This window comes from Telmatospirillum sp. J64-1, from assembly GCF_006980715.1.
In the GTDB taxonomy this organism is placed as follows: Bacteria; Pseudomonadota; Alphaproteobacteria; order Rhodospirillales; family Magnetospirillaceae; genus Oleiliquidispirillum; species Oleiliquidispirillum nitrogeniifigens.
On record NZ_SBHN01000027.1, the window covers coordinates 1 to 57084 of the forward strand.

Genomic DNA, 57084 nt, shown 5'->3' on the forward strand with positions numbered 1-57084 from the left:
GGTCACCGTGGTCAACCAGAAGGCCGGCGACATCTACCGCTACATGAACTTCGACCAGATCGAGCAGTTCCGCCAGCTGGCCGATACCGTCAAGCTGCCCGCCTAACAGAACAGGCAGCGCCGCAAGACCAGCCCCCGCCGGGAAACCGGCGGGGGCTTTTGCTTGCTCGGGGGAATCAGCCCAGATGCTGCACCCTTTTTAATCATTCCGCCGGCAGAGTGGTTTCGGATTAGGCAGGACCGCCCGCATGGCCTGCCGGGAAATCGCGTGAATACGCCATTTCCGACTTGGCATCCTGCTTGCTTAAAGGAAAGGGCGAATGGTTTGAGCCGTCGGGACGATGGTCCGGCGGCTCCCATTTCCCAGACGCTCAACGAAGAGTCGTTCGGGGCAGATCGGATTTGAGCAGCGGAAGCAACGATGCTTCCCGCTGCGGAAGGAACAAAGGCGTTCCAGAACCGGATTCAGGCCGTCAGGCCGGATCGAGTTCTGGGCGCCTTTTTTGCTTTTGGAAGGACAAGGCTCATGAACGCAGTTTCACGTCAGCGGCTGGTGGTGGTGGGCAACGGCATGGCGGGCATGCGCACCGTCGAGGAATTGCTGGCCCGTGCGCCCGTTCGTTACGACATCACCGTCTTCGGTGCCGAGCCCCACCCGAACTACAACCGCATCATGCTGTCTTCGGTTCTGGCCGGCGAAAAGGACCTGGACGAAATCGTCATCAATCCGCGCTCGTGGTACGACGAGAACGGCATCACCCTTCATACCGGCGATGCCGTCGTCGCCATCGACCGCACAGCCAAGACCGTCACCTCGGCCTCGGGCCGGGTGGTTCCCTATGACAAGCTGCTGCTGGCCACCGGCTCAAACCCGCTGATGCCGCCCCTGCCCGGCCTGGACCTGCCGGGCGTGGTCTCCTTCCGCGACATCGCCGATGTCGAAGCCATGCTGAAAGCGGCCCAGGCCGGGCAGCGCGCGGTGGTCATCGGCGGCGGTCTGCTGGGGCTGGAAGCGGCCTGGGGCCTGAAGCGCCAGGGCATGCCGGTGGCGCTGGTCCATCTGATGCCGACCCTGATGGAGCGGCAGTTGGACGTCGAGGCCGGGACGCTGCTGCAACGCGACCTGACCGAGCGCGGCCTGCATTTCTTCACCAGCGGCCAGACCGAACAGATCCTGGGCACCGACAAGGTGGAAGGCATCCGCTTGGCCGATGGCCGCGAAGTTCCCGCCGACCTGGTGGTCGTGGCCATCGGCATCCGCCCCAATGTCGCCCTGGCCAAGCAAGCCGGACTGGATGTCAATCGCGGCATCCGCGTCGGTGACGACATGGCGACCAGCGACGGCGACATCTATGCCATCGGCGAATGCGTCGAGCATAACGGGCAGGTCTTCGGCCTCGTCGCGCCGATCTGGGAACAGGCCAAGGTCTGCGCCGCCCGGCTGGCGGGCGACCAGAAGGCCGCCTATGCCACGCCGCCGCTTTCCACCCGGCTGAAGATCACCGGCATCGACGTCTTCTCGGCCGGCCTGCTGACCGCCGAGGACGAGTTGGACAGCGAGGTCGTCTACCGCGACGCCGCCAAGGGCATCTACAAGAAACTGGTGATCCGCGAGGACAAGGTGGTCGGCGCCGTCCTCTATGGCGATGTCGCCGACGGCGCGTGGTATTTCGACCTGATGCGCCAGGGCAAGGACATTGCCGCCTTCCGCGACCGCATCATCTTCGGCCAGGCCTATGCCGACGGCCCCGGTGGCAACAGCGGGCTGGATGTCGCCGCCATGTCCGACGATACCCAGGTCTGCGGCTGCAACGGCGTGTCGAAATGCGACATCGTCTCGGCCATCACCAGCAAGGGCCTGACCAGCCTCGACGACGTCCGCGCCCATACCAAGGCCTCGGCCTCCTGCGGGCAATGCACGAATGTTGTGCAGGCAATCCTCAGCCATGTCACCGGCGCCGATGCGGCTGTGGCCGAGGCCATGTGCAAATGCACCGAGCACGGCCATGCCCATGTCCGCAAGGCCATCGTCGAGCAGGGGCTGAAGAGCCAGGCCGAAGTGCGCGAAGCCCTGGGATGGAAGACCGAGGACGGTTGCGCCAAATGCCGCCCCGCCCTGAACTATTACCTGCTTTGCGCCTGGCCGGGCGAATATGTGGACGACCAGCAGAGCCGCTTCATCAACGAGCGCGTCCACGGCAACATCCAGAAGGACGGCACCTATTCCGTCGTGCCCCGCATGTGGGGCGGCGTCACCACGGCGGCCGAGCTGCGCGCCATCGCCGATGTGGCCGAGAAGTTCCAGATTCCCACCGTCAAGGTGACCGGCGGCCAGCGCATCGATTTGCTGGGCGTGAAGAAGGAGGACCTGCCCGCGGTCTGGGCGGACCTGAACGCCGCCGGAATGGTTTCGGGCCATGCCTATGCCAAGGGCCTGCGCACGGTGAAGACCTGCGTGGGATCGGAATGGTGCCGCTTCGGTACCCAGGATTCCACCGGGCTGGGCATCAAGCTCGAACGTATGACCTGGGGCTCGTGGACGCCGCACAAATTCAAAATGGCGGTCTCGGGCTGCCCGCGGAACTGCGCGGAAGCCACCATCAAGGATTTCGGCGTGATCTGCGTCGATGCCGGCTACGACCTCGTGGTCGGCGGCAATGGCGGCATCCATCTGCGCGGCACCGATCACCTCTGCCAAGTCAAGACCGAGGAAGAGGTGCTGGAATATGCCGGGGCCTTCATGCAGCTCTACCGCGAGGACGCTTGGTATCTGGAACGCACCGCGCCGTGGATCGAGCGGGTCGGGCTGGATTACGTCAAGCGCCGCCTGATCGACGATGAAGCCGGGCGCAAGGACCTTTATGCCCGCTTCCTGCACTCGCAGACCTTCGCGCAGAACGATCCCTGGGCCGAACGCGTCCAAGGCTCGGAAGCACACGAATTCAAGTCTCTGGCCATGGTGGGGTGAGAACGATGATGGACTGGATCGAAATCGGCAGCCTGGACGACATCCCGCCGCGCGGCGCCCGCACCGTGGAAAGCCATCTGGGCCAGATCGCAGTGTTCCGCACCGCCAAGGACGAAGTCTTCGCCCTGATCAACAAATGCCCGCATAGCGGCGGCCCGCTCTCGGAAGGCATCGTCTCGGGCCGCAAGGTGACCTGCCCGCTGCACAACTGGGTCATCGACCTGGGCACCGGCGAGGCCGACGGCCCCGATGAAGGCTGCACCAATGTCATCCCGGTGCGCCAGGAAGGCCGCCGCCTGCTGCTGGGCCTGGACGCGCACAGGAAAGCCGCCGTCGCCTGAAGTCTCGTATCGTCGTCTGGAGGAACCGTCATGGCTGACTGCGTACGCACGACCTGCCCCTATTGCGGCACCGGTTGCGGCGTTATCGCCGAACGGCGCGAGGAGGACTGGACCGTGCGCGGCGACCCGGACCATCCCGCCAATCACGGCCGCCTCTGCTCGAAAGGGACGGCCCTGGCCGATACCCTGGCCCTGGACACCCGCCTGCTTCACCCCATGGTGGACGGCCGCCGGGTGGACTGGCCCCATGCCATCCGGGAAACCGCGAGCCGCATCCGCTCGGTCATCGACCGGCACGGGCCGGATTCCTTCGCCTTCTACCTGTCCGGGCAATTGCTGACCGAGGATTATTACGCCGCCAACAAGCTGGCCAAGGGCTTCCTCGGCACCGCCAATGTGGACACCAATTCCCGCCTCTGCATGGCCTCGACCGTGGCCGGCCATCGCCGCGCCTTCGGCTCCGACACCGTGCCGGGCTGCTATGAGGACCTGGAACTGGCCGATCTGGTGGTTCTGGTCGGCTCGAACCTCGCTTGGTGCCATCCGGTGCTGTTCCAGCGCCTGAAGGCGGCGCGCGAGGAACGCGGCACCCGCGTGGTGGTGATCGACCCCCGCCGCACCGATAGCTGCGACATCGCCGATCTGCATCTGCCCCTGGCGCCCGGATCGGACGTCGCCCTGTTCAACGGCCTGCTGGTTCATTGCGAACAGGCCGGCGTGCTGGATGCGGATTTCCTGGCCGAACACACCAACGGCTTCGGGGAGTCCCTGAATGCCGCCCGCGCCGATGCCGCCCAAGTCGCCCAGGCCACGGGGCTGGATGAAAACGACATCGCCCGCTTCTATGCCCTGTTCGCCTCCACCGACAAGGTGGTGACGGTGTTCAGCCAGGGCGTCAACCAATCCTCCGCCGGCACCGACAAGGTCAATTCCATCCTCAACATTCACCTCGCCACCGGCCGGATCGGCCGGCCCGGCATGGGGCCGTTCTCGGTGACCGGCCAGCCCAATGCCATGGGCGGACGCGAGGTCGGCGGCCTGGCAAACCAGCTTGCCGCCCATATGGGCTTCGATCCGGAAAGCGTGGACCGCGTGCGGCGCTTCTGGAACGCCCCGAACATGGCGACCCGGGAAGGGCTGAAGGCCATCGACCTGTTCCGCGCCATGGACGAAGGCAAGGTCAAGGCGGTCTGGATCATGGGCACCAATCCCGCCGTCAGCCTGCCAGAATCAGAACTGGTGCGGCGCGCCTTGGCGAAATGCCCTGTGGTGATCGTCTCCGATTGCGTGGCCGAGAACGATACCCTGCGCTTCGCCCATATCAAGCTGCCGGCCCTGGCCTGGGGCGAGAAGGACGGCATGGTCACCAATTCCGACCGTACCGTCTCGCGCCAGCGCCCCTTCCTGCCCGCCCCCGGCGAGGCCCGCGCCGATTGGTGGGCCCTGGCCGAAGTGGCCCGCGCCCTCGGCCATGGTGCCGCCTTCGACTGGAGCGGTCCGGAAGCGGTGTTCCGCGAATATGCAAGCCTCACGGCCTTCGAGAATGACGGCAGCCGCGACCTCGATCTCGGCCCCACGGCGGCAATGGATTATGACGCCCTTGTCCCCTTCCAATGGGGCCGCAAGCGCATGTTCGGCGATGGCCGCTTCTACCATCCCGACCGCCGCGCCAAGCTGGTGCCGGTGCGCTTCCGCCCGCCCCGGGACAAGGTTGACGACGTCTATCCCCTGCGCCTGAACACCGGCCGCTACCGCGACCAGTGGCATACCATGACCCGCACCGGCCTGTCGGCGCGCCTGGCCGGCCATCGCTCGGAACCCCTGCTCGACATCCATCCCGCCGATGCCGAACGGGCCGGGCTGCGGGACGGCAGACTGGCGCGCATCACCAGCCGCCTGGGCGAATGCATCATCCGCGTCCGCGTCACCGGCGACCAGCCGGAAGGCCAGGTCTTCCTGCCCATCCACTGGAACGACAGCTTCGCCGCCCGGGCCGTGGTGGGACGGCTGGTGGCGGCGCATCCCGACCCGGTTTCGGGCCAGCCGGAACTGAAGCATATGCCGGTGGCGGCGACGCCTTTCGCCACCTCCTGGGCCGGTGTGCTGATCTGCCGCGACCTGCCGGAACTGGGCGATATCCCGTGGTGGTCGCGCCATGCCTCGGCAGGCTCGCAGGTGGTGGAATTGGCCGGAAATTCGGCGGATCAGGTGAAATCTCTGCTCGCCGACCTGGACGGCATCGAAGGACTCACCCGCCTGGAGGTCGAGGACAAAGGCCGCCGCTTGGGGCGCTATGCCTGGCTGAAGGGCGACAGCCTCGTCGCCGCCCTCTATGTGGAGCCCGACCGCCCCGGCCTTGCCCGAAGCTGGGTCGCCGGACAGATCGCAAGCAGCCTGGATGCCCCCGCCGCGCGCGCCGCTCTCCTGGCCGGACAAGCCCCAACCGGACAGGCCGACCAGGGCCGCATCGTCTGCGCCTGCTTCTCCGTCGGGCTGAACACCATCGAAGGCGCGATCCGCGACCAGCGGCTGACCAGCGCCGCCGAGATCGGCGCCGCCCTTCAGGCCGGAACCGGCTGCGGGTCCTGCATTCCCGAACTCAAGGCCCTGCTGCACGTGCAGAACATGAAGGCCGAGAAGGCGCCGAGTGCCGCGGCGTGACCCCAGAAAGAGTTGAAGGTTAGAAAATGAATTTGAAAGAGTTCAAGAAGGCCGGGCACTGGCCGACCCTGCTGGCCGCCTTCCTGTATTTCGACGTCAGCTTCATGGCCTGGGTCACGCTGGGGCCGCTTGCCGTCTATATCGCCCAGGACCTGAACATCCCCTATGGCGAGCAATTCACCATGGTCGCCATTCCGATCCTGGCGGGCGCCATCCTGCGCGTTCCCATGGGCATCTTCTGCGACCATTTCGGCGCCAAGGTCACCGGCTCGGTGGCGCAGCTGATCGTCATCGCCGCCGTTGCCTATACCTGGCTGGTCGGCCTGAATTCCCCCTTTGAAATCCACATGCTGGGCGTGGTGCTGGGGCTGGGCGGCGCCTCCTTCGCCGTGGCCCTGCCCCAGGCCAGCAAATGGTATCCGCCGCAATATCAGGGGATCGTGCTGGGTATCGCCGGGGCGGGCAACATGGGCGTGGTGCTCGACGCCCTGTTCATCCCCACCTTGGCCGAGCATTACGGCTGGCGCGTCGCTATCGGTTCGCTGCTGGTGCCGCTGGTTCCCACCTTCCTGTTCTACGTCATGGCCTCGAAGGAAGCGCCCGTGCCGCGCAACCCGGTGACCTGGGCCAAGTACAAGGCCGTCTTCGCCGACCGCGACAGCTGGTGGTTCATGTTCTTCTATTTCATCACCTTCGGCGGCTTCGTCGGGCTGGCGAACTCGCTGCCGCTGTATTTCACCATTCAGTATCATGTGTCGGGCGTGACGGCGGGGCTGATGGTGGCGATCATCGTGATGTTCGGTTCCTGCTTCCGGCCCATCGGCGGCTATGTGGCCGACCGCATCGGCGGCATCCGCACCCTGCTGGTCCTGTTCGCCGTGGTCAGCGCCACCTATCTGCTGATCTCCTTCCTGCCCGGCGGCGCGGCCCCGGCTTCGGGCGGCTGGTCGATGATGCAGATGCCCATGGAAGCCTGGATCGCCGTGCTGGTCTTTTCTGTCGGCGTGCTGTGCCTGGGCATGGGCAACGGCGCCGTCTTCCAGTTGATCCCCCAGCGTTTCCGGGGTGAGATGGGCGTCATGACGGGTCTGGTCGGCTGCATGGGTGGCATCGGCGGCTTCTTCCTGGCCAAGACCCTGGGCATGTCGAAGGAAATGACCGGTGAGTTCAGCCTGGGCTTCCTGTTCTTCAGCGTCATGGTGCTGGGCGGCTGGCTGGCCCTGCTCAGCCTCAAGACCCGCTGGCGCACCACCTGGGGAGCCGCCTCGGGCGCCCGCATCTGAGCATGACCGGAACGGCGGCCATGACCACCGGCGCTGACCTAAAGGTCAGCGCCGGGGTTTTCTCGGAGACCGGCAGGCGGCAGCGGAACGAGGATTTCGCCGCTTCCTGCCTGGGAACGGCCACCGAGCGGGCCCGGCAAGGCATCGTCGCGGCCATCGCCGACGGCATGGGCGGCGCCAGGGGCGGACGCGAGGCCGCCGAGCTGATGGTCCGCGGCTTCATCGACGGCTATTACGCCGATTCGGCGACTTTGGGAGTGCAGCGCTCGGCCTCGCGCATCCTCCAGCCCCTGAACAGCTGGATTCATACCCAGGGCCGCACCGATCCCTTGCTGGCAGGCATGGGCTGCACCTTCACCGCCCTGGTGCTGCGCGGCCGCACCGCCCATGTCATCCATGTCGGCGATACCCGCCTCTACCGCCTGAGCGGCGACCGTCTGCTGCGCCTGACCGAGGACCATTCCCTCAGGCAGCCGGGACTGAGCCATGTCCTGTACCGGGCCATCGGGATCGAGGAAACTGTGCGGCTGGATTACGCCGCTCATCCCGTCGCCGTGCATGACCGCTTCCTGCTCTGCTGCGACGGCATCCATGGCGTGCTGCCGGACGAGAAGATCGCCGACATCCTGCGCCGCCGTTCGGCCCCCGAAGACAGCGCCTATGAACTGGTCTCCGCCGCCCTGGAAGCAGGCAGCGACGACAATGTGACGGCCCTGGTGCTGGATGTGCTGGACCTGCCGCCCCTGGACCGGGACAGCATCGGGCGCAGCATCCTGACCCTGCCCATGATCCCGGTCCCCGCGCCCGGCGACAGGATCGACGGTTTCGTGCTGGGGAACGTCCTGTCCGAGGGCCGCTACAGCCGCCTGTTCATCGCCGAGGACGGCGTGGATGGCGGCAAGGTGGTGCTGAAATTCCCCCATCCCAGCGTGGCGACGGAGGCCACCTACAAGGCCGCCTTCATCCGCGAGGCTTGGGTCGCCGCCCGCGTCCGCAGCCCCTGGCTGGCCTCGGTGATCGAATTGCCCGAGGGACGGCAATCCTGCCTCTATACGGTCATGCCCTATTATGCGGGCGAGACGCTGGAACAGCGCCTGCGCCGCAAGCCGCGCCCCAGCCTGGAGGAAGGCCGCCAGATCGGCATCAAGCTGGGCAAGGCGGTGACGGCGCTGCACCGGGCAGGCATCATCCACCGCGACATCAAGCCCGACAATGTGATCCTGCAGGAGGATGGCGGGCTGAAGCTGCTGGATCTGGGCGTGGTGCGGATTCCGGGACTGGAGGATTTTCCTCAGACCGACGTGCCCGGAACGCCCAGCTACATGGCGCCCGAGATGTTCGCCGGGCAAGGCGGCAGCGAAACCTCCGACCTCTATGCCCTGGGCGCCACCCTGTACCGCCTTTACACCGGCCAATTCCCCCAAGGCGAGATCGAGCCCTTCAGCCACCCCCGCTTCAAGAAGGTTCCGTCCCTGGCCAGGCTGCGCCCCGACCTGCCGGCCTGGCTGGACGCCACCCTGGCCAAGGCCCTGGCCCTGGACCCCAAGGAACGGCATGGCGATGTGATGGAACTGGTCCTGGACCTGGAAGGCGGACCGACAGAGGCCCAGCCGGCCGACAGGCGGCGGCCGCCGCTCTATCACCGCAATCCGGTCCTGTTCTGGCAGGCCGTTTCAGGCGTCCTGTTCCTGGCGTTGCTGGCCTGCCTGATCGTGCATTAGCGCGCCTTCGCCCGTTTCCGGCACCACCAGGTCGACGACGAGGCCGGACACCGAAATCTCGACCGGCAGCAATCCCAGCGGGTCGCCGTCGGCCTGGACCGGCGTTCCGGCGGGGCCATTGATGACGATCCTTCTGCCCGGAACGATCCTGACATCGGGAAGTCTGCCCAGGCGGCCCAAGCCCAAGGCCAGGCCGTAGCGCAGCATGGACCAGGCCCCCGCCCGTTCCAGCAACACGGCATGAAGCATCTCGCCGCAGAGATCCGCATCCGGCGCGGCGCGGAAAGGCCCGCCATAGCATCGCGCCTTGCAGGCAACCACCATGCGGGCAGTGTAGGGCACACCGTCCACGATGACTTCAAGGGACGGGAAGCCATAGGACAGCGCCCTCCGGCAGGCTTCCAGTCCGTAGGCGAGCTTGCCCAGGCGGCGCTTCAAGTCCAGGTCGAGGCCATGCACCACCGCGGCATCCGCCCCGACGCTGGCCATCAGCACGAAATAGCGTCCCTGCGCCTCGCCCAGCCGGATTGTCCTCAGGCGCCCTTCCAGGACGGCCTTGGCCACCTTCCGCGGTGCGCAGGACAGGCGGATCTCGGCGGCAAGCACATTGGCCGTCCCCAGGGGCATGAAGGCCACGGGCAGCTTGCGGCGGGCCATCGCCAAGCCGTTGACCACCTCGTTGAGCGTTCCGTCCCCGCCTGCCGCGACGATCAGGTCGAAGCCCCGGTCACCGGCAGTACTTGCCGCCGTCTCGGCGTCGCCCCGTTGGGTCGTGGCGAACAATTCATAGCGGCAGCCGGCCCGGGCCAGCTCCTCCAGGAAAAGCTGCAACCTGCGCTGCCGACGCGCCCCGGCGGTGGGATTATAGACGACGAGCAGATGCCTGAAAGCCGGCCGCTGCCCTGCGGGAGAGAGTGTAGTCATTCTTTCTTCATAACCTGGAACGGGGGGAAATGAATGTGACGCAAGCATGAATTCAACATTTCACAGCGTCATAAATCCATAATTAGACTGAGCCGTAAAAATGTAAGAATAGCTTGAGAGGGCAGCGCAGGAGACCCTCTCATGACAGCAGATGTCCGACCTGCACATTACAGAACGGTGTGGATTTCAGACGTTCATCTCGGGACGAAAGGATGCCAGGCAGAATATCTTCTTGAGTTCCTGAAGGTTACCGAATGTGACTGTCTCTATCTGGTCGGCGATATCGTCGATGGCTGGCGCCTCAAGCGAAGCTGGTATTGGCCGCAGGCGCATAACGACGTTGTCCAGAAACTGCTGCGCAAGGCGCGCAAGGGCACGCGCCTGATCTATGTGCCCGGCAATCATGACGAATTCGCCCGCAACTTCGTCGGCAACGGCTTCGGCGCCGTCGAGTTGGTGCGGGAGGCGATCCATGTCACGGCGGACGGCAAGCGGCTTCTCGTCCTGCATGGCGACGATTTCGACGGCGTCGTCCTCTATGCGAAATGGCTCGCCGTCCTGGGCGACCAAGCCTACAGCCTGGCGCTGGTCCTGAACCGCTGGTTCAACTGGTGGCGCCGCCGCCTGGGCTACGGTTATTGGTCGCTTTCGGCCTTCCTGAAGCACAAGGTCAAGAACGCCGTCCAGTTCATCGGGAATTATGAGGAGACGGTCATGGAGGCCGCCCGCCAACGCCAGGTCGACGGGGTCATCTGCGGCCATATCCATCATGCCGTGATCCGCGAATGCGACGGCTTCGTCTACGCCAATTGCGGCGATTGGGTCGAAAGCTGCTCCGCCTTGGTCGAACACGCCGACGGCCGGCTGGAAGTCCTCTACTGGCCGCAACTGGTTTCCCAGATCCAGTCCGAAAGAATGGCCTTATGCGCATCGTGATCGTCACCGACGCCTGGGCCCCCCAGGTGAACGGTGTGGTGCGCACCCTCGGCGCACTCGTCGGGGAACTGCAACGGACAGGGCATGAGGTCGCGACGATCACGCCGCAGGACTTCAAGACCATGCCTTGCCCGACCTATCCGGAAATCCGCCTCTCTCTCTTCCCGCGGCGGAAACTCGCCCGCCTCATCGAGGCGGCACGGCCTTGCGCCATCCATATCGCCACCGAAGGGCCGCTCGGCTGGGCGGCACGGGCCTATTGCCTGCGCAAGGGCCTGCCCTTCACCACCGCCTATCACACGCGCTTCCCCGAATATGTCAGGGCCCGCTTCGGCATCCCACTGGCCGTGTCCTATGCGCTGATCCGGCGTTTCCATGCTTCCGCCGCGACCGTCATGGTGGCGACGGAAACGGTCGAGCGGGAAATCCACACCTGGGGCATCACCCGGACCAGCCGATGGACGCGGGGGGTCGATACCGATCTCTTCCGCCCGCATCCCCAGCAAGTCTACGACCTTCCCCGGCCGATCTTCCTGTATGTAGGCCGCTTGGCCGTCGAGAAGAATATCGAGGCCTTTCTCTCCCTCGACCTGCCCGGCTCGAAAGTCGTCGTCGGCGACGGCCCGCAGCGCCAGGACCTGGAACAGAAATACCCGGGCGTCCTGTTCACCGGGGCCAAGCAGGGGGCGGACCTGGCCGCGCATTACGCCGGGGCGGATGTCTTCGTCTTCCCCAGCCGCACGGACACTTTCGGCCTCGTCCTGCTCGAAGCCCTGGCCTGCGGCCTGCCTGTGGCGGCCTATCCCGTTCCCGGCCCTCTGGATGTCATCGGCAATGCCGAGGTCGGATGCCTGGACGAGGATCTGCGGCAGGCCGCCATGAAGGCGCTCGGGATCTCCCGCGAGGCCTGCCGCAGCTATGCGGACAATTTCTCATGGTCCGCCAGCGCTGCCCAATTCCTGGGAAATCTCAGCCCCTTCTCCGCCGAAGCCTCCTTCGCGCCCGCCGCCTGACCCGCTCCGCGCCTCTTGCCGGGCGAGGTAACATGGAGTACATATCATCATATTATAACAAGTTGACGCGGGATGGAGATGATCGAGCCTGCAGGACTGGACCGGCGCGGGCCGATGCCCCTGTATCACCAGATATTCTCGCAATTGCGGGCCGACATCTATCAGGGCCGCTACGAGGCCACCGGCCTTCTGGAAAGCGAGCAGGAGCTTGAGAACCGCTTCGCCGTTTCCCGCATCACCATCCGCCGGGCACTGGACGAACTGGAACGGCGCGGGCTGATCGACCGCAGCCGGGGACGGGCCACCCGCGTCCTGGCCGGGCCGAGCCAGCGCCCGGCCCCGGTCAGCCTGTCGGGGGAATTGAACAACGCCCTGGTCATCGGCCTCGGCACCGCCGTCTCCTTGCTCGACTATGCCACCATTCCCGCCCCGCAGGACGTGGCCCAGACCCTGGGCGTGCCGCGCGCGACGCCGCTCTTGTGGATCGAAAGGCTGCGCAGCCGCGATGGCGAACCCTTCTGCCATGTCGAGCTGCATCTGCCGCCCTGGGTCGCACCCCATGTCTCGCGCGAGGCCATGGAACGCAAGCCGATGCTGGACATCCTGACGGAAGCCAGCTTCACCTTGCATCACGGCACGCAATCCCTGTCCGCCACCGCCGCGGATGCCCGGCTTGCCCACCTGCTCCGCACCACCGAGGGCGCTCCGCTCCTGCGGCTCGAACGGGTGGTGCGGGAAGAAAGCGGGCGTGCCCTGGAACTGGTTTCCATCCGTTTTCCCGCCGACAGCTTCCGTTACGTGATGGAGCTGACCCCTGCCGTCAGTTCAGCGATGCCGAGAGTGGAAGCATGAGGCGATATTTTCCCGAGGGGATGGGGACCATGCTGGTCTTCTCCCTCATCGGCGGCCTAGTCTTCGCGCTGGCGGGCCTGCCGGCACCCTGGCTTCTGGGCCCGCTGGCGGCGACCGTCGCGGTTTCCCTGTCCGGCATCCGCCAGGCCTTTCCGACCTGGATGCAAACCGGCGTCCTGCTGATGATCGGCATCAATGTGGGCGGCGCTCTGACACCGGAAAGCCTCGCCCAGGCAGCCAACTGGCTGCCCAGCATCCTGGGCATGATGGCGGCCTTGTTCGGTTCCCTGGTCATCGGCGCGGTCTTCCTCACCCGCGTCGGGCACTTTACCGGCGATACCGCCTTTTTCGCCGCCTTTCCGGGGCATCTCGCCATGGTCCTGGCCACCGCCGCGGAAAGCCGGGCGGCCATGGGCAGCGTCGCCACGGCGCAGAGCCTGCGCCTGACCATGCTCGTCGTCGCCATTCCCACCCTGCTTTACATCACGACGCCGGGCGGCGGCGTGGTCGAGCGCAGCCTGCCCGATCCCCTGTCGGTCGCGGTCGCCATGACCGCAGGCATCGCTGGCTGGCTGCTGGCCCGGCGCTTCAACCTTCCCGCCCCGCCCTTAATGGGAACCATCCTCGGATCGGGCGCGGCCTCCCTGGCCGGTTTCTCCATCGGCCCGCTGCCCGAGATCGTCGAGGCCGGCCTGCTGCTGGCGGTCGGCGGCATGATCGGCGCCCGCTTCTACGGCTCCTCGGCCCGGCTCCTGGCCGCCGCCCTGCCCGTCTGCCTGGCGAGCGTGCTGCTGGCCCTGCTGACGACGGCCGCCATCGCCCTGCCGCTCAGCCATGTCACCGGCCTTCCCTTCGGCCAATTGCTCATGGCCTATGCGCCGGGGGGCGCGGATGTCATGCCCCTGCTTGCCATGTCGCTGGGCTACGATCCCGCCTTCGTCGGCGTCCATCATAGCGTGCGCCTGGTGGTCACCGCCCTGGCCCTGCCGCTACTGGCCCGGCGCTATTTGCAGTAAGCGGCCTTTTCACCCGGATCGCGCGATGCTATCTGTAAGGGATGTTTGGACTTTTCAGCCTTTTCGGCCGTTCCCGCGACATCCAGCTTCTGGACGCATCGCTGCGTGACGTGGGCCTGCATCCGCGCCTGGTTCCCGACGCGGTGAAGATCACCACCATGAAGCTGCTGAAGGAAGCCTGCGCGGGCAATCCCGATCCCGCCGCGACGGCGCGGGCCGCCGAGGTCCTGGCCTATTGCATGCTGGGCTGGCAGAGCTTCGGCGACAGCAACGATCCCCATCTGTCGGAAACGGTGCGTCAACGCATCGACACGGCGACCGAGGAAGGCGACAGCCTGGACGCCCGGCTGGTCATGCTCACCCTGCAGGCCGGGGTGATCCAGCCCAGTGTCATCGACCGGCACGGGCTGGAAATCACCTGAGGCAGAGCGGCGTCTCTTCCCCGGCCGTCTGGGGCCAATCCTGTTCCACCTTCTCATCCTCGGGCTGTTGCTCGCCCCGGGTCACGGAATAGCACACCAGACACCATCCCACCGTCGCCAGGACCCGGTCCTTGACCAGACGCTGGCGTGTCTGTCGGCCACAGCAGGGGCAGTAGGCGGTCTCGATACTGTTCATGGTCCATCAGGCCTTTTCGAATGTTGGCGCCATAATGCTCGGGACCCGTTTCAGTTCCGCGACGGCATGGTGAAACTTTGGTGATTCCACGGAAGGAGTGGCAGACGGGACGACAGAGGGTTACGAGCGTCCTATATAGGGAACCGAACGTAAGAGGTTTCGCATGGATGTTTCATCGACGCCGGCCGCCCTCGACGAGCGGCGGCTGCGCCCGCTTGATCCAAGCAAGGCGCCGCGCGGACGCGGTTTCCTGCCCTGGATGTGGTTCGCGATCAGGCCCTACCGGCTGACTTTCTTCATCATCTCGGCGGTCATGACCTTGCGCCATACGGTGGCGGCTGCCATTCCGCTGTTCTTTTCCTATTTCGTCGGCGTGGTGGCGGCGAACGAGATGGGATTCGGCGGCGCCGTGATGACCGCCCTGCCCTATCTGGCGATCTTCATCCTGTTCCTGGGAAGCGTGGCGGTTCTGCTGCCCCAACTGATCATGACCGACCTGGCGACACGCGGCCTGGGCATGTATGCCCTGGACCGCATGATCGCCATGGACACCGCCTGGCACGAGGACAAGGCTAGCGGGGCTAAGGGACAGAAGATCAACAAGGGCCGCGAATCCTTCAAGATCCTGCTCGACACCTTCTTCTGGGCGCTGCTTTCCCAGATCGGCCTGTTCCTGTCGCTGGGCGCGTCAATCGCTGTGCTGGACGTGCCGGGGATCTTCTATCTTCTCTATCTGCTGTTCGGCGTTTCCTATTTCGCCCTCGCCGTCCTGACCCTGCCGCATCTGCGCAAGCGCTACGACCGCTTCTATGCGGCGGTCGAGGTCCTGTTCGCCAATGTCTACGACTTCCTGTCTTCGGTGACGACCATCAAGATCTTCACCCTGGAACGGCCGATCCTGCACCGCGCCCGCCATGTCGAACTGAACGGGCACGAGGCGGGACGGCAGCTGTTCCGTTTCCAGGGCCTGCGCTGGATGGGGCTGAACCTGGCGGCGGGCTTCTGGATCATCGCCATCTTCCTGGTCGCGCTGCAACAGGCCACCACGGGCGCCATGCCGCTGGAGGCCTTCACCCTGGTGCTGATGTTCACCGTCGGCGCCTGGATGCGCTTCGAATGGCTGGCTTACGAGCTGAATTCCCTGGTCGAGTCCTATGCCGGGTTCCGCCGCCTGACGGACACCCTGGCCGATGCCCGCGATGCGGCGGAGGCGCCGGACAACAAGACCGGCACGGTCTTCACCCCCCAGCGCGGCGACATCCAGCTCGACAAGCTCTGCTTCACCTACAAGACGGGCAACGACCCGGTGGTCACCGACCTGTCCCTGAGCATTTCGGCCGGTCAGAAGGTCGGGCTGGTGGGGCCCTCGGGAGCCGGGAAATCCACCTTGCTGAAACTGCTGCTGGCGCTCTATCCGGCCAGCTCGGGCAGCCTGAAAGTGGACGGGCGTTCGGTGGAGGGGCTGGACCTGCGCGCCTATCGCCGTGCCTTCGCGGTGATTCCGCAGGAACCGGCGATCTTCAACATGACCCTGCTCGACAATATCCGCTTCGCCCGGCCCGAGGCGACGGATGAGGAAGTCATCGCCGCCGCCCGCGCCGCCCATGCCCATGACTTCATCCAGTCCTATCCCGCCGGCTACCAGACCATCGCGGGCGAACGTGGCGTGGTCCTGTCGGGCGGCCAGCGCCAGCGCATCGCCATCGCCCGCGCGGTGTTGCGCGACGCGCACATCGTCATCCTGGACGAAGCGACCAGCGCGCTGGATTCCGAGACCGAGCGCCTAGTGCAGGAAAGCCTGGATTCCCTGTTCAAGGACCGCACGGTGATCGCCATCGCCCACCGCCTGTCCACGCTGTCGCGGTTCGAAAGGATCGTGGTGATGGACCAGGGGCGCATCGTCGAAGACGGCTCGCACGACGACCTGATCCATAAGGCCGGTCTTTATGCCCGGCTATGGGGGTTGCAGGCCCGGGCGGCGGAGTAATCCTCCGCCCCCCTCCCTTCGCATTCCTAGTCCTGCGGTTTGACCGCATGCGCGGCGAGGAACCAGTCCACGCTACGCTGCACCCGTTCCTGGGCCTCTTCCCGCGTCGGCGGGCCGCGCAGGGCCAGCCTCTGCGCGATCCAGTCGGGGCCATGGCACCAGCTTGCGACCAGGGAATCGGCTGCCTTGTCCACATCCGGCAGGCGGATCATCCCCCGCTCGCAGGCCTGGCGGAGGATTCCCGTCACCGTTCCCAGGACCACCCCTGGGCCGCTTTCATAGAAGGCGGCGGCGATCTCGGGATGCGTCGCCGCCTCGGTGGCAAGAATCAGGTCCAGCCGCAGGACGTCCGGACTGCGAAGAAATAGTACGAAGGCGGTGCCATAGGTGATCAAGGCCCGGCGTAGATCGGCCGGCGGATCGGGCAGGTCCGCCAGAGCCTCAGCAAGGGTCTCCGTCCGGGAGCGTACGGACGCTGCGAACAGCCCGGCCTTGTCGCCGAAATGGGCATAGACCGTCATCTTCGACACCCCTGCCTCCGACGCGATCCTGTCGACCCGCGTCGCCGCGATTCCGTTCTCCAGGAACTGCCGGCATGCCGCGTCTAAAATAGCCTTGCGTTTTTCCTCATCCTTCGGCCGCCCCGGCCCCTGTTTGCGTCCTTGCTGTGCGGCCATATCGGATGGCATCACTCCTCCAATAATTCATGGACTCACGGGTACAATAATGATAATCCTGGACTCGCGAGTATAGCAATCTGCCCAGCGAAAGGCCAGGAAATGCGAATGCAACGAGCCGGCGTGACGGGGTCGCGTAAAATGGCGGCCCTTGCCTTTCTTGCAATCACAGCCACTACCACGGCTGCCATCGGCTATATCCATGTCTCGGCACGTAGCGCGGCCGAGAGCGAAGCCGCCATGCTGGCCCCGTCCCAACTGCCCGTCACCGTCCGGCCCGTGCATCTGGAACAGGGCTATCAGGTCGAGCGGTATTTCGTCGGGCTGGTCCAGCCGCGCCGGGCGGTCTCCCTGTCCTTCCAGACAGGCGGCGCGTTGCAGGAAGTCCTGGGCGAGATCGGCGACAGGGTCGAAGCCGGGGTGCCCCTGGCCCGCCTGGACCGGCGGCGCCTGGAAAGCCGCCAAGCGGAATTGGAGGCATCTCTGCGGCAGACGGAGGCCCATCTGGCCTTCGCCGAAACCGAAGCACGGCGGCAGGACGATCTCGCCCGCCGGGGCAATGCGTCGCAGCAGGCCCGCGACCAGGCCGGCAGCACCGCCCAGGCCCTGCGCGCGCAGCGGGATGCCCTGCAGGCGCAGCTGGAAAATGTGCGGATCGAACTGGCCGACAGCGAATTGCGCGCGCCGTTCAGCGGGCTCATCGCGGAAAGATTGCTCGATGAAGGCGCCGTCGTGGCAATCGGGCAGCCCGTCTTCCGCCTGATCGAACAGGATCGCGCCGAAGTCCATGTCGGCTTGCCCTCCGAACAGGCGCAGGCACTGCATCCTGGCGACGATATCGAACTGGCCTGGCGCGGTCGACGCCTGCCGGGAAAGCTGCGCGCCCTGGTGCCCGAGATATCGGGAAGCAGCCGCACCTTGATCGCCGTCGTGACCTTACCCCCGGAGGCGGAAATCGCCTCGGGCGAGGCGGTCGAGATGGTCAGGCGCGAATGGGTGGATGGCCCCGGCTTCTGGCTGCCCAGTCACGCCCTGGTCGCGGGCGAGCGCGGCTTATGGGCGGTACAGGTGGCCGTCTCCACCCCCGAAGGGCGGATGCAGGTGCGGCGCGCCGCCGTGGAAGTCCTGCATCAGAATGACAGCCGCGCTTTCGTGCGCGGCACGCTGAACGAAGGCGATCTGGTGCTGGTGGAGGGCCCCCACCGCGTCCCGCCCGGACGTTTCGTCGCACCGCAGATGGCTGCGGCACCCGGCCTGGAGCCCGTGCCATGACGGCCCTGCTGTTCAACCGCCGCATCCTCGCCCTGGCCCTGGGCTTCCTTCTGGTCCTCGGCCTGTCCGCGATCCAGACCCTGCCGCGCCTCGAAGACCCCCGCCTGATTCCCCGCCAGGCCACCATTCTGACCGCCTATCCCGGGGCCGATGCCCAACAGGTGGAAGCGCTGGTTTCCAAGCCTATCGAGGACGGCTTGCGCTCGCTGGCCGAGATCAGGACCCTCGCCTCGACCTCGCGCGCAGGCATGTCGGTGGTGAGCGTGACCCTGCGGGACGAGGTCTCCGAAGTCACCCCCGTATGGTCCCGCGTCCGGGACAAACTGAACGACATCGCCCCCACCCTGCCCGCCGAGGCCGGAATGCCGCAACTGGATGACGAGCGTGGCACCGCCTATACCCTGCTCGCCGCGCTGGTCTGGACCGCCGGGGGCGAACCCAACCACGTCATCATGCGCCGCTACGGCGAGGCGCTGGTGGACCGCTTCCGCAGCCAAGCCGGGGCCGAACATGTCCGCCTCTACGGCGCCCCCAGCGAACGGGTGGAAATCATCGTCGACCCCGCCTTGCTGGCGACGGCAGGGTTATCCAGCGAGGATGTGGCCCGGGCCCTGGCCGCCGCCGATGTCCGCAATCCCGCCGGCAGCATCGACGCCTCCACCACCCGGCTGACGGTCGATCTGGAGGGCAGCTTCGAGACTCTGGACCGTCTGCGCAATGTCACCGTGACCGGCAGCGACGGGCGGAGCCTGCGGCTGGGCGACCTGGCAGAGATCCGGCGCGGCACCGCCGATCCGCCCGAGGAACTGGCCCTTGCCGACGGGCAGCCCGCCGTCTTCGTCGGCACACGCATGGGACAGGAACAACGGGTCGATCTGTGGTCGGAACAGGCGCGGGCCGTGCTGGAGGACTTCGCCGGGCAATTGCCGCCCGGCCTGGAAGCCCGGCTGCTGTTCGATCAGGCGACCTATACGCAGAATCGCCTGGGCGAGGTAGCGAAGAGCCTGCTGCTGGGGCTGGTGATCGTGGTTGCCATCCTGCTGCTGACCATGGGATGGCGCTCGGCCCTGGTGGTGGGCGTGGCGCTGCCTGCGACGGCCTTGCTGACCCTGGGCCTGTTCCGCCTGGTCGGGCTGGACATCCACCAGATGAGCGTGATCGGCATGATCGTGGCGCTGGGCCTGATGGTCGATAACGCCATCGTCATGACCAATGCCATTCGCCAGGGACTGGCCGATGGCCAACCCGCCCGCCAAGCAGTGGGCGAGGCCTTGCGCCATCTGGCCTTGCCCTTGGCCGCCTCGACCATCACCACGGTCCTGGCCTTCATGCCCATCGTGCTGCTGCCCGGCGGCGCGGGCGAGTTCATCGGCCCGCTGGCAATGGCCGTGATCGTCGCGCTGGTCTCGTCCTATGCGGTGGCCTTGACCCTGGTCCCCGCCGTTGCACCGCTGCTCTTGTCGGACCATCGGCCGGTACTCGCCCCTCCCGCTCTGCCCGCCCGCCTGTTCCGCCGTCTCATCGCCCTGGCGGTGCGTCATCCCGTCACGGCCATGGCTGCTGCCTTCGCCCTACCCCTGATCGGCTTCGCCAGCCTGCCGACGGTCAAGGTGAGCTTCTTCCCGCCGGTCGATCGCGACCAGTTCCAGATGCAGCTCTACATGCCCGCCTCGACCGCCATCGAGGAAACCTCCCGCATCGCCCGGCAGATGGACGAGGTCCTGCGCCGGACAGAGGGCGTCCGCCGCGCCTATTGGACCATCGGGACCGGCGCGCCGATGATCTTTTACAACCAGCTCGGCGGCGAGGACGGCAACGCCGCCTATGCCCATGCCGTCATCGATACCGAGTCCATCGCGGCAACGGCGCGGCTGGTGCCGCAGCTTCAGCAGGAACTGGACCGGCTTTTCCCCCAGGCCCAGGTCGTCACCCGCAAATACGAGCAGGGACCGCCTTTCCATGCCCCCCTGGAATTGCGGATCTATGGCAGCGAACTGGACGAGTTGACCCGGCTGGGACAGGAAATCGCCGGGATCATGGGAAATATCCCGCAGGTCACGCATGTCCGCTCCCTCGTCCACCAGGATGCCGCCAAGCTGCGCCTGCATGTCCGCGAGGAGGAAGCGCGCCTCGTCGGCCTCGACCTGACCTCCGTCGCCCGTCAGATCGACGGGGCCCTGAGCGGACGAAACGGCGGCTTCCTGCTGGAGGAAACCCAGCGCATGCCGGTCGTCGTCCGCTTTCCCCAGCACTGGCGGCACAATCCGGACCGTCTGGCCGGGATGCCCCTGACCTCGGGCGGCCAGACGGCCTCGGGCATTCCCCTCGCCGCCCTGGCCGAGATGCGGATGGAGCCCGCCTGGAGCGGCATCCAGCGGCGTAACGGCGAACGCCTGCAAATCGTCCGCGGCTATCTGGAGGCCAATGCCTTGCCCTCGGTGGTGATGGCCCGCGTCGAGCAGGCCCTGGCGGAACAGGATTTCGTCCTTCCGCCCGGCTATCGCCTGGAATTGGGCGGCGAGGCCGAGGAACGCGGCCAGGCCGTCACCAAGCTGCTGTCCTCGGTCGCCATGCTGGTCCTGCTGATGGTCGCCACCATCGCCCTGACCTTCAACTCCTTCCGCCGCACCGCCATCGTCTTCCTGGCCGGAATACAATCCCTGGGGCTGGGATTGCTGACCCTGAAGCTGACCGGCCATCCCTTCAGCTTCGTCATCATCGTCGGCGTGATGGGTTTGATGGGGGTGGCAATCAATGCCACGATCATCATTCTCAGCGCCCTGGACGACAGCCCCGGCGCACGAAGCGGGAATGCCCAGGACGTGACCGCCGTGGTGACCGGCACCGTCTCGCGCCATATCTGGTCGACCACCCTGACCACCGTGGCCGGGCTGGTTCCCCTCATGCTGACGCCCGGCGACTTCTGGCCGCCTTTCGCCCAGGCCGTGGCCGGTGGGCTGGCCCTGTCCACCGTCATCGCCTTCATCTTCACTCCGGCGGCCTATGTCCTGTTGACCAGGGGGGAGGCGCAATCCTGGCAGCGGCTACAGAGTGCCACGCGGTAACAGGCCCGGGCGGCGGAAGAAACTAAGCCCCCCGCCGCCCCAGCGCCTGCATCTTCTCCAGCCAGTCCTGCCGCTTCCGGGCGCTTGCCTCGATCCTGCCGATCAGGCTTTCGCGTATCGGCGAGATACCGCAGAAGTTCAGGATGTTGCGTTCCAGGCTTTTCAGGCTATGCGCGCCGAAATACCAGCGATAGACGAAGGCCGGCATGCCCATGGTGACGACGACCCGCGCCGAGCGGCCCGTCAGCAGCTTTTCCATCCTGCCCTCGCGCCAGCCGCCGATCGCGAAGCCGGGACGGAAGGTCTGCTCCAAGAACCCCTTCAGCACGGCCGGCTTCGTGCCCAGCCATAGCGGATAAAAGATCACCAGATGCTGGGCCCAGGCGATGTCCTGCTGGCTGGCCGCGATATCGGGGGGCGGCTGGTCCCGGTCCCATTCGTCCTTGGTCCGTACCAGGGGAAAGGACAGTTCGGCCACCGGAACGAGGCGCGTCTCGTGCCCTCCTTCCGCCGCGCCGCGCGCATAGGCCTCGGCCAAAGCATGGCAGAAACAGCCGCCGCCCGGCGTCGGATGGCCCTGGATGATAACGATGCGCTTCTTCTGCATGGCCCGTCCCTATTTCCATATCATTTGGAGGGATAACGGGCGCGGAACGCAATGCGAAAGAAGCATGCTAGCCTCCTTTATCGCGCATGGCGTTCTTGTCCGGCTAAGAAGATCGCAGCCCTTTAGAAGCTGCTGCGGCTGCTCCTGGACAGTCTCTCTTGCCTGCCTACCCACGCCTACGAAAAGGCCAATATCCTGCCATCCTCTCAGTCAGGCGGGGGATATCGAAGCCATGATCCTCGACGGACGGACACTGCCCGATGGGATATTCTTCGCCGGAGATGTGGCGATCCTGGGCGCCGGCCCGGCCGGAATTACCCTGGCCCTCGAATTGATGGGAAAGGGGCTGAAAATCCTGCTGATCGAGGCAGGCGGACCCGACCAGCGCAACCGCGACCTGTCCTCCTTCCAGGGCGAGATACCGGAAAATTCCGCCCATCCCTCCCTCAACCTCTACCGCACCCAGGGACTGGGCGGAACTTCGACCATCTGGGGCGGGCGCTGCGTTCCCTTCGATCCGATCGATTTCGAGCCGCGCGCCCATATCCCGGACAGCGGCTGGCCCATCTCCTATGAAAGCATGTTACCCTGGTACGAACGGGCCATGTCCTATTGCGAGGCCGGTCCCTTCCGCTTCCGGGTCGAACAGGCCCTGGGCGAGAAAGCCGCGCCCATGGTCCCGGATTTCCATTCGCCGGACGTGCAGCAGCACGAATTGGAACGCTTCAGCTGCCCTACCGATTTCGGCCGGCGCTATGGGGCCCTGCTGCGCAAGGCGCCGGACATCACCACCATCCTTTGGGCCGCCTGCACCGCCATCGAACGCTCGCCCTCGGGCGAGGCGATCGAGGCCCTGACCCTGCGCACTCCCGCCGGGCGGCAATTCCAGGTGCGGGCACGCCATTACGTCCTTGCCACGGGCGGGCTGGAAACGCCCCGCCTGCTGCTGGCCAACAAGATCGGCGGCGACAATGTGGGCCGCTACTACATGTGCCATATCGAGGGCAAGGCGGCGACCGCCCGCTTCCGGCCCGGCAGCAAGATCGTCTTCGCCTACGAGCCCGACCGCCATGGAATCTATGTGCGGCGGGTCTTCTCCTTCCCGCCCGCCCTGCAACGCCAACTGGGCATGACCAACCTGATCCTGCGCTTCGAGCCGCCGGTCATCGCCGATCCCGGCCATGGCAGCCCGGTCCTCTCCGCCCTCTATCTCGCCCATAGCCTGATCCGGCCGGAATACGGCGTGAAGCTGGCGGCCCGCGGCTATCGCGACCAAGCCTCGAGATCCGCCGCCATCCGCATCGGGCGGCACGGCATGAACGTCCTGCGCGGCGCCCCGCAGCTTGCCTGTTTCGCCGTGGACTGGGCGCGGCGGCGCTGGCTGGCGCGGCGCAAGCTTCCCTATCTCGCCATCACCGCCCGGGACGGCACCTACAACCTCGATTACAATGCCGAACAGGTGCCGAACCCCGACAGCCGGGTCAGCCTGACCAACGAGCAATGCCCGCTCGGCCTGCCCCGGATCAGGGTGGACTGGCGCGTCAGCTCCATCGACCTGGACGGCGTCGTCACCGCCCACCGCCATCTCGCGGCCCGCATGGAAGAAAGCGGCATCGGCCAACTGACCGTGGACGAAGAAGCGATCCGCCACGCCTACAAACCCATGGGCGGGCATCATATCGGCACGGCCCGCATGGCCGAGGATTCCTCACGCGGGGTCGTCGACCGCAATTGCCGGGTCTTCGGCACGGAGAACCTGTACATCGCCGGCAGCGCGACCTTCCCCACTTCAAGCCACGCCAATCCGACGCTGACCATCGTCGCCATGGCAGCCCGGCTGGCAGGCCATCTTCAGGCAAAGGGAATGGCATGATGAACAACCAAAAAGAAGCTGTCCTTCTGCTGACCCACTTTCTGGACGACCACATCATCCAGCTTTACCGACGCATGGAGGCGGAAGCCGGTGCGCGGGATGTCTTCATCCTGTTCAACAAGTCCGACGACAACAATCCCGGCTATCCCGCCCCCTGGGACGCGCGCATCTTCGCCTTCGAGGAAGACGACCTGCACGACCTGGGCTATCCCATCAAGGGCCTGCATATCCGTGACGTGGACATCGAGTTGTTTCATTTCACCTTCCAGCGCAGGCATCCGGAATACGACACCATCTGGACGGTGGAATACGACGTGGACTTCACCGGCCGCTGGGGCGATTTCTTCGATGCTTTCGCGACGAACGACGCCGACCTGCTGGGCACCAGCATGCACCGGCTGGAGGTCAATCCCTTCTGGGCGAACTGGTCCAGCATCCGGGCACCGGACGGAACCCCGCCGCCATCCGAAACGCTGATCCGCGCCTTCCTGCCGCTCTGCCGCCTGTCCCGGCGGGCCTATGACCGGCTGGATGCCTTCTACCGCGAAGGCTGGCACGGACATTACGAATGCACCGTCCCCACCCTGCTGACCCGCGCCGGATTGCGCATCGAGGATATCGGCGGCAATGGAGAATTCGTCGCCCCCGGCAACCGCAACCGCTACTACACCAGCAATCCCGCCACCCGCGACCTGTCACCCGGCAGCTTCGTCTTCCGCCCGATCATGACCGCGCCGGGCAACCGCATGAACACCCTGTGGCATCCGGTCAAGCCGCCCATGACCGATTACGTGCATGGCTGGGACACCGGTCGGCTGGCCATGCTGAAACGCCGGATGCGGGCCCTGTCGCGCCGGGGCGTGGCACGGATGGGACGATGGATGCGGCGTTCTCCCCCCATCCCGCCCACCAGCATGGGCGGCCCGACCTGAGCGGCGTCAAGCGGTGTAAAGCCCGCCGATCCCGGCCGTCACATCCAAAGTGGCGCCGCTGATGTAGCGGGCTTCCTCCGAAGCGAGAAAAACCACCGCCGCCGCCACGTCTTCCGGCTCGACCCATGGAACGCGCTGGGGATGAAGGCGCGTCGCCGCCGCGACGAAGGCCGATTCCGGCAAGCCAGCCGGCAATTCATCGGGGATCATCGCCGCCTGCAAGGCAGGCGAACGGGCCATCACGGTATTGACCAGGGTGGGGCAAACGGCATTGACGGTGATCTGCTGCTCACCCCATTCCAGGGCGGCACATTTCACCAGACCGATCAGCCCCCATTTCGAGGCGTTGTATTGCGCGCCGAAGGGCGAGCCGATCCGCCCTTCGACCGAGGAGATGGCAATCATCCGCCCGCCTCCGCGCACCTGCATGTAAGGCAGGACCGCCCGCATCGAATTGGCGGCCCCGGTCAGGTTGACATCGATCACGTCCTGCCATTGGCGGTCGTTCATTTCTTCCAAGGTAACAGGCGCATTGATCCCGGCATTGGCGACCAGCACGTCGATACCGCCCAGTTGCTGCGCGGCGGAAGCGGCGGCCCGTTGCAAGGCCTGGAAATCCCGCACATCCCCAACCACACCCAGGAACCGGCGCTGCTGGGCAGCGACCAGATTGCCCGTTTCCTGCAGGTCCTGCGGACTGGCCGGAGGATAGGGCAGGATCGGACTGACGGGACCTGCGATGTCGAAGCCGACGACATCAGCGCCTTCCCTTGCACAAGCGACACAGATCGAACGGCCGATGCCCCGGGCCGCGCCGGTCACCAGCACCACTTGTTTTTCCAGCCGTCCGCGCGGCGCCGGCGCGCCGGGCGGCGCGGCCTGGGCGGCCGTGCTGAGGGGCGGCGGAGGCGCACAGCCCGCCGCCAGCCCCGCCAAAGCCGTCAGCCCCCCAGCCACCACGGCCCGGCGCGTGGGAGAAGGCGGCGTTTCCGGGACAGCCGGGGCCTCATGGCCGGATGCGCTCTTCGGCTCTCCCGCCTGCCCTTGCTTGTCCCCTTCTCCCATCGCTTCCTCCATCGCTGCGACCGGCTTTCCGACACGGTTAACAGGAGGAAGCGGCGATTGTGCGGATGCCGACCGGAAGCGCCTTATAAGGGCCCCGTCACGTCACCGATCGGACTACCTCGCCCAGTTATCCTCCTCCTTGGAGACAGGAGGCATAACTCCGCTGCCACAGGCGGAAGAGCCTCCTGATATCCTCTCCTTCGGTGGGATTCGCTTGAAAAAACCCTGCAATATATGGGAATATATGTAGACCCGGATGTCCGAGATTCCCCGTCAGCAATGTTCGTCTCTTTCTCTGAAGGAGGATAACTATGGCGACTCAGGACAAACCCACCCCCTCCGTCACGTCCAAACAAGGCCAGGAAATGGCGCATCCGCTGAGCGGCTTGCGCAACGAGATGGACCGTCTCTTCGACAATTTCCTGGTCAGCCCCTTCGGCCGCCGCATGTTCGATTTCGAACCGCTGCGCCAGACCGGAATCAGCCTCACCGCCCTGGGCGAGATCACGCCGCATGTGGATGTGAAGGAAACCGACAAGGCCTTTGAAATCACCGCCGAGATGCCCGGCATCGACCCCAAGGACCTGGATGTCAGCTTCGCCGACGGCGTGCTCACCATCAAGGGTGAGAAGCGCTCGGAAAAGGAAAGCGAACAAGCCAACTATCATCTCAGCGAACGCAGCTATGGCCGCTTCGAGCGGTCGTTCCGCCTGCCCGAGACGGTCGATACCGACAAGATCGACGCCTCCTGCGACAACGGCCTGCTGCTGATCGAGATCCCCAAGAAGGCCCAGCCCGAAAAGCAGGCGCGACGCATCGAAGTCGGCAGCGGATCGAAAAAGAGCCAAGTCCGGAAAAGCAGTGAGCATAACTGACCCCAAGAAGGAAGAACGGGGGCAATGACCGAAAAGAAGCCTTGATGCGAGGCGGGTCCATTCCGCCTCGCAATCCTTGAAAGGGCGTCATGTCGTCGGCTGGTCGCTGGACCGGGCCGAACGGGCCCTTTTGCTCGAACGCTTTCCCCCGGCCTATCCGGACGTGATCGCCGATCACGTCACCCTGGCCGCCCGCGTCTCCAGGCAGGCCCCGCTTCCGTGCGAGACAAGCGGCGAAATCGTCGGCATAAGCAATGACGGGAACGGTGTTCAGGCCCTGGTGGTGAGGATTGGCGGCACCACCGACCGCCCGGACGGCAGCACCTATCACATCACCTGGTCGCTCGACCGATCCAAGGGACGGCGGCCGGTGGAAAGCAACGACGTCATTGCTAGGCTGGGCTGGGAGGCCCTGCCCGAAGCCCTGCCCCTGACGCTCAGGCCCGCGCGTTTTCCCTGACCCGAGAAGGCCCCATGCCCAGATTGTTTCTCGATTGCGATGGCGTCCTGGCCGATTTCGATTCCTATGCCGCCCGGCTGTTCGGCATGCCGCCGCGCCAGTTCGAGCAGAAGCACGGCCCCAAGCGATTCTGGAGCAAGATCGCCGCCCACGAGGACTTCTTCTACAAGCTGCCGCTGATGCCCGATGCGCGGGCGCTGTGGGATGCCGTGGCGCATCTCCACCCGGTCATCCTGACGGGTCTGCCGCGCGGCGACTGGGCTGCCCCGCAGAAGATGCGCTGGGCGCAGAAGCATTTCCCCGAGGCCCGGATGATCACGACCATGGCGCGGGCCAAGCGCGAACACATGGAAAATCCCGGCGACGTGCTGGTCGACGACCTGCTGAAATACAAAGGGCTGTGGGAAGAAGCGGGCGGCGTCTTCGTCCATCACCGCAACACGGAAACCACCCTGAAGAAGCTGAAAGAACTGGGCTTCGACATCCGGGACTAAAGACCAGGATCAGAGCCCTTCACTCCTGCCCCGGCGGGACCGCCTTCACGCGACGTCTTGAAGGTACAAGAACTCCTGCGGCGAGTTCTCCTCTTCCCCCGGTTATGATCCTTTCTCCCGGAGAATCAGCGAAGAGTATATAAAACCTCCACCTCTATACCTTTGGAACATTCCGAAAGGACAAAAGGCAACAACTCTCCGGATCGGTAAATACCAACGGCCCCCACCACACTCTTAATTCCACGACTTTACCGCCCGCATAGTAGTTCAATCGTCGATTGGCACATAGCATATGCAGAGCGACCCTTAACGGCACGGAGTCTTGGCGTGCCAATCTTCCTGACCGACCCGTTCATGTGGGGGCGTAGATGAGAGAAGCCATCAGTCTAGCCAATCTATCGCGTACATTCTGGCGACGGAAGAGCCTGATCTTCGCGGCGGCCGTCCTGGGATCGTGCGCTATGCTGGCGGCATGGCAGGTGATGCCCAAGTCCTATACCGCCAAGGGCATGATCCTGGTGAAATCAGACGAAATCGCGGTGAAGGAACTGCAAGGCACCTTTTCGGCCGTCGCCGTGGACCTGCCTCTGGTCCGCAGTCAGGCCGAAGCCCTTCAGTCCGAGGGCCTGATCCGTCAGGTGGTCCAGCAGCTGCGCCTTCACGAAGACCCCGATTTCAATCCGCCCCCGCCGGCCTGGAGGGCTTGGCTCGAAGAACGCCTGAGCTTCGCCTCCACCGCCTCCGGTCCCGTCGATCCAGTCGCCGCCGTAGCCGACGATATCCGCAAGTCCCTGACCGCCATGACCGACGGACGCAGCTATGTCGTCCATGTCGAATACAAGGGCAAGGACCCGGAAAAGAGCGCCCTTCTCGTCAACACCCTCATGGAAAACTACCTGCAGACCCAGATCTCCGGACGGCGCAGCGCCAGCGAGGCCTTCAACGAAGAGCTGTCCCAGCGTCTGGCCGTACTGCGGACGAAGGTGGACGAGGCGGAGAGCCGCGTCCGCGCCTTCCGCCGCGAGCACAGCCTCGTCGCCTCGCCCCTGGGTGGATCGGTGGACGTGCAGAGCGTCAGCGAATTGAACACGCGCTTGGCTGCGGCCCGCGCCGAACGCGCCGAAGCCGAGGCCCGCTACCAGCAGGCCCTCGCCGCCGCCAGGACCAGCAGCACCTCGTCCGCCGAGGTCCTGGCCTCGCCGGTCATCCTGGCCCTGCGCGAGGCCGAGGCCAAGCTGATCGAGGACCGCGCCGAACTGGCCGCCCGCTTCACCCCCGGCCATGCCCGGCTGGCCTCGGTGGAAACCCAATTGGCCGATATCCGTGCCCGTATCCAGGACGAGGCGGCGGACATCATTGCCTCGCTGGGCCATCAGGCCCAGGTCGCCCGCGCGCGCGAGCAGGAACTGAACAGCCTGATCGCCTCGCTGCACAGCGAAGCGAATGAAAGCACCGGCGCCGCCGACGAACTGCGCGCGCTGGAAGAGGAAGCCAAGGCGCATCGCCAGATCTACGAAGCCTTCCTGACCAGCGCCGAACAGGCCGGCAGCGCCCAGGCCGTCGCCCGCGCCGATGCCAACGTCATCTCCTGGGCCCTGGCCCCCGTCAAGCCCGCCGGTCCCGGCCCCGCCACGCTGGCGATCTTTGCCGGTCTGGGCAGCATGATGCTGGCCTTCGGCGGCGTGATGGGGCGCGAAGTGCTGGCCGATCGCGGCTTCAACTCGCTCGAGGAAGTGGCCGCGCTGACCGGCCTGCCCGCCCTGGCCGCCGTCCCGGCCTTGACCAAGCGCCAGCAATCACCGGCGCGCTATGTGGTGGCGCAGCCCAATTCCTCGCTGGCCGAGACCATCCGCTGGTCGCTGGCCCCCTTGGAACCGCGCGAGGTGTTGGAAAGCGCCGGGCGCACCATCCTCGTCACCTCGGCCCTGGCGGGCGAAGGCAAGACCACCTATGCCGCCTCGCTGGGCCGCCTGATGGCCCAGGACAGCCGCCGCGTGCTGCTGATCGAATGCGACCTGCGCCGTCCCAATCTGCGCCGGACGGTGGGGGGCGACCAGCCCTATCACCTGCAGGACATCCTGGAACGCAATTGCGAACTGCACGAGGCGCTGAACGTCGATCCCGCCTCCGGCTTGCATTTCATCACCGGCCGCCGCCAGACCACCAATCCCCAGTCGCTTCTGCAATCAGAAGCCTTCCAGGCGCTACTGCGCGACGCCCGGCGCCATTACGACCACATCATCATCGATTCACCCCCGGTCATGCACGTCTTCGACCCGATGATCCTGGCCCGCTATGCCGATTCCGTGGTGGTGGTGATCCGCAAGGGATTCGCCCCCCGCCGGGATGTCGGCGAGATGCTGCGCCGCCTTTCCAGCGCCACCAGCGCCAGCGTCGGAGCGGTGCTGATGCGCGCAGACGGCAAGACCTGGGATAAGGGGATCTATAATGGCTACAACTGACCTGAAGCGGTCATCGGAACAAGTGAAGGGAAGTGCCGTCCCGGACGGCCTTCCGCACCTTCCGAGCGCAACAGTGATCATCATCTGCTACAATTACGCCCATTACGTCCGCTTCGCCATCGACAGCGCCCTGGCGCTGGATTATCCGGACAAGGAAGTCATCGTCGTCGACAACGGCTCGACCGACAATTCCCGCGCCGTCATCGAAAGCTACGGCGACCGCATCCGCAGGATCATCATCGAGCACAACGAAGGCCCCATTCCCGCCTTCAACGCCAGTTTCCGGGCGGCCAAGGGCGACATGATCTATTGGCTGGATGCCGACGACGTGGTGGCGCCCGATGCCCTGTTGCAGGCCGCGCCGCTGATCGGGCGGGGCGATGTGCCGAAGGTGCAGTTCCGCCTGGAAGCCTTCGACGGCCAGGGGCGTTCCCTCGGCACCTCCTATCCCAACTATCCGGACAATCTGACCCCGGACAAGGTGCTCAAGGACGTGCTGACCACCGCCCTCTATCCTTGCCCGCCGACGACCGGCAACATCTATGCCCGCTGGTTCCTGGAAAAGCTCATCCCCTTGCCGACCGACGTCTTCGACGGGGCCGACGGGGCCTTCAACACCGTCGCTCCCCTCTACGGCAAGGTCGAGACCATCAATCGCGTGCTGGCCTACAACCGTTCCCATGACGGCAATTACTGGGGACAGGGCCATCTCAAGCCCGAGATGTTCAAGGTCATGATCAAGCATGATCTGGCGCGCGAGGCCAAGCTGCGCGAATACCTGGAACAAACCGGCAGCCTCTACAAACTGCCCAAGGGCCGCCTGAACGACCGCGCGGTACTGCATCTGCAATACCGCCTGTCGTCGCTGCGCCTGCTGCCCGAACAGCATGTCGTGCCCGACGACACCGTCCCGGCGCTACTGCTGAAAGGGCTGCGTGCCTGCGCCACCTCGCCCAATATCAAGTTCATGCAACGCCTGCTGGCCGCTGCCTGGTTCATCGGCATGGCCCTCGCCCCCCGGCCGCTGACGAAGCAGCTGGCCGTCCTGCGCTTCAATTCCTTCGCCCGCCCGCGCCTGCTGACGCGCCTGCTGCGCAGCCTCGGCGTGGTCGCCCCCGGGCGTCAGGTCCCCCCGGCCAGCCCCTCGCTTTAACCTCGAAGAAGGATGGGCAGCATGAAAGGGGCGGGACACATCCCCGCCCTCTTGCCCATTGGCCCTCCCCGCTTCCGGAAACATCCCCCATGACGAAAAAGGGGCGGCCTCCGCAGAGACCGCCCCTTTTCCGGTCCTCTTTCCTCCGTCAGATCCGTCCGAAGGTATCGGCGATCCGCACGATATCGTCCTCGCCCAGGTAGGACCCGGACTGCACCTCGATCAGGTTCAGCGGGATCTTGCCGGGATTCTCCAGGCAATGGATGGCCCCCAGGGGAATGTAGACGGATTCGTTTTCCCGGACGATCTGGACCTGGTCGTCGCGCGTCACCAAGGCGGTGCCGTTGACCACCACCCAATGCTCGGCCCGATGGTAGTGCTTCTGCACGGACAGCTTGGCGCCGGGCTTGACCTGCAGGCATTTGACCTGGAAACGCTCGCCGATATCCAAGACCTGGTACCAGCCCCAGGGACGATAAACGCGGCGGTGAGTCGCGACTTCCTCGCGGCTGTCCTTGCGCAGCCGCTCGACCACCGCCTTGACCGACTGGGCCTGATCGCGCCGCGTCACCAGCACCGCATCGGCGGTGACCACCACCGCCAGGTCCTCGACGCCGGATACCACCGTCAGCAGGCCTTCGCTCCGCACCAGGCAGCCTTGGGCTCCATCCGTCAGCACGTCGCCCGACACCACATTGCCAGCCTCGTCCTTGTCGCCGACGGCCCAGATCTCGGACCAAGCGCCCACATCGGTCCAGCCGATCTCCACCGGCACGACGGCTGCCTGCGCCGTCCGTTCCATCACCGCATGGTCGATGGAGATGGAAGGGCAGCGCGAGAAGGCTTCGCCTTCCAGGCGCAGGAAGTCGAGATCGGGGGCCGCACCTTCGAGGGCGGCCCGGGCCGCCTCGGCGACATCCGGCGCATGGCGTTTCAGTTCGGCCAGGAAGATATCGGCGCGGAACAGGAACATGCCCGAATTCCACAGGACGCCGCCCTTGGCCAGCATGCTCTGGGCATGTTCAAGATCCGGCTTCTCGACGAAACCGTCCACATGGAACACGCCCTCCCGCCCCTCCAGGGCTTCGCCCTGCCGGATATAGCCATAGCCGGTTTCGGGGCGGCTCGGCGCGATGCCGAAGGTGACCAGCCTGCCCGCTTCGGCGGCCGGCCGGGCGCGACGGACGGCATCGTGGAAGCCCGCCACGTCGCGAACGAGATGGTCCGACGGCAGGACCAGCAGCAAAGCCCCCGGATGGCGCGCTTCGGCCAGCAAGGCGGCGACCGCCGCGGCCGGAGCGGTGTTGCGCCCCTCGCTTTCCAGGACCAGGGCGATGGGTTCGACGCCGATCTGGCGCATCTGCTCGGCCACCAGGAAACGGTGCTCGGCATTGGCGACCACCATCGGCGCGTCGAACAGCCCCTCGCCGCAGCAGCGCAGGACGGTTTCCTGCATCATGCTGCGTTCCGAGACCAGGGGCAGGAATTGCTTGGGATAGGCCTCACGCGACAGCGGCCACAGGCGCGTGCCGGACCCGCCGCTGAGAATGACCGGGATGATATCGTGCATGTCAGTCCCTTTCCGCCTGGGAATCCAGGTCCAGCAACAGATCGTCATTCCGCGACGTCACCTCTGCCGGGCCCATGCGCCGATAGACCTTCTCGGTCAGGCGGCCGATATCGGCCCAACTGGGGATGGAGCGGCGCAGGGCGCGCACCCCCTCGCCCAGATATTCGCGCAATTCGTCATCCTCGACCATCCTGAACAACGAAGCCGCGAGTTCATCCACATCGCCCGAAGGCACCAACAGGGCATGACGGCCCTCTTCCAGCATCTCCTCGAAACAGCCCAGCCGCGAAGCGACGATGGGCCGCCCGACCGAAAGCGCCGTCATCAGGACACCGCTGGCGTCGATTTCCCGGTAAGGAAAGACCAGCAGGTCGGCCCGGCGGAACAGCCCCAGCATTTCCGCCTCCTCGACAAAGCGGAAATCGAAGGTGAAGCGGTCGTAAACGCCCAATTCCCTGGCGCGGGCGACCAAGCCCTCGGTGGGGATGTAGGACTTGCCGACGACGCGGATGCGGCAGCGGCTGCGGGCCCGTTCGGGCATGCGCGCCACCGCCTCGATCAGCAGGTCGACGCCCTTGTAGGGCTTGATCTTGCCGAATTGCAGGATCTCCACCGGATCGTCCGGCATGCGGACGGGCGCCTCGGCCGCGTCGGCGGGAGCCGGGCCGTCATGCAGCAGGCCATGCGGAATGATGGTAATGCGGTTCTCGCTGACGCCATGCTGGACCAGGCGGTTCCGGGCCCTTTCGGTATGGACGATGACCTGCTCGAAGGCGCGGATGATCTCCATCATGCCCATCGTCTGCACGCGCGGCACCGGCGCATTGTTGAAGGGCTGGGAATCGTGCACCGTCAGGACCAGCGGCGCGATGCGGCGCAGCGCCGGCAGGAAGCGCTTGTCGACCGCCGGAAGCGGCGTCCATTGCATGTGGATCACGTCCGGGCGCCATTCCTCCAGCGCCGCTACCAGATGCCGCATGGATAGGATATGCCCGATTCCCTTGGCCGCCAGGAAGGCAGGACGCGGCAGGCGCTGTGCCCATGGCCGGGCGAGGCGAGGATAGAAAAGCTGGCGCAGACGCGGCCCGGCGGTTTCGCCCGGCCCCAATACCTTGCCGAAAATCTGCACGTCATGGCCATTGGCGGCCAAACCCGCCGCCAATTCGCTGTCATAGGGCCAGGTGAACAGCGACGGGTCGATGATCGCTACCCTCATTCAACTCCGCCTTTCATCTGTCGCATCCCGCGCAAAGGCGCGGACGTAATCGATCTCGAACACGCCGGGAAACGGCGTGGTCTCGTCCGGGTCTGGAATCCAATAGGGGTCGTGGCTGCCGAGTGCGAGATTGGCCAGCAGGTACATCTCCTCATGCACCAGGTTCGGCTGCCGAAAGGTTTCGCGGCCATCGACGAAGAAGGAAATCCGTTCGGGGGTCCATTCGCAGGCATAGACATGGAAGCGGGAAATATCGCCGCCGATATCCACCCAGCCCTGCTCGCCGGTATCGTCCATGCCGATGACCCCCTGGTGAACTTCGCGCGGGCGGATGCCCGATCCTTCGAAGATGTCGATCTCGGGCGGCCAGCCGCCATGCTTGGACATCATCCAGAAAGCCGGCCAGAAGCCGCGCCCCAGGGGCATCCGGGCGCGCATCTCGAACCAGCCGTATTTCTGCCAGAAGCTGTTTTCCGTGGTGATGCAGCCCGAGATGTAGCGGGCTCCGTCCAGATGGGGCAGCAAGTCCCGGGGCGTCGGCATGGCGGAAATCCGCAGCACGCTGTCGGCGATGTGAAAGGGCTGCAATCCCAGCGGCCACCCCGCCCGTCCGGCGAAATCGGGATCGACGTAGATCTGCTTTTCCTCGTTGATCACCGTCCAGCGGTCATGACGATAGCGCGAACGCCATCCGGTCCCGCCGTTGCGGCCGCGTATCCCATGCTCGTTGATGCGTGTCAGGTCCGGATCGTCGAAGTGATCCTCGAAGACGAGGCGATAGCCGGGACGGGGCGGCCGGGCCGCCGCATGGCCCGACACGGCCGTCAGGCCGGCAGCCGCCGCCGATGCCATGAAGGCCCTGCGGGTCATGGATGTACGGAACATGGGATGGCCTCGGCCGTGGAAAGGGAAAAAGCGCCAAGCATCTCTCCACGACCACTACCATACAGAGAGCAAATATTTGCGAAGTCTTCGGTTTTAGCCCATTCGCCTCCTTCCTATTCAGAAGGATTGCCCGAGTTTTCTTCCCTCCTGCCCACACGAAGCAGGGCTATCCGTTAAAACCGCAGGTGTGAGCGACTCGGCTAGATGTAGCCGCCCTATCCGAACCGTATGTTGCCTCTGTCTCCCCAACACGGAAGTAAGATGGACGCAACACGGAAAAGAGCGGCTTGGTCTGCATGGTGGGCGATGCTGGAAACCGGAGGACTGACAATCCTTTCGGTCGTCAGCATCGTCATCCTGGCACGATATCTCTCACCCCGGGAAATCGGCATTGCCGCGCTGGCCCTGGGGGTCGTCCAGGTTCTGTGCATGATTGTCGAAATGCTGTTCCACGACGCCCTGGTGCAACGCCAGAACCTGACCCGGCGCCATGTGGACAGCGTCTTCTGGACCACGACCGCTCTGGGCCTATTGTTCACCTTGCTGTGCTGGTGGATCGCCGCGCCCATGGCCGCGCTGTTCGACGAGCCGGAACTGGCCCCGGTGCTGTCCTGGATGGGCCTGGCGATGGTCTTCGCCGGACTGGGGGCGGCACCGCTGGCGGTCCTGCGACGGGACCTGCGCTTTCGCGCCCTGACCATCCGTTCCCTTTCCGGCCGCGTGGTCGGGCTGGTGGCGGCCATCGGCCTGGCGATCGGCGGCTTCGGCGTCTGGGCCCTGGTCGCCCAGCAGGTGCTGATGCTGGGGGTCAGCTGCGCCGTCGGCTGGTGGATGGCCAAGCCACGCTACCGCTTCGGGATTTCCCTGACGGGCCTGGCGGAACTGGCGGCCTTCGCCTTCGCCTCGGTAGCCGCCCTGCTGATCAGTTTCAGCACCGTGCGCGTCTTCACCCTGCTGGCCGGGTTCTTCCTGGGGACCACGGCCCTGGGCTTCATCAATCTGGCCTTCCGCGTGGTCGATACCCTGCGCGACGTGCTGGAAATGGTCTCGAACCAGGTGGCCCTGCCCTTCTTCTCGCGCCGCCAGCAGGACCTGTCGGCCTTGGGGCGGGCCTATTACACGGCGACCGACTTCACCTGCACGCTGACCGTGCCGCTTTTCGCCGGCCTGTTCATTACCGCCCCCGACCTGGTGGTCGTGGTATTCGGCGAGAACTGGCTCCCGGCGGTGCCTTATGTGCAGTTGCTGGCCATTCTGGCGGTGCTGCACTTCCCCCATCTCTACGCCCAAAGCACCCTGGCCGCGCTGGGATATCCCCGCCACAACGTCAGCGTCAATGCGCTGGCCTTCGTCATCTGCGCCGTCGGCATGCTGATCTTCGGCCCCATGGGCGCGGCGGCGGCCATGACGGTATGGACGGCGCGGCTGGTGCTGTCGATGCCGGTGCGCGCGGCACTGCTCCATCGCGTGGCGCAGATCTCCATCGCCAGCCAGACCCGTGCCGCCCTGCCCTCCTTCACCGCTTCGGGCGTCATGGTGACGCTGCTGTGGCTGCTCCACGACAACATGCTGTGGAACTGGCCGCCGATCGAAAGACTGGCCGCGATGGTCGTCACCGGCGGGGCGATCTACGCCATGACCCTGCTGCTCGTCAGCCCCGGTTCGATCCCACGGCTCTACCAGTTCCTGTTTGTCGAGATGCGCAAACAAAAGAACCCCGTCCTTTAGTTTCTGCGGAGAAGATGCGAATGGCCGAGCTGTTTTTCGCCCTATCACTGGTGCTGATGATGCTCGCCCTGCACCCGTTCACCACCTATCCCCTCAGCCTCAAATGGCTGCGGCGGAAGTTCCACCGGCCGCTCAACCTGCCTGCCGAGCCGTCGGCCCCGCCGCCCATGGCGATCCTCACCTGCGCCTATAACGAGGAAGCGGTCATTCGCGACAAGGCGGAAAACCTGCTGGCCCTGCGCGAGACCGTGCCCGAGTTGGAAATCATGATCTATGTCGATGCGGCCAGCGACCGCACCGCCGAGATCCTGCGGGAATACGAGGACCGCATCACCGTCATCGTCTCGCCCACCCGCGAGGGCAAGACCTATGGCATGAACCTGATGGTCGCGCGCACCACCGCGCCCATCGTCGTCTTCACCGACGCCAATGTGACCATCGAGAAGGAAGCGCTGGTCAATCTCGCCCGCTATTTCGAGGACCCGGACGTGGGCTGCGTGTGCAGCCATCTGATCTACGACAATGACAAGGACAGCGTGACCGCCGCCTCGGGCGCCGCCTACTGGCGCATGGAGGAATGGATCAAGCAGCTGGAAAGCGACACCGGCTCGGCCATGGGCGCCGACGGGTCGATGTTCGCCATTCGCCGCGAATTGCACCGTCCCGCGCCCGAGGAATTGTTCGACGACATGGTCGTCTCCTTCAACGTGCTGTGCGAGGGCTCGCGCATCGTGCGCGGCGCCGACGTGCTGGCGCATGAGACCACCACTTCCTCGGCCCGCGACGAATTCCACCGCAAGATCCGCATCGGCTGCGCCTCGTGGTCGGCCCATCGCCATCTGTGGCCGCGCATCCGCCGCCTGGACGGATGGAACCTCTACAAATACGTCTCGCACAAGCTGCTGCGCTGGCTGTGCTTCTTCAGCCTTGCCGCTTCCGGCGTGTTCTTCCTGGCCGGCATTGCCGCCGCCGGGGCTCCGCTGACGGCGCTGGGACTGCTGCTCGCCGGACTGACGGCCGCCGCCGCCGGCCATTACCTGAACATCCCCCCCTTCAACAAGGCGGTCGACATCCTGCTGGCGATGCTGGCCACCGGCATCGGCGTCCTGCGCTCCATGTCCGGGCAGAATTTCCGGACCTGGACCCCCGTCGCCTCCATCCGCCGCCAAGCCCTGGCCCCTGCCGCCGCCAATCAGAATGCCCCTCTGAGCGGCCCGCGCGGCGATGCCGTCATCACGACGGATGAGGCTTCATCCCCGAAAGAGCGGAACCCTTCCCGGAAGACAGCGGGAGTAGAGTAACCGCCTGAATGTATTGTGAATACAGTTGGGCTGGACCGAAATACCCGACGATGTGAGGAAGCATGAAACTCGGTGTCGCACGCGAAGCTGTCCGGTCTAAGGCTACGGACGGTGCCGGCCCGGTCCTGCTGGCTACCGCCGACGCTGCCGGTCTTGCTTTGGGCTTTGGGGCTGCCGCCGCCATTTCCTTGCTCTTGGTCTCTACACCGGTCGAAGAATTCGGCTTCTGGCCGCGACGGCTGCTGGCCCTGGGGGCGGCGCTAATTCTGGTATTTGCACTGCTCGGCCATTACGGACGTGGGCGCTCGTGGCAGAATCAGCGCCGCGAGGCCGGACAGGCGGCCCTGCTGCTGGCCGGGGCCGCGGTCCTCGACGCCGTTGCCCTACCCGCCGAGGGCGTTCCGGTGCCGGTCGAAGTCATGGCCCTGGCATGGCTGACGGCCATCCCCCTGGTGCTGGGCGCGCGTCTCGCGGTGCGTGCCCTGCGCCCGCGCATGGTGCCGGTGATGCTGGTCGGTTCCGGAGCCAATGCCCTGGACGCCGCCGCCGTGCTGCGGACCAGCCGCGAAAGCCATTACAGCGTCCTGGGCATCCTGCCGCCCGAGCATTTCCTGCGCGACAGCCTCGCGGGTCCCGTCCTGGCCGAGGACGAACTGGATGCCGTTCTGGCCGCCTCGTCCCCGTCGCTGGTGGTGATCGCCCCGGAAACCCTGGGCAGCGGCAGCGAGCAGATGCTGATCGAGGCCCTGGACCGGCGCGGCATGGAAGTGGCCCTGGTGCCGCCGACGCGCGGCCTGGGCTCGGGCGATCTGGAACTGGATTCCTTCTTCACCCACGACCTGGTGATGCTGTCCTGCCGCCGCCGCAACGGCCAGCCGGGCATGATCGCCAAGCGGCTGTTCGACATCGTCGCCACCAGCCTTCTGCTGCTGTTCTTCGCGCCGCTGATGGGCATCATCGCCCTGCTGGTGAAGATGGACGGCGGGCCGGCGATGTTCGGCCATACCCGGATCGGCCGCCATGGCCGCGAGTTCAAATGCCTCAAATTCCGCACCATGGTCACCGACGCCGACAAGGTTCTGGAAGACCTGCTGGCGCGCGATCCGGCGGCCCGCGCGGAATGGGAGAAGGATTTCAAGCTGCGCAAGGACCCCCGAATCACCCGGATCGGCAGTTTCCTGCGCCGTTCCAGCCTGGACGAACTGCCCCAATTGCTGAATGTACTGAAAGGCGACATGAGCCTGGTCGGGCCGCGCCCCATCGTGCGCAAGGAAATCGAACGCTATGGCGACGCCATCCGTTACTACTTCATGTGCCCGTCCGGGATCACCGGCCTATGGCAGGTCAGCGGACGCAACGACACGACCTATGAACGGCGAGTCGCCCTGGACAGCTGGTATGCCAGGAACTGGTCCCTGTGGCTCGACATCGTCATTCTGTTGCGGACGGTGAAGGTCCTTCTGAACCGGTCGGGGGCTTACTGACGACTGACGGGAGACTGCGCCCATGACCACCCCGACGCTGCCGCCGCGCGTGCATATCGACCTGCCCAATTCCCCGCCGCTCTTTCCCGTCCTGCTGCTGCACGGACCGGCCCGCCCCCTGCCCCTGCGCTGGCGCTTCACCGCCATCACCGGCTCCGGCCTCGCCCCCTGGGGAATGATCGTCCTGGCCCTGTCGCTGAGCTGACAGCCGGGAAAGCGCAAGGACGCCCCGCCAGAGGAATAAGGGATTTCCCGGCCTTCAGCCGACTTCCTGGAGAGGCCGGGTCGCTTGAAGCAGCCTCTCCCGAAGCGCCGCCTTGTCGGGCAGGTCCACTTTCGACAGCCTGGCCAGCCAGATGCCGTCGGCGGCAAGCCGGAGAAGGCAAAGTTCCTCGGCGCCATCCGTGTCCCGGTGCCTTTCCTGGCGGCGATTATACCAGTCGGCCCACAAGGCCCGCATCCGCGCGTCACCGATCATCAAGGAGGAAAGCCCGCCCTTGACCGGACTATCGCCCTCCCAGCCGTCTTCCATCACGGCCTCGACATATGCCCTGGTGAACGAGCCATAGGCCTCCCCGTCGCTTGCCATCAAGCTGTCGATCCGCGCTTCCAGATCGCCGACCAGCCCGTGGAAAATCGCATCCAGGAGGTCTTGCTTGCTGGCGAAATGATGCAGGAAGCCGCCCTTGGTGACCCCTGCTGCATCCGCCACGGCCTGGACGGTCACCGCATGCAGCCCCTGTTCCAGGGCAATCCGTAGCGCCTGTTCCATCAGGGTTTTCCGGACCAGTTCAGGCTGCTTCTTGCGCTTATAGGCATTCGTCATGCGTTCATCCACCAAGCAAGTCCAGGCGCGCCGTGCCCGTCGGGAAATGGGCATTGCGCCTTACAATACCGGCAATTCGCCTGGATCGGCGAAGGCCGCCACACCGAATTCGGCCAGCGCCCCGAAAAACAGGGAACAGACCGCCAGCGAAACCATGAACCAGAACAGGACGAGCTTCCGGGAAGACCCCATCGCGACGGCGGCAAGCGCGGCGATATGAGAGCCGATCAGGAACGGCCCCAGGAAGGCAAGGCCGGGAATCCCGAAGCGGTCGATCAGCCAACGGGCCTTCGGATTCTCCACTATTCCCTCGCTCCGTGTGCCGGGGCAAGAGGGTTTCCTGCGCCTGTTCCACCAGTTCCGCAGCCCGTCCCCCGCCAGGATGATCGGCAGGACCGTCAAGGCATTCCCGATGAAGCCCGCGAGGACGGCGGGAACGAGATGCAGCCCTGCGACGACCCCAGCCGGTACGGCCAGCCAGACCTCCAGGATGGGAATGCCCGACGCGACCATGACGGAGAGGAAAAGAGACAGTTGCGACATCCCGGCACCATGCCCCCAGACTCTTGACGCAGGGCCAGAAACGAAGCGCCCCGCACAAAAGATACCGTCCAGGTGGTATCTTACAAGTCGGAGGCATAAAAAAACCGCGCCCCGATACCGGAGCGCGGCCTTTTCAGATGCTCAAGACGCCAAGAGCAAGACTGGATCAGAACGGAATTTCGTCGTCCAGGTCCGGCGGAGCGTCCCAACCCTGGCCGCCGCCGGTCTGGCCGCCACGGCCGCCGCCCTGGGGCTGGCGCTGCTGTCCGCCGCCGCCGCCGAAGCCGCCACCACCGTAACCGCCGCCGAAATCGTCACCGCCGGCACCGCCGCCTTCGCCACGCCCGTCGAGCAGGGTCAGTTCGCCCTTGAAGCGCGAGAGGACGATTTCGGTGGTGTATTTCTCGACGCCGCTCTGGTCGGTCCATTTGCGGGTCTGCAGCTGGCCTTCGACATAGACCTTGCTGCCCTTGCGTAGGTAACGCTCCGAAATGTCGGCCAGGTTGGGATTGAAGATCACCACCCGGTGCCATTCGGTCTTTTCACGACGCTCGCCCGACTGCCGGTCCTTCCAGGATTCCGACGTGGCCACCGACAGCTGGACGATTTTCGAGCCGTCCTGCGCGTGGCGCACTTCCGGATCGCGCCCCAGATTGCCGATCAGGATGACCTTGTTGACACTGCCAGCCATGCTGCCACTCTCCTGTTTCTCCGAAGCGCGCACCATAGGCCAGGCCAAGCCTTTCGTCCATACCCAGCCCGAGCGGTTCCGCAACAGAAGTGCCGCAGGACCGGCCGGAAGAGCCTCAGATGTCGCTGCGCCCCTTGACTTCTGCCAAACGGCGGGCGGTGCCGGAAGCGGCTTCCCTTCCTTCCGCGCCGGTGCGCATCACTTCATCCCAGCCGCCGGCACCGCTCTTGAGGTCGCCCAGCACCTCCAGGCGGCTGACCAGGGCGGACTGGGCACCGGCATTCTCGGGCCACAGGGCCAGCAGCGTGTCATAGGCCAGCACCGCATCCCAGGCATGCCCCACTTCCGCCAGGGACTGGACGGCCTTGGCATAATCCTGTTCGGTGGCGGTGGCCGGCGGTTCCCCCGGCGGCAGGACCAGCAGGCCGCGGCTGCCATGACGCTCCCATTCCTGCTGGAAGGCGGCGAGACTGCGACGCTGGACGGCACCGTCGGAATGCTGCACCAGCACTTCGCCCTTGGGCAGGTCATAGCCGGTCACCAGCAGGGCGTTCCAGTCGCCGCCGAAGGACGAGCCCTCCTCCAACAGGGCCACCACGGGATGACCGGCGGCCAGTTCGCGGAACAACGCCTCCAATCCCCGAACCGGATAGGCCACACGGCCATGACGGGAAACCACGCGCTGGGCGGCATCCGCCAAGCCTGGACCGCCCTTTCCCATTTGCCGCGCCAGCTTCGCCGGCGGCACCGGACGACCGGCCCAGGCCAGGGCGCTGGACAAGGCCGCAGGGCCTTCGGCGCGGGCCTCGGCCGCCACGGGCAGGGCGGAAAGGCTGTGGGATTGCGGAAGATGGGAAAATTGCGTCCGGTCCAGCCGGGACTGCGAACAGGCTCCGGCGGCGAGCGCGGCACAGATTGCGGCCGTGGCGGCCAGGAAGGATCTGCTGAAAACGGACATGGTGGGCACACTCCCTGCGGCTTTTCCTCAGCATGTCGGGCCGCGAAAAAGGGAAAACGATGCCTCCTCGCCCTCTGCCACATGCGTGCGCCGCAAGGATTCCGTACTAGCCATTCCGGCTGGATTCCCTTTTCTCCCCTTTGTGCAATAAGTTGAATAAGCTAACTCCAAGGATCACTTCTCCACCTCGAATTGGAGGCGAATGATGATGAACAAATTCTTCAAGCTGGGCCTTGCCGGATTGGTCGCGGCGGGATTATCGGCTTCTCCCGCCACCGCGCAGGAAGCTTTGAAGATCGGGGCGCTGATGCCGCTGACGGGATCGCTCCAGGCCTTCGGCGAGACGGCTCTCAACGGCATCCGGCTGGCGGTCGAGGAGATCAATGCCGCCGGCGGCGTACTCGGCCAGCCCATCGCCCTCGCCGTCGCCGACGACCAGGGCAGCCCCCAGGCCGGGGTCGATGCCGCCCAGCGCCTAATCTCCGTCGAACGCTCTCATGCCATCATCGGTGCCATGTCCTCGGGCATCACCATTCCCGTCGCCCGCTCGGTCACCGCCCCCGCCCAGGTGCCGCAGATTTCCAACGCCTCCACCTCGCCGGTACTCACCACGCTGGAAGACAACGACTTCCTGTTCCGCACCCTGGCTTCGGACGCCTTCCAGGGCGTCGCCATGGCCCAGGTGGCGCAGGAAAAGGGCTTCAGCACCGTCGGAATCATCTACATCAACAACGATTACGGCCAGGGCCTTGCCGAATCCTTCCAGGAAGCCTTCGAGGCTGCGGGCGGAAAGGTCACCTCCTCCGCCCCCTATGCCGAAAAGCAGGCCAGCTTCCGCGGTGAATTGCAGCGCGCCTCGCAAGGCCGCCCCGACGCCCTGATCCTGATCGCCTATCCCGGCGACGGCATTCCAATCCTGCGCCAGGCCCTGGAAGGCGGTTTCTTCCAGCGCTTCGTCTTCTCGGATGGCATGAGGGCCCCCGAAGTCGTGCAGGCCATCGGCGGGGATATCCTGGAAGGCATGGGCGGCACCGCCCCCGAAGCGCCGGAAGGCAGCGCCTCGGCCCAGACCTTCGCCGAAGCCTATAACGCCCGCTTCGGCGAAATGCCCACCAGGCCCTATATCGACACCGCCTATGACGCCACCTATGTGCTGGCCCTGGCCGCGCAGAAGGCCGGTTCGGTCAACGGCGTGGCGATCCGCGACGCCCTACGCGACGTCGCCAATGCGCCGGGTGTCGAGATTGGCCCGGGCCAATGGGCCCAGGCGCTGGAAGCCCTGAACCAGGGCCAGGACGTCAATTACACCGGGGCCTCGGGTTCGGTGGAATTCGACGAGGCCGGCGACGTTACCGGCACCTTCGCCCATTGGGAAATCCAGAACGGCGAGATCGTGACGATCAAGATCTTCGAACCCGACGCGCAGTAAGCCCAAGACACGAGAACAGCTTCGATTGAGCCGGGGCTGTACCAAGGTCCGGTTTCTGTGAAGCCGCCCCCTATGTGACGTTGCTAAGCCAGTGAAGATTTTCTCAAAGGATCTAAAAGAAAAGCGCCTGTCATGATGACAGGCGCTTTTCATCAAGCCATCATCGCCCTTGAGGAGGGTATCGCTTATTTTTCAGACCAGCCCTTGTTGGTTTTAACAAGAATGGTGCTCCCCTGGCCAGTGGTTGGCCTGCTGTGCCGTTTTATATGGGCCTCGGCCCATTTCGGCAAATGGGCATATTCCCACTGATAGGTGACACGCGACTCGTCACCTTTCGTGTACTCAATGATCTTGGTGGCCTTTATGGAGCCGCCGCAGACCGTGCCTTCCCAGCTGATCTGCTCCTGGCCTTTTTCTGTGATGTCGAGTTTGCGGCCGGGCACCTCGGTGAAGGAATTCAGTATAAGAGTTCCTGCGCCGACATCTTTCAGCAAGCCGTCACTGATCATACCGACTAGAACTGGGTCCTTGCTGGCCTCATCAACGTCGACAACGATCGGCCACTTCACCCCGGCCATGCTATTCGGACGAAAAAGACTCGCGCAGTAACCAGAGCCTCCGCTTTCGCTCAACTGCGCATTGATGGCTTTAAGCATGTCGCTTTCATCGCCACAGGCCGCTAGAAAAGGCAACACAGCGGCAAGCACAACCGCCTTCTTGAGAGACATCATATCTATATAGTCCTGAGGAAAATCAACCCATCAAATATAATACAAACAAATAGCAAAACAACAAGATTCTACCTACCCAACTTATCCCTAATTATTTGTTTGCATTCCAATAAACAACACAGGGAGGACACCATGGCTATATGTATTTTCATGCCCTAGGCTGTAGCATAAAATGCTATGATGGGTAAATCCAACATGGCCAAGCCATGCGGGCTACAGAACAGTGCAACACTTTTTCCGGTTTTATTTCCCGATGCGGTAAAGAGCAATAAGGAGCTTGCCATGTCCTATCCTTCTTTCTTGAATGTTCCTCTTCCTTCAGCGATTCAAAACAATACCCTTCATGGCAATCGCACTCTCCTGCTTATTATTGGCCGGAAACACTCATATACTACAAGGATTAAGGCCCGCTCCGGCGGGCCTTTCCTTATTTCTTCCTGGTCTTCTCCAAGGCCGGGCGCTCCTCCTTCAGCAACCCTTCCGGCCGCCAGAGCAGGATGACCTGGAGCAGCAGCCCGATCAGCAGGATGCGCACGGCGCTGGCTTGGGTGGACAGGCCCGGAGGCAGCATCCCAGTCAGGAATTCGCTGCCCGACCACACCACCCAGATGGCGAAGGCGCCGAGCAGCGCGCCCTTGTTGTTGCCCGATCCCCCGGCGATCAGCATCACCCAGATCAGGAAGGTGCCGTACAGGGGATCGAAGGCTTCCGGGCTGATGAAACCGACGAAATGGGCATAGAGCGATCCCGCCAGCCCCATGAACATGCTGCCCAGGACAAAGGCTTCCAGGCGGAAGCGCAGCACGTTCTTGCCTGCCGCCAGGGAGGCCGTCTCGTTCTCGCGGATGGCCCGCAACACCCGTCCCCAGGGCGAGCGGCGCAGGCGTTCGAGCGCCAGGAAAACCAGCAGCAGCAGCACCGCCACCACCCCCAGGAACACCACGGGATCAGGACTGAAGGGACGAGGAATGCCCGGGATGCCGCGCACGCCATAGCCGATCCAGGCCTCGTTCATGAAGACCAGGCGCACGATTTCGGCGATGCCGATGGTGGCGATGGCCAGATAGTCGGTGCGCAGGCGGATGGTCACGAGGCCGATGGCGAAGGCCAGGATCCCCGCCGCCACCATGGCCGCCCCCGCCCCGACCAGGAAAGGCAGGCCGAAGCCGCCCAGATGGTTGGGACTGGGATTGGTGGTCAGGATGGCCGCCGTATAGGCGCCCACGGCGAAGAAGCCGGAAATGCCGAAATTGAACAGCCCCGTCAGGCCCCATTGCAGGTTCAGGGCCAGGGCCAGCACGGCATAGATACCGGCCAGGGTCAGGAAGAAGACGAGATAGGCTTCCATCAGCGGCGCCCTCCCAACAGACCTTGCGGACGGACGATCAGCATGAACACCATGATCGCGAAAGCGACGGCGGGTTTATAGGCCGGCGACAGCCACAGGGTCGAAAGCTCCTGCGCCACACCGATGATCAGCCCGCCCAGGATGGCGCCATAGGGCTTGCCGATGCCGCCCAGGATGGCGGCGGCGAAGATGGGCAGCATCATGTGCCAGCCCATCGTCGGATGCAGGCGCGTGTCCATCGCCAGGAAGACCCCGGCCACGGCGGCCAGCCCGGCCCCCATCACCCAGGTCCAGATGATGACGCGCTCGGCATTGATGCCAGTGACGCGGGCGAGGTCCATGTTGTCGCTCATGGCGCGCATGGCCTTGCCCAGGGATGTCTTCTGCAGGAACAGATGCACCGCAGCGACCAGCAATGCCGTTCCCGCCAGGATCCATACATGGGCAGGCTGGAGCACGATGTCGCCGATGCGGTAGGGCAGTTGAATGCCGCTCTGGTAGACGCGGTCCTGGGTGCCCCAGATGATCTGGATGACGGCACGCAGCGCCATGGCCATACCGAAGGAGGAAATCAGCAGGATCACCGGCGCGGTGCGGCGCAGGCGTCGATAGATCGTCTGGTCGATCCCTACCGCCACGACCACGGCGCCGAGGATGGCGAAGGGAATGGCCGCGATCACCGGCAGGCCCAGCCCGGTCACAGCCGCCAGGGCGCAGAAGGCACCGACGGTCATCAGGTCGCCATGGGCGAAATGGGCGAAGCGCAGGATGCCGAAGATCAGCGAGACGCCGATGGCCCCGAGCGCCAGGATGCTGCCCGAAATGACGCCATAGACGAGAAGCTGGAGGAAGTCCGCAAGATACATCTGGCTCAGCCCCCCAGGAAGAGTTCGGCCACTTCGCGATTGGCCAGCAGGTTGGGCCCTGTATCCTCGAAGCGGTTCTCGCCCATGGCCAGCACATAGCCGCGATGGGCGATGGCCAGGGCCTGCTTGGCGTTCTGTTCCACCATCAGGATGCCGATCCCCAGCTTGTTGATCTCGACCACCCGCTCGAAGGTCTGTTCGATGAACAGCGGCGACAGGCCTGCCGTCGGCTCGTCCAGCAGCAGCATGCGCGGCTCGGCCATCAAGGCGCGGCCCATGGCCACCATCTGGCGCTCACCGCCCGACATCAGCCCCGCCGCCTGCCGCCGCCGCTCCGCCAGGCGGGGAAAGATCCCGAAGATCTTGTCCATGCGCGCGCGCATCCCCTTGGGATTGAGGTAGGCCCCCATCTCCAGGTTTTCCTGCACGGTGAGCGACGGGAAGACGTTGTGTTCCTGGGGCACGAAGCCCATGCCCAGCTTGACCAGCCTGTCGGCGCGCCAGTTGGTGATGTCGCGCCCCTCGAAGGCCACCCGCCCCTCGCGCACGTTTACGAGGCCGAAGGCCGCTTTCATCGAGGTGGACTTGCCCGCGCCATTGGGGCCGATGATGACCACGATCTCGCCCGGCTGGACGGTCATGGTAACACCGCGCAGGATGTCCACGCCGCCATAGCCGCCATAGACATTGTCCAGCGCCAGCAGGCTTCCGGCAGGGATGGTCATGGCCGTGCTCCCCCGGCCGGGACCTGTCCGCCCAGATAGGCCTCGCGCACGTAATCGTTGCGGCGGATGTCCTCCATGCTGCCCTCGGCGATGACGCTGCCCTGGGCCATCACCACGATAGGATCGCAGAGCCGGGCGATCAGGTCCATGTCATGCTCGATCACGCAGAAGGTATAGCCGCGCTCGCGGTTCAGGCGCTGGATCGATTCAGCCAGCTTACCCAGCAGCGTGCGGTTGACCCCGGCCCCCGGTTCGTCCAACAGCACCACCCGGGCATCGGTCATCATCGTCCGCCCCAGTTCCAGCAGCTTCTTCTGCCCGCCCGACAGGTTGCCCGCCAGTTCGTCGGCGACATGGCCCAGTTGCAAGAAGTCCAGCACGTCCTCCACCCGGTGCCGAACCTCCTCTTCCTCCCGGCGCACCCTGCCCCAGGCGAAGAGGGCGGAGAACAGCTGCTCGCCGCTCTGGCCCGGCGGCACGACCATCAGGTTCTCGCGCACGGTCATGCGGCTCAGTTCGTGGGGAATCTGAAAGGTCCGCACCAGCCCCTTGTGGAAGAGACGGTTCGGCGGCAGACCTGTCACATCCTCCTCATCCAACAGGATGCGCCCGCTATCGGGGGCGATGACACCGGCGACAATGTTGAACAAGGTCGTCTTGCCCGCCCCGTTCGGCCCGATCAGCCCGGTGATGCTGCCCCGCCCGATGGAGAACGAGCACCGGTTGACGGCCTGGATTCCCCCGAAGGACTTCGATACCTCTTCGACACGAATCATGGTTGCCCGCCTCACAGTGGATTGACCACAGCTGCGCAACGCGCCATTTGTTACCCCGTTGGAAATAGGCGATGCGCCCACGTCAGGACCTTTGTCAATTATTTGTGGGGATGGTTGCGTAAAAAACCTAGTTATATCGCCTTTCCGGAGAATTTTCCCAGGATACTGGTGGCAGAATGACGACGCATATCCGTGTGCGCGGCGCACGCGAACACAACCTGAAAAACGTGGACGTGGACATCCCGCGCGACCGCCTGGTGGTCATCACCGGCCTGTCCGGATCGGGCAAGTCCTCCCTGGCTTTCGACACGATCTATGCCGAGGGCCAGCGGCGCTATGTGGAAAGCCTGTCGGCCTATGCCCGCCAGTTCCTGGAGATGATGCAGAAGCCGGATATGGATTCCATCGAGGGTCTGTCCCCGGCCATCTCCATCGAGCAGAAGACGACCTCGCGCAATCCGCGCTCGACCGTCGGCACGGTGACGGAAATCTACGACTATATGCGCCTGCTCTGGGCGCGGGTCGGCGTGCCCCATTCGCCGGCGACGGGACTGCCCATCGAAAGCCAGACCGTCTCGCAGATGGTCGACCGCATCCTGGAAATGCCCGAAGGCACCCGCCTCTACCTGCTGGCCCCGGTCGTGCGCGGGCGCAAGGGCGAATACCGCAAGGAGTTGCAGGAACTTCAGAAGAAGGGCTTCCAGCGCGTCAAGGTGGACGGCCAGCTTTACGAGATCGACGAGGTTCCGGCCCTCAACAAGAAGCTGAAGCACGACATCGAGGTGGTGGTAGACCGCCTGGTGGTGCGTCCCGACCTGCAGACGCGCCTGGCCGATTCTCTGGAAACAGCGCTGGACCTGACCGACGGCCTAGCCTATGCCGAGAACGCCGATAACGGCGAGCGCGCGGTCTTTTCGGCCAAGTTTGCCTGCCCCGTCTCGGGCTTCACCATCGACGAGATCGAGCCCCGGCTGTTCTCGTTCAACAATCCCTTCGGCGCCTGCCCGAGCTGCGACGGCCTGGGCGTGAAGCTCTATTTCGATCCGGAACTGGTCGTCCCCGATCCCGACAAGTCCATCGGCGAAGGCGCCATCGCCCCCTGGGCCGGGTCGATCTCGCAATTCTATCACCAGACCCTGGAGAGCCTGGCGCGGCATTACGACTTCTCGCTGCACACGCCCTGGCGCCTGCTGCCCGAAAATGTGCGCCATGCCATCCTGCATGGTTCGGGCGGCGAGATGGTCAGCATGCGTTATGACGACGGCAAGCGTGGCTATACCGCCGAGAAACCCTTCGAAGGCGTGCTGCCCAACCTGCACCGGCGCTGGCGTGAAACCGATTCCGCCTGGGTGCGCGAGGAATTGCAGCGCTTCCAGGCCACCGCCCCCTGCGAGGCCTGCGGCGGTCACCGCCTGAAGCCCGAGGCCCTGGCGGTGAAGATCCGCAGCCATCACATCGGCGAGGTGTCGGAGATGTCCATCGCCCAGGCCGGGGCTTGGTTCGGCGAACTGGAAGAGCATCTGCGTCCCCGCGACCGCGAGATCGCCCGAAGAATCCTCAAGGAAATCAACGAGCGGCTGGGCTTTCTTAACGATGTGGGTCTGGATTACCTGACCCTGGCGCGCGGCTCGGGCACACTATCGGGCGGCGAAAGCCAGCGCATCCGCCTGGCCTCGCAGATCGGCTCTGGCCTGACGGGCGTGCTCTATGTGCTGGACGAGCCGTCCATCGGCCTGCACCAGCGCGACAACGACCGCCTGCTGGAAACCCTCAAGCGCCTGCGCGACATCGGCAATACGGTCATCGTCGTCGAGCATGACGAGGATGCCATCCGCACCGCCGATTACCTGATTGACATGGGACCGGGGGCCGGCATCCATGGCGGGGCCATCATCGCCCAGGGCACGCCCGAAGAAGTGATGCGCAACCCTGAAAGCCTGACGGGACAATACCTTACGGGGCAACGTTATGTTCCCGTGCCAACCTTGCGGCGGACCGGTAACGGCCAGAAGCTGACCATCAAGGGCGCGCGCGGCAACAATCTGGCCGGGCTGGACGTGGATATCCCGCTGGGCACTTTCACCTGCGTCACCGGCGTCTCGGGCGGCGGCAAGTCGACGCTGATCATCGAGACCCTGTACAAGGCCCTGGCGCGGCGTATGAACGGCGCCCGCGACCTGCCGCTGGAGCATGACGACATCCTGGGGGTCGAGTTCATCGACAAGATCGTCGATATCGACCAATCGCCCATCGGCCGCACGCCGCGCTCCAACCCGGCCACCTATACCGGCGCCTTCACCCCCATCCGCGACTGGTTCGCCGCCCTGCCGGAAGCCCAGGCACGCGGCTACAAGCCGGGCCGCTTCTCCTTCAACGTCAAGGGCGGGCGCTGCGAGGCCTGCCAAGGCGATGGCGTCATCAAGATCGAGATGCATTTCCTGCCCGACGTCTATGTGGAATGCGACGTCTGCAAGGGAAAGCGCTACAACCGCGAGACGCTGGACATCACCTTCAAGGGCAAGAGCATCGCCGATGTCCTTGATATGACCATCGAGGAAGCCGCCGACTTCTTCAAGGCCGTGCCCGCCATCCGCGACCGCATGGAGACCCTCAAACGCGTGGGCCTGAGCTATATCCATCTCGGCCAACAGGCCACCACCCTGTCGGGCGGCGAGGCCCAGCGCGTCAAGCTGGCCAAGGAATTGTCCCGCCGCTCGACCGGGCGCACGCTCTACATCCTCGACGAGCCCACCACGGGGCTGCATTTCGAGGATGTGCGCAAGCTGATGGAAGTGCTTCACGCCCTGGTGGATCAGGGCAATACGGTGCTGGTGATCGAACACAATCTGGAGGTCATCAAGACCGCAGACTGGATCATCGACCTGGGACCGGAAGGCGGCACCAAGGGCGGCCAACTGGTCGCCGCCGGCACGCCTGAAGAAGTGGCACGCAGCAAGCGCAGCTATACCGGCCGCTATCTTGCTCCCTATCTGGAGCGGGACGTCAAGAAGCTGGCTTGAGCAGGTCTCCGTTCCGCACCGGTATGGCGGCCGCGCCCTTCTCCAGGGAGGCGGCCGCCATAACCCGCAGGGAGCGAAATCATGAAGACGGACTGATCTCTCGTCAGGGGAATGATGAACGCATCCGCGAAAGGATCGCCTGGTTCAACGCACTTGGCCTGCCGGGAATCGAGAAAGCGATCGAGGAGCGGCGGCTCGCCTCTCTGTAATCCGGGGAGAAGCCGCGCGGAAAGTCGGAGGGGCTGCGTCGCGATGATTTCCCGCAGCCCACCGGAACAAGAATGAGAACCGGGCGCTCAGGCGCCACAGAGGATCTTGAACATCCGCTCCTGGACTTCACGGCTGTCGGCCAGGTCACGCAGGCCTTCCCCGGCGGGGGCGTGATATTCGCTGTCCTGACCGCTCGACAGATTGGCCATGGCACTGACCGAGGCCAGCAATTCCGTAAGCCTAGTATCCCGTGGGTCCGTCTGCACCATATCTTGTCTCACATTGGCTTCGTGGCTCTGAAACACAGTGCCAGCAAGCTTAACGCCGCTGATAGTGACATTTTAGTAAAAGCGGCGGCCGGGGCGAAGCGGACAATGGGCGGCGGCGTCATGGACTCATGGCCGGGCAAGACAAAAGGCCCCTGCCGGAGGGCAGAGGCCTTTCGCTGAAACAGGAAGGAGGCGATCAGGCGCTTTTCTGGATCTGCTCTTCCGTCGCGATGTCATAGCGCGCCATGGCGTTGTCCACCGTCTTGCCAGTGATGGAACGCCAGAAATCCATGGCTTCCTTGCGCGAGAAGGGGCCGTATTTCTCCAACTGCACGCCCGGCGCCGGCTTGGTGAAGGTGGTGTCGGCATATTCGCCGCCGACCACGTAGTAATTCTTCCCGGCGTCCTCGTCGCGCTTGACCACATAGCGGATCATGGCGTTGTCCACCGTCTTGCCGGTAATCGAACGCCAAAAATCATGGGCTTCCTGTTCGGTAAAAGGACCGAAGACTTCTTCCGTCTTACCCTCGGCAATCTTGGTGAAGCCCGTGTCAGCGTATTCGCCGCCCACCACGTAGAAATGTTTCGACATCGCACCAATCCTATGAACGCTTGAGGTGAGGCCCGTGGCGCCGCTTATAGCGCATTCAGCCGGAGCACGCTACCCTTCCGGTAGGGAAAAGGGTAGCTACCCTGCCCCGCCTGCAGCCTTGACCACCACCAGGGTAACATCGTCCGACGGCACACCTTTGGCGCGAAAATCGCGCAAGGCGGCAAGGATCGAGTCGAGGATATCCTGGGCCGGTTTTCCGGCATTCCGGCGCAAGACATCCTGCAGACGGTCACGGCCGAACATCTCGCCGCCAGGGCTGCGGGTCTCGCGCACGCCGTCGGTGCCCAATAGCAGCACGGTCCCCTCGGCCCAGCCGCTACTGGACAATTCGGTATAATGCCAGTCCATGTCCACCCCCAGCGGGATGTCGGGGCCGTCGACCTCGCGGAAACGCTGCGTCAACGGGTCGTACAGCAAGGCCGGTTCGTGCCCCGCCCCGACCCAGTGGATCGAGCGCGTCTCGTCGTCCAGCACCGTCATGAACAGCGTCATGAAGCGCCCGGCATGGGCATCGGTGACCAGTTGGCGGTTGATCGCCTCCAACTGCTCCGCCAGACGCCCCGCCTCGGGTCGGCGGGCATGGAGCAAGGCGCGTACCGTGGTCATCAGCAGGGCCGCCGCGATGCCATGGCCCGAGACATCGCCCACCGCCACTGCCAGCCGGCGCGGCCCCAGTTCGAACCAATCGTAATAATCGCCGCCGGTCTCGTCGCAATAGATGGACTGGCCCGCCACGTCAAAGCCCTGGACGCGCGGCGGCCGCGCGGGCAGCAGGTTCTGCTGCACCCCCTGGGCCAGTGCCAGGGAATCGCGCATATGCATGCGTTCGCGCAGCTGCGGCACCATGATGTTGAACAGCCGCCCCAGGGCCTGCAACTCGTCGCCCGAGCGGATATTGGTACGCGCCTCGAAATCCCCCGCCATCAGCCGCCGCGCCGCATCGTTGAGCTGGGCGATGGGCAGGGTGACATGGCGCGATGCCAGGACCGCCAGAACCACCAGCAGCGGAATGAACAGGGCGACAGCCCCCCAGGCCACCATCTGCAGGTTCTCGATCCTTTCCGCCAGGAAGACCTCGGTCTCCATCGCCTCGGCGGTAACGGCGGCGAAGGACAAGGTGGAGAGGAGATAGACACCGCCGTCGATGGGATGATAGGCCCAGATGCTGTCCTGCCCGCCCACATCCAGCCGCCGCACCCCGGCATTGCCGGCGGTCATATCCGCCAGCACCGCCTGCAGCACCGTCTCATCGGCATTCTCCAGCAGGGCAGTCTCCGAGGCCGCCAGCACCCGCAAGCCCTGCGCGTCGGCCATCACCAGGGCCGGGGCGGCCTGGCCGGGAATCTGCTGCTGCGCCGCCTCCAGCACCGCCGAGACGGGAATCTCGACACTGGTGACGCCGATCGTCCGTCCCTCGCGGTCGCGCACGACCTCGCCGATCACCATGACCTGCCGCCCGGTGGCGGGATCGCTGAGAGGGCCGACCCAGCTCCGGTCCGCGGCGTCGCGCAATCGCGGCCACCATTCCGGCGGCGCGCCGATACCGTCCGGTGGCGCCGGGAAGACGGCATGGGCGCCGGAATCCAGGACCACGCGATGCCACAGCACCGGCTCGGCCAGATCGAGCCGCAGCCGCGCCACATAGGGCGCCAGGGCGGCCAGGCGCCCCCGCTCCGTCTCGCTGCCTCCGGATGTGGCGACGGTGACCGATTCCGCCTCGGGCGGCAGCACGTCGCGCAGCACCCGCTCGACACCGCGCGCCTGCAGACGGACGGAAATCTCCAGCACATCCTGGCGCGATTGCAGCAGATGCGCGGTATTGCGCACGGTCAGCAGCATCTCTTCCGTGGCGCGGGCTTGCAGCAGCGTCCGCGCCCGTTCCGAAAGCTCGATCCCCAAGCGCCGGGCGGCCTGCTGGTCGAACCAGGCGATGGCAAGAAGCGGCGGCAGGGCGATGACCAGCAGCAGGACCAGAAGCTTGGCACGAATTGGCATGAAGCCCCTCCTCGCCTGGCAATGTGGTCCGGGGCCGCCTTTGCCGTCAAGCCATAGACGGCACTGGACAGGGACGGCGTTCCCGACTAATTGACGGCTTATGAAGAAAATCCATGTCATCGGTGGCGGGCTTGCGGGATGCGAGGCCGCCTGGCAGCTGGCTCAGGCCGGCATTCCCGTCATCCTGCACGAGATGCGCCCGGTCCGCCCGACCGAGGCCCATTCCACGGACAAGCTGGCCGAACTGGTCTGCTCCAATTCCCTGCGCTCGGACGACGCGGAATACAATGCCGTCGGCCTTCTGCACGAGGAAATGCGGCGCTGCAACTCGCTGATCCTGGCCAAGGCCGACGCCCACAAGGTTCCCGCCGGCGGCGCCCTGGCCGTGGACCGGGAGGGCTTCTCCGAGGCCGTGCAGCAGGCCCTGGAAGACCATCCGCTGGTCGAGATCCGGCGCGAGGAGATCGCCGGGCTGCCGCCCGAGGACTGGGACTCGGTGATCATCGCCACCGGGCCGCTGACCTCGGCCCCGCTGGCCCAGGCCATCCGCGACCTGACCGGCGAGGAATCGCTGGCCTTCTTCGACGCCATCGCACCAATCGTCCACAAGGATTCCATCGACTTCTCGAAGGCGTGGTTCCAGTCCCGCTACGACAAGGGCACCGGCTCGGACTACATCAACTGTCCGATGGACCGCGAGCAGTATTACGCCTTCATCGACGCCCTGATCGCGGGCGAGAAGACGCCCTTCAAGGATTGGGAAAAGGACACGCCCTATTTCGAGGGCTGCCTGCCCATCGAGGTGATGGCCGAACGTGGGCGCGACACCCTGGCCTTCGGCCCGATGAAGCCGGTGGGCCTGACCAACCCCCATAACCCCACGGTCAAGCCTTTCGCCATCGTGCAACTGCGCCAGGACAATGCCCTGGGCACGCTCTACAATATCGTCGGCTTCCAGACGAAGCTGAAATACGGCGAGCAGACGCGCATCTTCCGCATGATTCCGGGGCTGGAGAATGCGGAATTCGCCCGTCTGGGCGGCATCCACCGCAACACCTTCCTGAACTCGCCGCGCCTGCTGGACAAGACACTGCGCCTGAAATGCCGCCCCGCCCTACGCTTCGCCGGGCAGGTCACCGGCTGCGAAGGCTATGTGGAAAGTGCCGCCATCGGCCTGCTGGCCGGGCTGTTCGCCGCCGGGGAGGCCAAAGGCGCGCCCGTTTCCCCGCCGCCCGTGACCACGGCCCTGGGGGCCCTGCTCAATCATGTGACCGGGGGGGCGGAGGCCGAAACCTTCCAGCCCATGAACATCAATTTCGGCCTGTTCCCCGAGCCCGAGGAGCAGAAGGACGAACGCGGCAAGCGCATCCGGGGCCGCGAGCGCAAGGTCCTCTATTCCCGCCGCGCCCTGGCCGATCTCGCCGTCTGGATGGAAAACCGCAGCCTCGCGGCAGAGTAGGACAATCCCGTCAGGGGCGGAGCAGCACCTCTTCTGTTGCCGCCCGGCCCCTGACGGAGTGCCCCTTCTGGATTCCGCTAAAGCCTTGCCAGGGCTCTTATATTCCTGGCATGACTCCTTCCGACCAGCAAACTTCGGCCTCGGGCAATCCCGCCTCTTCTCCCCGGCGGCACCTTCCCCGGTTCGAAGTGCCGACCTTGCGCGCCGCCACCCTGACGGCGCTGGCCCTGATCTTCATCTGGCTCACCGCCAATATCCTGCTGGTGCTGTTCGCCGGCATCCTGCTGGGCGCCATGTTCCGGGGGCTGGCCCAGCTCGTGCAGCGCGCCACCGGCCTGTCCATCGGCTGGTCGCTGCTGACGGTCTTCGGACTGACCTTGGCTGCGGCGGGGCTGGGCGGCTGGTGGATGGCGAGCCATCTGGGCGAACAGATGGACATCCTGTGGCAGCGCGTGCCCCCGACCCTGCGGCAGGTCGAGGAATATATCCGGCAATTCCAATGGGGGCAGACCCTGCTCGACTATCTGCCCGACCAGTTGGGACCTGACGGCGCCGATATCGGAGGCCCCGCCTCCGCCTTCCTGAGCGTCTTCATCGGCGCGCTGGCCAATGTCGTCATCATCCTGTTCATCGGCCTCTATCTGGCCGTCAGCCCCGATCCCTACACGAACGGCACCATCCGCCTCTTTCCCATGGAAAAGCGCGAACGCGTCGCCGACATCCTCGACCAACTCGGCTACACGCTGCAACGCTGGCTGCTGGGCCGCCTGCTGACCATGGTGGTGGTGGGGGTCCTGACGGGGCTGGTGCTGTTCGTGATGGGGGTCCCGCTGGCCCTGCCGCTCGCTCTGCTGACCACGCTGCTGACCTTCGTCCCCTATCTCGGCCCGCTGACCGCCGCCGTGCCCATCATCGCCCTGTCCCTGACCGAGGGCGCCTCCACCCTGCTCTGGGTCCTGAGCCTCTATTTCCTCATCCAGAACATCGAGGGCTATATCCTGACGCCGATGATCCAGCGCTGGGTGGTGCGCATGCCGCCCGCCGTGGTGCTGGGCGCCATCGCCCTGCTAGGCACCCTGTTCGGCCCCATGGGCCTGGTCGTCGCCACCCCCCTGGCCGCCGTCCTGCTGGTGCTGGTCCGCACCGCCTATCTGCAGGACGTCCTGGGCGAACCGAAGGAAGACGT

At 65.2% G+C, this 57084-nt stretch carries 49 protein-coding genes (1 of these 49 only partly in view); 29 read left to right on the forward strand and 20 right to left on the reverse strand.

Annotated features, from left to right (window positions below):
• The first annotated feature begins 526 nt into the window (after positions 1–526).
• From nirB to EPD66_RS20680, 5 genes are read left to right on the forward strand one after another with little or no spacing between them, the layout of a single operon-like run.
• A complete protein-coding gene (gene nirB, locus EPD66_RS20660) occupies positions 527–2968 on the forward strand; it encodes a nitrite reductase large subunit NirB (protein ID WP_142850436.1) in 2442 nt (813 codons plus the stop codon).
• 8 nt (positions 2969–2976) lie between these two features.
• Complete coding sequence (nirD, locus tag EPD66_RS20665; protein WP_370511908.1) at positions 2977–3309, forward strand: nitrite reductase small subunit NirD; 333 nt, start codon at positions 2977–2979, stop codon at positions 3307–3309.
• Positions 3310–3339: 30 nt separating this feature from the next.
• Positions 3340–5970 carry a nitrate reductase gene (locus EPD66_RS20670; protein WP_142850438.1) on the forward strand — a complete coding sequence of 877 codons (2631 nt, stop codon included), beginning with the start codon at positions 3340–3342 and terminating at the stop codon, positions 5968–5970.
• Between the two features lie 26 nt (positions 5971–5996).
• Positions 5997–7253 carry a NarK/NasA family nitrate transporter gene (locus tag EPD66_RS20675; protein WP_142850439.1) on the forward strand — a complete coding sequence of 419 codons (1257 nt, stop codon included), beginning with the start codon at positions 5997–5999 and terminating at the stop codon, positions 7251–7253.
• A gap of 20 nt (positions 7254–7273) precedes the next feature.
• Positions 7274–8974 carry a bifunctional protein-serine/threonine kinase/phosphatase gene (locus EPD66_RS20680; RefSeq protein WP_142850440.1) on the forward strand — a complete coding sequence of 567 codons (1701 nt, stop codon included), beginning with the start codon at positions 7274–7276 and terminating at the stop codon, positions 8972–8974.
• On the opposite strand, the gene EPD66_RS20685 is transcribed toward EPD66_RS20680, so the two are convergent.
• Positions 8927–9898, reverse strand: a complete 972-nt coding sequence (locus tag EPD66_RS20685; RefSeq protein ID WP_142850441.1) for a diacylglycerol kinase family protein — start codon at positions 9896–9898, stop codon at positions 8927–8929. The genes EPD66_RS20680 and EPD66_RS20685 overlap by 48 nt on opposite strands.
• A 141-nt stretch (positions 9899–10039) precedes the next feature.
• On the opposite strand from EPD66_RS20685, the gene EPD66_RS20690 reads away from it, so the two are divergent.
• The 5 genes from EPD66_RS20690 to EPD66_RS20710 all read left to right on the forward strand — a co-directional run bounded on the left by EPD66_RS20690 (position 10040) and on the right by EPD66_RS20710 (position 14137).
• Positions 10040–10834 (forward strand): UDP-2,3-diacylglucosamine diphosphatase, encoded by a 795-nt coding sequence (locus tag EPD66_RS20690; RefSeq protein ID WP_142850442.1) that lies wholly within the window; start codon positions 10040–10042, stop codon positions 10832–10834.
• The gene (locus tag EPD66_RS20695) at positions 10822–11847 is read left to right on the forward strand and encodes a glycosyltransferase family 1 protein (RefSeq protein ID WP_142850443.1); all 1026 of its coding nucleotides are present in this window, start codon (positions 10822–10824) and stop codon (positions 11845–11847) included. Before EPD66_RS20690 ends, EPD66_RS20695 begins: the two co-directional genes overlap by 13 nt.
• 78 nt (positions 11848–11925) lie before the next feature.
• Positions 11926–12699, forward strand: a complete 774-nt coding sequence (locus EPD66_RS20700; protein WP_185961541.1) for a GntR family transcriptional regulator — start codon at positions 11926–11928, stop codon at positions 12697–12699.
• A gap of 29 nt (positions 12700–12728) precedes the next feature.
• Positions 12729–13715: an AbrB family transcriptional regulator gene (locus EPD66_RS20705; RefSeq protein ID WP_185961542.1), complete on the forward strand. Its 987-nt coding sequence runs from the start codon at positions 12729–12731 to the stop codon at positions 13713–13715.
• Between the two features lie 41 nt (positions 13716–13756).
• Positions 13757–14137: a hypothetical protein gene (locus EPD66_RS20710; protein WP_142850446.1), complete on the forward strand. Its 381-nt coding sequence runs from the start codon at positions 13757–13759 to the stop codon at positions 14135–14137.
• Here EPD66_RS20710 and EPD66_RS20715 read toward each other — a convergent pair.
• Entirely contained in the window at positions 14130–14333 is a 204-nt protein-coding gene (locus tag EPD66_RS20715) for a hypothetical protein (protein ID WP_142850447.1), read from the reverse strand. The genes EPD66_RS20710 and EPD66_RS20715 overlap by 8 nt on opposite strands.
• Positions 14334–14496: 163 nt before the next feature.
• Here EPD66_RS20715 and EPD66_RS20720 point away from each other — a divergent pair, with 163 nt between their 5' ends.
• The gene (locus EPD66_RS20720) at positions 14497–16320 is read left to right on the forward strand and encodes an ABC transporter ATP-binding protein (protein ID WP_142850448.1); all 1824 of its coding nucleotides are present in this window, start codon (positions 14497–14499) and stop codon (positions 16318–16320) included.
• Positions 16321–16346: 26 nt separating this feature from the next.
• On the opposite strand, the gene EPD66_RS20725 is transcribed toward EPD66_RS20720, so the two are convergent.
• On the reverse strand, positions 16347–17009 hold the full coding sequence (locus tag EPD66_RS20725) for a TetR/AcrR family transcriptional regulator (protein WP_142850449.1): 663 nt from the start codon (positions 17007–17009) through the stop codon (positions 16347–16349).
• 96 nt (positions 17010–17105) lie between these two features.
• Here EPD66_RS20725 and EPD66_RS20730 point away from each other — a divergent pair, with 96 nt between their 5' ends.
• Positions 17106–18269, forward strand: a complete 1164-nt coding sequence (locus EPD66_RS20730; protein ID WP_185961543.1) for an efflux RND transporter periplasmic adaptor subunit — start codon at positions 17106–17108, stop codon at positions 18267–18269.
• Positions 18266–21334 (forward strand): efflux RND transporter permease subunit, encoded by a 3069-nt coding sequence (locus EPD66_RS20735; protein WP_142850451.1) that lies wholly within the window; start codon positions 18266–18268, stop codon positions 21332–21334. The genes EPD66_RS20730 and EPD66_RS20735 overlap by 4 nt, the downstream gene beginning before the upstream one ends.
• Before the next feature lie 22 nt (positions 21335–21356).
• Here the strand turns inward: EPD66_RS20735 and EPD66_RS20740 are convergent, their stop codons facing one another.
• The gene (locus tag EPD66_RS20740) at positions 21357–21941 is read right to left on the reverse strand and encodes an NAD(P)H-dependent oxidoreductase (RefSeq protein ID WP_142850452.1); all 585 of its coding nucleotides are present in this window, start codon (positions 21939–21941) and stop codon (positions 21357–21359) included.
• A gap of 232 nt (positions 21942–22173) precedes the next feature.
• Between EPD66_RS20740 and EPD66_RS20745 the strand changes: the two genes are divergently transcribed.
• Together EPD66_RS20745 and EPD66_RS20750 are read left to right on the forward strand one after the other, a co-directional pair.
• Positions 22174–23814 (forward strand): GMC oxidoreductase, encoded by a 1641-nt coding sequence (locus tag EPD66_RS20745; protein WP_185961544.1) that lies wholly within the window; start codon positions 22174–22176, stop codon positions 23812–23814.
• Positions 23811–24746: a hypothetical protein gene (locus EPD66_RS20750; protein WP_142850454.1), complete on the forward strand. Its 936-nt coding sequence runs from the start codon at positions 23811–23813 to the stop codon at positions 24744–24746. Before EPD66_RS20745 ends, EPD66_RS20750 begins: the two co-directional genes overlap by 4 nt.
• A 6-nt stretch (positions 24747–24752) precedes the next feature.
• On the opposite strand, the gene EPD66_RS20755 is transcribed toward EPD66_RS20750, so the two are convergent.
• The gene (locus tag EPD66_RS20755) at positions 24753–25811 is read right to left on the reverse strand and encodes a mycofactocin-coupled SDR family oxidoreductase (protein ID WP_142850455.1); all 1059 of its coding nucleotides are present in this window, start codon (positions 25809–25811) and stop codon (positions 24753–24755) included.
• A 311-nt stretch (positions 25812–26122) separates the two neighbouring features.
• Between EPD66_RS20755 and EPD66_RS20760 the strand changes: the two genes are divergently transcribed.
• The 5 genes from EPD66_RS20760 (at position 26123) to EPD66_RS20780 (ending at position 31255) form a co-directional block, all read left to right on the forward strand.
• A complete protein-coding gene (locus EPD66_RS20760) occupies positions 26123–26686 on the forward strand; it encodes an Hsp20/alpha crystallin family protein (RefSeq protein WP_142850456.1) in 564 nt (187 codons plus the stop codon).
• 76 nt (positions 26687–26762) lie between these two features.
• Positions 26763–27146 (forward strand): hypothetical protein, encoded by a 384-nt coding sequence (locus EPD66_RS20765; RefSeq protein ID WP_142850457.1) that lies wholly within the window; start codon positions 26763–26765, stop codon positions 27144–27146.
• A 14-nt stretch (positions 27147–27160) separates the two neighbouring features.
• Positions 27161–27640 (forward strand): hypothetical protein, encoded by a 480-nt coding sequence (locus EPD66_RS20770; RefSeq protein WP_142850458.1) that lies wholly within the window; start codon positions 27161–27163, stop codon positions 27638–27640.
• Between the two features lie 368 nt (positions 27641–28008).
• Positions 28009–30102 carry a polysaccharide biosynthesis tyrosine autokinase gene (locus EPD66_RS24775; protein ID WP_142850459.1) on the forward strand — a complete coding sequence of 698 codons (2094 nt, stop codon included), beginning with the start codon at positions 28009–28011 and terminating at the stop codon, positions 30100–30102.
• A 73-nt stretch (positions 30103–30175) separates the two neighbouring features.
• Positions 30176–31255 (forward strand): glycosyltransferase family 2 protein, encoded by a 1080-nt coding sequence (locus tag EPD66_RS20780; RefSeq protein WP_185961545.1) that lies wholly within the window; start codon positions 30176–30178, stop codon positions 31253–31255.
• 148 nt (positions 31256–31403) lie between these two features.
• On the opposite strand, the gene EPD66_RS20785 is transcribed toward EPD66_RS20780, so the two are convergent.
• From EPD66_RS20785 to EPD66_RS20795, 3 genes are read right to left on the reverse strand one after another with little or no spacing between them, the layout of a single operon-like run.
• Entirely contained in the window at positions 31404–32825 is a 1422-nt protein-coding gene (locus tag EPD66_RS20785; protein WP_142850461.1) for a mannose-1-phosphate guanylyltransferase/mannose-6-phosphate isomerase, read from the reverse strand.
• A 1-nt stretch (position 32826) separates the two neighbouring features.
• Positions 32827–34041 carry a glycosyltransferase gene (locus EPD66_RS20790; RefSeq protein ID WP_142850462.1) on the reverse strand — a complete coding sequence of 405 codons (1215 nt, stop codon included), beginning with the start codon at positions 34039–34041 and terminating at the stop codon, positions 32827–32829.
• The gene (locus EPD66_RS20795) at positions 34042–34926 is read right to left on the reverse strand and encodes a family 16 glycosylhydrolase (RefSeq protein ID WP_142850463.1); all 885 of its coding nucleotides are present in this window, start codon (positions 34924–34926) and stop codon (positions 34042–34044) included.
• Positions 34927–35187: 261 nt separating this feature from the next.
• On the opposite strand from EPD66_RS20795, the gene EPD66_RS20800 reads away from it, so the two are divergent.
• The 4 genes from EPD66_RS20800 to EPD66_RS20815 all read left to right on the forward strand — a co-directional run bounded on the left by EPD66_RS20800 (position 35188) and on the right by EPD66_RS20815 (position 39644).
• Complete coding sequence (locus EPD66_RS20800) at positions 35188–36654, forward strand: lipopolysaccharide biosynthesis protein (protein WP_221931071.1); 1467 nt, start codon at positions 35188–35190, stop codon at positions 36652–36654.
• 20 nt (positions 36655–36674) lie between these two features.
• The gene (locus tag EPD66_RS20805) at positions 36675–37955 is read left to right on the forward strand and encodes a glycosyltransferase (RefSeq protein ID WP_185961547.1); all 1281 of its coding nucleotides are present in this window, start codon (positions 36675–36677) and stop codon (positions 37953–37955) included.
• 62 nt (positions 37956–38017) lie between these two features.
• On the forward strand, positions 38018–39439 hold the full coding sequence (wbaP, locus tag EPD66_RS20810; RefSeq protein WP_142850466.1) for an undecaprenyl-phosphate galactose phosphotransferase WbaP: 1422 nt from the start codon (positions 38018–38020) through the stop codon (positions 39437–39439).
• 22 nt (positions 39440–39461) lie between these two features.
• The gene (locus tag EPD66_RS20815) at positions 39462–39644 is read left to right on the forward strand and encodes a hypothetical protein (protein WP_142850467.1); all 183 of its coding nucleotides are present in this window, start codon (positions 39462–39464) and stop codon (positions 39642–39644) included.
• A 54-nt stretch (positions 39645–39698) separates the two neighbouring features.
• On the opposite strand, the gene EPD66_RS20820 is transcribed toward EPD66_RS20815, so the two are convergent.
• From EPD66_RS20820 to EPD66_RS20835, 4 genes are all read right to left on the reverse strand, one after another.
• Positions 39699–40265, reverse strand: a complete 567-nt coding sequence (locus EPD66_RS20820; RefSeq protein WP_142850468.1) for a TetR/AcrR family transcriptional regulator — start codon at positions 40263–40265, stop codon at positions 39699–39701.
• A gap of 60 nt (positions 40266–40325) precedes the next feature.
• On the reverse strand, positions 40326–40808 hold the full coding sequence (locus EPD66_RS20825; protein ID WP_142850469.1) for a small multi-drug export protein: 483 nt from the start codon (positions 40806–40808) through the stop codon (positions 40326–40328).
• 166 nt (positions 40809–40974) lie between these two features.
• The gene (gene ssb, locus EPD66_RS20830) at positions 40975–41499 is read right to left on the reverse strand and encodes a single-stranded DNA-binding protein (RefSeq protein WP_142850470.1); all 525 of its coding nucleotides are present in this window, start codon (positions 41497–41499) and stop codon (positions 40975–40977) included.
• Positions 41500–41614: 115 nt separating this feature from the next.
• Positions 41615–42457: a hypothetical protein gene (locus EPD66_RS20835; protein WP_142850471.1), complete on the reverse strand. Its 843-nt coding sequence runs from the start codon at positions 42455–42457 to the stop codon at positions 41615–41617.
• Between the two features lie 202 nt (positions 42458–42659).
• Between EPD66_RS20835 and EPD66_RS20840 the strand changes: the two genes are divergently transcribed.
• Positions 42660–43886: an ABC transporter substrate-binding protein gene (locus EPD66_RS20840; RefSeq protein WP_221931072.1), complete on the forward strand. Its 1227-nt coding sequence runs from the start codon at positions 42660–42662 to the stop codon at positions 43884–43886.
• 185 nt (positions 43887–44071) lie between these two features.
• Here the strand turns inward: EPD66_RS20840 and EPD66_RS20845 are convergent, their stop codons facing one another.
• The 5 genes from EPD66_RS20845 to EPD66_RS20865 all read right to left on the reverse strand — a co-directional run bounded on the left by EPD66_RS20845 (position 44072) and on the right by EPD66_RS20865 (position 48332).
• Entirely contained in the window at positions 44072–44617 is a 546-nt protein-coding gene (locus EPD66_RS20845; RefSeq protein ID WP_142850472.1) for a hypothetical protein, read from the reverse strand.
• 427 nt (positions 44618–45044) lie between these two features.
• Positions 45045–45965, reverse strand: coding sequence for a branched-chain amino acid ABC transporter permease (locus EPD66_RS20850; protein ID WP_142850473.1), 921 nt, complete (start codon positions 45963–45965; stop codon positions 45045–45047).
• Positions 45965–46831 carry a branched-chain amino acid ABC transporter permease gene (locus tag EPD66_RS20855; RefSeq protein ID WP_142850474.1) on the reverse strand — a complete coding sequence of 289 codons (867 nt, stop codon included), beginning with the start codon at positions 46829–46831 and terminating at the stop codon, positions 45965–45967. The genes EPD66_RS20850 and EPD66_RS20855 overlap by 1 nt, the downstream gene beginning before the upstream one ends.
• Before the next feature lie 5 nt (positions 46832–46836).
• Complete coding sequence (locus tag EPD66_RS20860) at positions 46837–47556, reverse strand: ABC transporter ATP-binding protein (protein ID WP_142850475.1); 720 nt, start codon at positions 47554–47556, stop codon at positions 46837–46839.
• Positions 47553–48332 carry an ABC transporter ATP-binding protein gene (locus EPD66_RS20865; RefSeq protein WP_142850476.1) on the reverse strand — a complete coding sequence of 260 codons (780 nt, stop codon included), beginning with the start codon at positions 48330–48332 and terminating at the stop codon, positions 47553–47555. The genes EPD66_RS20860 and EPD66_RS20865 overlap by 4 nt, the downstream gene beginning before the upstream one ends.
• Before the next feature lie 176 nt (positions 48333–48508).
• On the opposite strand from EPD66_RS20865, the gene uvrA reads away from it, so the two are divergent.
• Together uvrA and EPD66_RS20875 are read left to right on the forward strand one after the other, a co-directional pair.
• Complete coding sequence (uvrA, locus tag EPD66_RS20870; protein WP_142850477.1) at positions 48509–51352, forward strand: excinuclease ABC subunit UvrA; 2844 nt, start codon at positions 48509–48511, stop codon at positions 51350–51352.
• Positions 51349–51561 carry a hypothetical protein gene (locus EPD66_RS20875; RefSeq protein WP_142850478.1) on the forward strand — a complete coding sequence of 71 codons (213 nt, stop codon included), beginning with the start codon at positions 51349–51351 and terminating at the stop codon, positions 51559–51561. The genes uvrA and EPD66_RS20875 overlap by 4 nt, the downstream gene beginning before the upstream one ends.
• Positions 51562–51648: 87 nt before the next feature.
• Here EPD66_RS20875 and EPD66_RS20880 read toward each other — a convergent pair whose 3' ends face one another.
• The 3 genes from EPD66_RS20880 to EPD66_RS20890 form a co-directional block, all read right to left on the reverse strand.
• On the reverse strand, positions 51649–51831 hold the full coding sequence (locus EPD66_RS20880; RefSeq protein WP_142850479.1) for a hypothetical protein: 183 nt from the start codon (positions 51829–51831) through the stop codon (positions 51649–51651).
• 196 nt (positions 51832–52027) lie between these two features.
• Positions 52028–52423, reverse strand: coding sequence for a DUF4170 domain-containing protein (locus EPD66_RS20885; protein ID WP_142850480.1), 396 nt, complete (start codon positions 52421–52423; stop codon positions 52028–52030).
• Between the two features lie 96 nt (positions 52424–52519).
• Complete coding sequence (locus EPD66_RS20890) at positions 52520–54439, reverse strand: SpoIIE family protein phosphatase (protein WP_142850481.1); 1920 nt, start codon at positions 54437–54439, stop codon at positions 52520–52522.
• Positions 54440–54539: 100 nt separating this feature from the next.
• On the opposite strand from EPD66_RS20890, the gene trmFO reads away from it, so the two are divergent.
• Together trmFO and EPD66_RS20900 are read left to right on the forward strand one after the other, a co-directional pair.
• Positions 54540–55898 carry a methylenetetrahydrofolate--tRNA-(uracil(54)-C(5))-methyltransferase (FADH(2)-oxidizing) TrmFO gene (gene trmFO, locus EPD66_RS20895; protein ID WP_142850482.1) on the forward strand — a complete coding sequence of 453 codons (1359 nt, stop codon included), beginning with the start codon at positions 54540–54542 and terminating at the stop codon, positions 55896–55898.
• A gap of 110 nt (positions 55899–56008) precedes the next feature.
• Positions 56009–57084, forward strand: the 5' portion of a protein-coding gene (locus EPD66_RS20900; protein ID WP_142850483.1) for an AI-2E family transporter. 19 nt of this gene lie beyond the right edge of the window; 1076 of the gene's 1095 nt are visible here — the first part of the coding sequence; the start codon lies at positions 56009–56011; its stop codon lies off the right edge, out of view.

Coding starts and splice junctions, on each gene's coding strand:
- wbaP (WP_142850466.1), top strand. CDS start 38,018: ATGAAACTCGGTGTCGCACGCGAAGCTGTCCGGTCTAAGGCTACGGAC.
- EPD66_RS20815 (WP_142850467.1), top strand. CDS start 39,462: ATGACCACCCCGACGCTGCCGCCGCGCGTGCATATCGACCTGCCCAAT.
- EPD66_RS20720 (WP_142850448.1), top strand. CDS start 14,497: ATGGATGTTTCATCGACGCCGGCCGCCCTCGACGAGCGGCGGCTGCGC.
- EPD66_RS20770 (WP_142850458.1), top strand. CDS start 27,161: ATGCCCAGATTGTTTCTCGATTGCGATGGCGTCCTGGCCGATTTCGAT.
- EPD66_RS20860 (WP_142850475.1), bottom strand. CDS start 47,556: ATGACCATCCCTGCCGGAAGCCTGCTGGCGCTGGACAATGTCTATGGC.
- EPD66_RS20890 (WP_142850481.1), bottom strand. CDS start 54,439: ATGCCAATTCGTGCCAAGCTTCTGGTCCTGCTGCTGGTCATCGCCCTG.
- EPD66_RS20670 (WP_142850438.1), top strand. CDS start 3,340: ATGGCTGACTGCGTACGCACGACCTGCCCCTATTGCGGCACCGGTTGC.
- EPD66_RS20880 (WP_142850479.1), bottom strand. CDS start 51,831: ATGGTGCAGACGGACCCACGGGATACTAGGCTTACGGAATTGCTGGCC.
- EPD66_RS20695 (WP_142850443.1), top strand. CDS start 10,822: ATGCGCATCGTGATCGTCACCGACGCCTGGGCCCCCCAGGTGAACGGT.
- EPD66_RS20850 (WP_142850473.1), bottom strand. CDS start 45,965: ATGGAAGCCTATCTCGTCTTCTTCCTGACCCTGGCCGGTATCTATGCC.
- EPD66_RS20690 (WP_142850442.1), top strand. CDS start 10,040: ATGACAGCAGATGTCCGACCTGCACATTACAGAACGGTGTGGATTTCA.
- ssb (WP_142850470.1), bottom strand. CDS start 41,499: ATGGCTGGCAGTGTCAACAAGGTCATCCTGATCGGCAATCTGGGGCGC.
- EPD66_RS20685 (WP_142850441.1), bottom strand. CDS start 9,898: ATGACTACACTCTCTCCCGCAGGGCAGCGGCCGGCTTTCAGGCATCTG.
- EPD66_RS20675 (WP_142850439.1), top strand. CDS start 5,997: ATGAATTTGAAAGAGTTCAAGAAGGCCGGGCACTGGCCGACCCTGCTG.
- EPD66_RS20855 (WP_142850474.1), bottom strand. CDS start 46,831: ATGTATCTTGCGGACTTCCTCCAGCTTCTCGTCTATGGCGTCATTTCG.
- EPD66_RS20885 (WP_142850480.1), bottom strand. CDS start 52,423: ATGTCGAAACATTTCTACGTGGTGGGCGGCGAATACGCTGACACGGGC.
- nirB (WP_142850436.1), top strand. CDS start 527: ATGAACGCAGTTTCACGTCAGCGGCTGGTGGTGGTGGGCAACGGCATG.
- EPD66_RS20800 (WP_221931071.1), top strand. CDS start 35,188: ATGGACGCAACACGGAAAAGAGCGGCTTGGTCTGCATGGTGGGCGATG.
- EPD66_RS20790 (WP_142850462.1), bottom strand. CDS start 34,041: ATGAGGGTAGCGATCATCGACCCGTCGCTGTTCACCTGGCCCTATGAC.
- EPD66_RS20865 (WP_142850476.1), bottom strand. CDS start 48,332: ATGATTCGTGTCGAAGAGGTATCGAAGTCCTTCGGGGGAATCCAGGCC.
- EPD66_RS20785 (WP_142850461.1), bottom strand. CDS start 32,825: ATGCACGATATCATCCCGGTCATTCTCAGCGGCGGGTCCGGCACGCGC.
- EPD66_RS20725 (WP_142850449.1), bottom strand. CDS start 17,009: ATGCCATCCGATATGGCCGCACAGCAAGGACGCAAACAGGGGCCGGGG.
- trmFO (WP_142850482.1), top strand. CDS start 54,540: ATGAAGAAAATCCATGTCATCGGTGGCGGGCTTGCGGGATGCGAGGCC.
- nirD (WP_370511908.1), top strand. CDS start 2,977: ATGGACTGGATCGAAATCGGCAGCCTGGACGACATCCCGCCGCGCGGC.
- EPD66_RS20805 (WP_185961547.1), top strand. CDS start 36,675: ATGGCCGAGCTGTTTTTCGCCCTATCACTGGTGCTGATGATGCTCGCC.
- EPD66_RS20700 (WP_185961541.1), top strand. CDS start 11,926: ATGATCGAGCCTGCAGGACTGGACCGGCGCGGGCCGATGCCCCTGTAT.
- EPD66_RS20820 (WP_142850468.1), bottom strand. CDS start 40,265: ATGACGAATGCCTATAAGCGCAAGAAGCAGCCTGAACTGGTCCGGAAA.
- EPD66_RS20750 (WP_142850454.1), top strand. CDS start 23,811: ATGATGAACAACCAAAAAGAAGCTGTCCTTCTGCTGACCCACTTTCTG.
- EPD66_RS20840 (WP_221931072.1), top strand. CDS start 42,660: ATGATGATGAACAAATTCTTCAAGCTGGGCCTTGCCGGATTGGTCGCG.
- EPD66_RS24775 (WP_142850459.1), top strand. CDS start 28,009: ATGAGAGAAGCCATCAGTCTAGCCAATCTATCGCGTACATTCTGGCGA.
- EPD66_RS20710 (WP_142850446.1), top strand. CDS start 13,757: ATGTTTGGACTTTTCAGCCTTTTCGGCCGTTCCCGCGACATCCAGCTT.
- EPD66_RS20745 (WP_185961544.1), top strand. CDS start 22,174: ATGATCCTCGACGGACGGACACTGCCCGATGGGATATTCTTCGCCGGA.
- EPD66_RS20680 (WP_142850440.1), top strand. CDS start 7,274: ATGACCACCGGCGCTGACCTAAAGGTCAGCGCCGGGGTTTTCTCGGAG.
- EPD66_RS20755 (WP_142850455.1), bottom strand. CDS start 25,811: ATGGGAGAAGGGGACAAGCAAGGGCAGGCGGGAGAGCCGAAGAGCGCA.
- EPD66_RS20730 (WP_185961543.1), top strand. CDS start 17,106: ATGCAACGAGCCGGCGTGACGGGGTCGCGTAAAATGGCGGCCCTTGCC.
- EPD66_RS20845 (WP_142850472.1), bottom strand. CDS start 44,617: ATGATGTCTCTCAAGAAGGCGGTTGTGCTTGCCGCTGTGTTGCCTTTT.
- EPD66_RS20740 (WP_142850452.1), bottom strand. CDS start 21,941: ATGCAGAAGAAGCGCATCGTTATCATCCAGGGCCATCCGACGCCGGGC.
- EPD66_RS20760 (WP_142850456.1), top strand. CDS start 26,123: ATGGCGACTCAGGACAAACCCACCCCCTCCGTCACGTCCAAACAAGGC.
- EPD66_RS20835 (WP_142850471.1), bottom strand. CDS start 42,457: ATGTCCGTTTTCAGCAGATCCTTCCTGGCCGCCACGGCCGCAATCTGT.
- uvrA (WP_142850477.1), top strand. CDS start 48,509: ATGACGACGCATATCCGTGTGCGCGGCGCACGCGAACACAACCTGAAA.
- EPD66_RS20705 (WP_185961542.1), top strand. CDS start 12,729: ATGCTGGTCTTCTCCCTCATCGGCGGCCTAGTCTTCGCGCTGGCGGGC.
- EPD66_RS20795 (WP_142850463.1), bottom strand. CDS start 34,926: ATGTTCCGTACATCCATGACCCGCAGGGCCTTCATGGCATCGGCGGCG.
- EPD66_RS20825 (WP_142850469.1), bottom strand. CDS start 40,808: ATGTCGCAACTGTCTCTTTTCCTCTCCGTCATGGTCGCGTCGGGCATT.
- EPD66_RS20735 (WP_142850451.1), top strand. CDS start 18,266: ATGACGGCCCTGCTGTTCAACCGCCGCATCCTCGCCCTGGCCCTGGGC.
- EPD66_RS20715 (WP_142850447.1), bottom strand. CDS start 14,333: ATGAACAGTATCGAGACCGCCTACTGCCCCTGCTGTGGCCGACAGACA.